The 57,671-nt window shown below is 54.4% G+C and carries 43 protein-coding genes and 2 riboswitches; of the genes, 21 read left to right on the top strand and 22 right to left on the bottom strand.

The features are described 5' to 3' along the window. The first annotated feature begins 239 nt into the window (after window positions 1-239). Window positions 240-2,387: a M3 family metallopeptidase gene (locus tag Abin_RS01575; protein WP_048844609.1), complete on the top strand. Its 2,148-nt coding sequence runs from the start codon at window positions 240-242 to the stop codon at window positions 2,385-2,387. A 318-nt stretch (window positions 2,388-2,705) separates the two neighbouring features. Here the strand turns inward: Abin_RS01575 and Abin_RS01570 are convergent, their stop codons facing one another. From Abin_RS01570 to Abin_RS01555, 4 genes are all read right to left on the bottom strand, one after another. Then, window positions 2,706-3,782 (bottom strand): purine-nucleoside phosphorylase, encoded by a 1,077-nt coding sequence (locus tag Abin_RS01570; protein WP_048844608.1) that lies wholly within the window; start codon window positions 3,780-3,782, stop codon window positions 2,706-2,708. Beyond that, complete coding sequence (locus Abin_RS01565) at window positions 3,779-4,846, bottom strand: purine-nucleoside phosphorylase (RefSeq protein WP_048844804.1); 1,068 nt, start codon at window positions 4,844-4,846, stop codon at window positions 3,779-3,781. Before Abin_RS01565 ends, Abin_RS01570 begins: the two co-directional genes overlap by 4 nt. 164 nt (window positions 4,847-5,010) lie before the next feature. Further along, on the bottom strand, window positions 5,011-7,419 hold the full coding sequence (locus tag Abin_RS01560) for a TonB-dependent receptor (RefSeq protein WP_084593385.1): 2,409 nt from the start codon (window positions 7,417-7,419) through the stop codon (window positions 5,011-5,013). Between the two features lie 445 nt (window positions 7,420-7,864). Continuing rightward, the gene (locus Abin_RS01555) at window positions 7,865-10,132 is read right to left on the bottom strand and encodes a TonB-dependent receptor (RefSeq protein ID WP_255319231.1); all 2,268 of its coding nucleotides are present in this window, start codon (window positions 10,130-10,132) and stop codon (window positions 7,865-7,867) included. Between the two features lie 90 nt (window positions 10,133-10,222). Continuing rightward, window positions 10,223-10,423, bottom strand: a riboswitch (cobalamin riboswitch). Window positions 10,424-10,526: 103 nt separating this feature from the next. Then, window positions 10,527-10,740, top strand: a riboswitch (cobalamin riboswitch). Window positions 10,741-10,777: 37 nt separating this feature from the next. Between Abin_RS01555 and Abin_RS01550 the strand changes: the two genes are divergently transcribed. Together Abin_RS01550 and Abin_RS01545 are read left to right on the top strand one after the other, a co-directional pair. Beyond that, complete coding sequence (locus tag Abin_RS01550; protein WP_146867603.1) at window positions 10,778-11,179, top strand: hypothetical protein; 402 nt, start codon at window positions 10,778-10,780, stop codon at window positions 11,177-11,179. Beyond that, window positions 11,176-12,606 (top strand): PepSY domain-containing protein, encoded by a 1,431-nt coding sequence (locus Abin_RS01545; protein ID WP_048844605.1) that lies wholly within the window; start codon window positions 11,176-11,178, stop codon window positions 12,604-12,606. The genes Abin_RS01550 and Abin_RS01545 overlap by 4 nt, the downstream gene beginning before the upstream one ends. Before the next feature lie 17 nt (window positions 12,607-12,623). Here the strand turns inward: Abin_RS01545 and Abin_RS01540 are convergent, their stop codons facing one another. The 4 genes from Abin_RS01540 to Abin_RS01525 all read right to left on the bottom strand — a co-directional run bounded on the left by Abin_RS01540 (window position 12,624) and on the right by Abin_RS01525 (window position 21,036). Further along, on the bottom strand, window positions 12,624-13,700 hold the full coding sequence (locus Abin_RS01540) for a Rieske 2Fe-2S domain-containing protein (protein ID WP_048844604.1): 1,077 nt from the start codon (window positions 13,698-13,700) through the stop codon (window positions 12,624-12,626). Between the two features lie 343 nt (window positions 13,701-14,043). Next, window positions 14,044-16,668 carry a TonB-dependent receptor plug domain-containing protein gene (locus Abin_RS01535; RefSeq protein WP_174766807.1) on the bottom strand — a complete coding sequence of 875 codons (2,625 nt, stop codon included), beginning with the start codon at window positions 16,666-16,668 and terminating at the stop codon, window positions 14,044-14,046. 375 nt (window positions 16,669-17,043) lie between these two features. Continuing rightward, a complete protein-coding gene (locus Abin_RS01530; RefSeq protein WP_370684442.1) occupies window positions 17,044-18,369 on the bottom strand; it encodes a lipase family protein in 1,326 nt (441 codons plus the stop codon). Window positions 18,370-18,495: 126 nt separating this feature from the next. Next, the gene (locus tag Abin_RS01525; protein WP_048844603.1) at window positions 18,496-21,036 is read right to left on the bottom strand and encodes a TonB-dependent receptor; all 2,541 of its coding nucleotides are present in this window, start codon (window positions 21,034-21,036) and stop codon (window positions 18,496-18,498) included. A gap of 523 nt (window positions 21,037-21,559) precedes the next feature. On the opposite strand from Abin_RS01525, the gene Abin_RS01520 reads away from it, so the two are divergent. Continuing rightward, complete coding sequence (locus Abin_RS01520; protein ID WP_048844602.1) at window positions 21,560-21,937, top strand: VOC family protein; 378 nt, start codon at window positions 21,560-21,562, stop codon at window positions 21,935-21,937. A gap of 64 nt (window positions 21,938-22,001) precedes the next feature. On the opposite strand, the gene purU is transcribed toward Abin_RS01520, so the two are convergent. The 3 genes from purU to hmpA all read right to left on the bottom strand — a co-directional run bounded on the left by purU (window position 22,002) and on the right by hmpA (window position 25,058). Then, window positions 22,002-22,847, bottom strand: coding sequence for a formyltetrahydrofolate deformylase (gene purU, locus Abin_RS01515; protein WP_048844601.1), 846 nt, complete (start codon window positions 22,845-22,847; stop codon window positions 22,002-22,004). Window positions 22,848-23,346: 499 nt separating this feature from the next. Further along, on the bottom strand, window positions 23,347-23,769 hold the full coding sequence (locus Abin_RS01510; RefSeq protein ID WP_084593383.1) for a DUF488 domain-containing protein: 423 nt from the start codon (window positions 23,767-23,769) through the stop codon (window positions 23,347-23,349). Window positions 23,770-23,837: 68 nt separating this feature from the next. After that, complete coding sequence (gene hmpA / locus Abin_RS01505; protein ID WP_048844600.1) at window positions 23,838-25,058, bottom strand: NO-inducible flavohemoprotein; 1,221 nt, start codon at window positions 25,056-25,058, stop codon at window positions 23,838-23,840. A gap of 86 nt (window positions 25,059-25,144) precedes the next feature. Here hmpA and Abin_RS01500 point away from each other — a divergent pair, with 86 nt between their 5' ends. From Abin_RS01500 to Abin_RS01480, 5 genes are all read left to right on the top strand, one after another. Further along, entirely contained in the window at window positions 25,145-25,630 is a 486-nt protein-coding gene (locus Abin_RS01500) for an RrF2 family transcriptional regulator (protein WP_048844599.1), read from the top strand. 136 nt (window positions 25,631-25,766) lie between these two features. Next, window positions 25,767-27,167 carry an inorganic phosphate transporter gene (locus Abin_RS01495; protein WP_048844598.1) on the top strand — a complete coding sequence of 467 codons (1,401 nt, stop codon included), beginning with the start codon at window positions 25,767-25,769 and terminating at the stop codon, window positions 27,165-27,167. Window positions 27,168-27,298: 131 nt separating this feature from the next. Next, window positions 27,299-28,036 carry a ferric reductase-like transmembrane domain-containing protein gene (locus Abin_RS01490; protein WP_048844597.1) on the top strand — a complete coding sequence of 246 codons (738 nt, stop codon included), beginning with the start codon at window positions 27,299-27,301 and terminating at the stop codon, window positions 28,034-28,036. Then, window positions 28,033-28,431 carry a cytochrome c3 family protein gene (locus Abin_RS01485; protein WP_146867601.1) on the top strand — a complete coding sequence of 133 codons (399 nt, stop codon included), beginning with the start codon at window positions 28,033-28,035 and terminating at the stop codon, window positions 28,429-28,431. Before Abin_RS01490 ends, Abin_RS01485 begins: the two co-directional genes overlap by 4 nt. A 179-nt stretch (window positions 28,432-28,610) precedes the next feature. Then, window positions 28,611-29,375 (top strand): SDR family NAD(P)-dependent oxidoreductase, encoded by a 765-nt coding sequence (locus tag Abin_RS01480; protein WP_048844595.1) that lies wholly within the window; start codon window positions 28,611-28,613, stop codon window positions 29,373-29,375. 173 nt (window positions 29,376-29,548) lie between these two features. On the opposite strand, the gene Abin_RS01475 is transcribed toward Abin_RS01480, so the two are convergent. From Abin_RS01475 to Abin_RS01465, 3 genes are all read right to left on the bottom strand, one after another. After that, a complete protein-coding gene (locus Abin_RS01475; RefSeq protein WP_084593382.1) occupies window positions 29,549-30,520 on the bottom strand; it encodes a helix-turn-helix domain-containing protein in 972 nt (323 codons plus the stop codon). A gap of 158 nt (window positions 30,521-30,678) precedes the next feature. After that, window positions 30,679-31,569, bottom strand: coding sequence for a transporter (locus Abin_RS01470; protein ID WP_048844797.1), 891 nt, complete (start codon window positions 31,567-31,569; stop codon window positions 30,679-30,681). Between the two features lie 67 nt (window positions 31,570-31,636). Further along, the gene (locus tag Abin_RS01465) at window positions 31,637-34,123 is read right to left on the bottom strand and encodes a membrane-bound PQQ-dependent dehydrogenase, glucose/quinate/shikimate family (RefSeq protein WP_048844594.1); all 2,487 of its coding nucleotides are present in this window, start codon (window positions 34,121-34,123) and stop codon (window positions 31,637-31,639) included. A gap of 577 nt (window positions 34,124-34,700) precedes the next feature. On the opposite strand from Abin_RS01465, the gene Abin_RS01460 reads away from it, so the two are divergent. Then, window positions 34,701-37,508 carry a glycosyltransferase gene (locus tag Abin_RS01460; protein WP_048844593.1) on the top strand — a complete coding sequence of 936 codons (2,808 nt, stop codon included), beginning with the start codon at window positions 34,701-34,703 and terminating at the stop codon, window positions 37,506-37,508. A 50-nt stretch (window positions 37,509-37,558) separates the two neighbouring features. Here Abin_RS01460 and Abin_RS01455 read toward each other — a convergent pair whose 3' ends face one another. Together Abin_RS01455 and Abin_RS01450 are read right to left on the bottom strand one after the other, a co-directional pair. Next, complete coding sequence (locus tag Abin_RS01455; RefSeq protein ID WP_048844592.1) at window positions 37,559-38,158, bottom strand: histidine phosphatase family protein; 600 nt, start codon at window positions 38,156-38,158, stop codon at window positions 37,559-37,561. 6 nt (window positions 38,159-38,164) lie between these two features. Beyond that, window positions 38,165-39,097, bottom strand: coding sequence for a ribose-phosphate pyrophosphokinase (locus tag Abin_RS01450; protein ID WP_048844591.1), 933 nt, complete (start codon window positions 39,095-39,097; stop codon window positions 38,165-38,167). A 196-nt stretch (window positions 39,098-39,293) separates the two neighbouring features. Between Abin_RS01450 and Abin_RS01445 the strand changes: the two genes are divergently transcribed. The 7 genes from Abin_RS01445 (at window position 39,294) to Abin_RS01415 (ending at window position 45,751) form a co-directional block, all read left to right on the top strand. Next, complete coding sequence (locus Abin_RS01445; RefSeq protein WP_306309155.1) at window positions 39,294-40,166, top strand: ABC transporter permease; 873 nt, start codon at window positions 39,294-39,296, stop codon at window positions 40,164-40,166. Between the two features lie 3 nt (window positions 40,167-40,169). Continuing rightward, window positions 40,170-41,012 (top strand): ABC transporter ATP-binding protein, encoded by an 843-nt coding sequence (locus tag Abin_RS01440; RefSeq protein WP_084593381.1) that lies wholly within the window; start codon window positions 40,170-40,172, stop codon window positions 41,010-41,012. Window positions 41,013-41,115: 103 nt separating this feature from the next. Beyond that, entirely contained in the window at window positions 41,116-42,630 is a 1,515-nt protein-coding gene (locus Abin_RS01435) for an MATE family efflux transporter (RefSeq protein WP_048844590.1), read from the top strand. Continuing rightward, the gene (locus tag Abin_RS01430) at window positions 42,587-42,796 is read left to right on the top strand and encodes a hypothetical protein (RefSeq protein WP_048844589.1); all 210 of its coding nucleotides are present in this window, start codon (window positions 42,587-42,589) and stop codon (window positions 42,794-42,796) included. The genes Abin_RS01435 and Abin_RS01430 overlap by 44 nt, the downstream gene beginning before the upstream one ends. A 70-nt stretch (window positions 42,797-42,866) precedes the next feature. Continuing rightward, the gene (locus tag Abin_RS01425; protein ID WP_048844588.1) at window positions 42,867-43,478 is read left to right on the top strand and encodes a YqaA family protein; all 612 of its coding nucleotides are present in this window, start codon (window positions 42,867-42,869) and stop codon (window positions 43,476-43,478) included. A gap of 138 nt (window positions 43,479-43,616) precedes the next feature. Then, window positions 43,617-44,621, top strand: a complete 1,005-nt coding sequence (locus Abin_RS01420) for an SDR family oxidoreductase (RefSeq protein WP_048844587.1) — start codon at window positions 43,617-43,619, stop codon at window positions 44,619-44,621. 344 nt (window positions 44,622-44,965) lie between these two features. Further along, the gene (locus tag Abin_RS01415) at window positions 44,966-45,751 is read left to right on the top strand and encodes an META domain-containing protein (protein WP_048844586.1); all 786 of its coding nucleotides are present in this window, start codon (window positions 44,966-44,968) and stop codon (window positions 45,749-45,751) included. Window positions 45,752-45,769: 18 nt separating this feature from the next. Here the strand turns inward: Abin_RS01415 and Abin_RS01410 are convergent, their stop codons facing one another. The 4 genes from Abin_RS01410 to Abin_RS01395 all read right to left on the bottom strand — a co-directional run bounded on the left by Abin_RS01410 (window position 45,770) and on the right by Abin_RS01395 (window position 49,540). Then, entirely contained in the window at window positions 45,770-45,979 is a 210-nt protein-coding gene (locus tag Abin_RS01410; protein ID WP_048844585.1) for a TOBE domain-containing protein, read from the bottom strand. 133 nt (window positions 45,980-46,112) lie between these two features. Beyond that, a complete protein-coding gene (locus tag Abin_RS01405; RefSeq protein ID WP_048844584.1) occupies window positions 46,113-46,508 on the bottom strand; it encodes a hypothetical protein in 396 nt (131 codons plus the stop codon). Between the two features lie 171 nt (window positions 46,509-46,679). Then, complete coding sequence (locus tag Abin_RS01400) at window positions 46,680-47,582, bottom strand: 4-(cytidine 5'-diphospho)-2-C-methyl-D-erythritol kinase (protein ID WP_048844583.1); 903 nt, start codon at window positions 47,580-47,582, stop codon at window positions 46,680-46,682. Further along, entirely contained in the window at window positions 47,582-49,540 is a 1,959-nt protein-coding gene (locus Abin_RS01395; protein WP_255319229.1) for a tetratricopeptide repeat protein, read from the bottom strand. Before Abin_RS01395 ends, Abin_RS01400 begins: the two co-directional genes overlap by 1 nt. A 59-nt stretch (window positions 49,541-49,599) precedes the next feature. Between Abin_RS01395 and Abin_RS01390 the strand changes: the two genes are divergently transcribed. Together Abin_RS01390 and Abin_RS01385 are read left to right on the top strand one after the other, a co-directional pair. Continuing rightward, window positions 49,600-50,481: a uracil-DNA glycosylase gene (locus Abin_RS01390; protein WP_255319228.1), complete on the top strand. Its 882-nt coding sequence runs from the start codon at window positions 49,600-49,602 to the stop codon at window positions 50,479-50,481. A 184-nt stretch (window positions 50,482-50,665) separates the two neighbouring features. After that, a complete protein-coding gene (locus tag Abin_RS01385; protein WP_048844581.1) occupies window positions 50,666-52,606 on the top strand; it encodes a lytic transglycosylase domain-containing protein in 1,941 nt (646 codons plus the stop codon). A 104-nt stretch (window positions 52,607-52,710) separates the two neighbouring features. Here the strand turns inward: Abin_RS01385 and Abin_RS01380 are convergent, their stop codons facing one another. Together Abin_RS01380 and Abin_RS01375 are read right to left on the bottom strand one after the other, a co-directional pair. Continuing rightward, window positions 52,711-53,793, bottom strand: coding sequence for a zinc-binding metallopeptidase family protein (locus Abin_RS01380; RefSeq protein ID WP_048844580.1), 1,083 nt, complete (start codon window positions 53,791-53,793; stop codon window positions 52,711-52,713). 52 nt (window positions 53,794-53,845) lie between these two features. Continuing rightward, window positions 53,846-54,838 (bottom strand): transglutaminase family protein, encoded by a 993-nt coding sequence (locus Abin_RS01375; protein WP_048844579.1) that lies wholly within the window; start codon window positions 54,836-54,838, stop codon window positions 53,846-53,848. A 291-nt stretch (window positions 54,839-55,129) separates the two neighbouring features. On the opposite strand from Abin_RS01375, the gene Abin_RS01370 reads away from it, so the two are divergent. Continuing rightward, window positions 55,130-56,602, top strand: a complete 1,473-nt coding sequence (locus Abin_RS01370; RefSeq protein WP_048844578.1) for a circularly permuted type 2 ATP-grasp protein — start codon at window positions 55,130-55,132, stop codon at window positions 56,600-56,602. Beyond that, complete coding sequence (locus Abin_RS01365) at window positions 56,584-57,633, top strand: alpha-E domain-containing protein (RefSeq protein ID WP_174766805.1); 1,050 nt, start codon at window positions 56,584-56,586, stop codon at window positions 57,631-57,633. The genes Abin_RS01370 and Abin_RS01365 overlap by 19 nt, the downstream gene beginning before the upstream one ends. The last annotated feature ends 38 nt before the right edge of the window (window positions 57,634-57,671 follow it).

Below are 57,671 nucleotides of genomic sequence, written 5' to 3'. Positions count from 1 at the left end.
TGCACATCTTTCGACAGCAGTCTGAGGAGCGACAAATTATTTATAAAAATTCCGCTAGAATCATCGTTTCGTTTCCAAAAAGAACTTTGTCGGTTTATCGCTATTTGCTGTGCTTCAAATGCCACACTCATTTCTTGACACCCCTACTCAGCACCTCATAACCGATAGAAATCACGCCTCCTCGACCATGTCGGGTTTGTGTCCATCATGGCCATACCGAGGCATTAGGGAGAAACAGTATGCGTTATCGTTCCTGGCTGTACGCCATTACAGCCGCCACCTGTTTGACCAGCGGTGCGACTGTTGCAACAGCGGCCAGCCTGCCAGCATCCAACCCCTTTGCTGCGGAAAGCACGCTGCCTTACCACGCACCGCCCTTCAATCTGATCAAGGATTCCGATTACCAACCTGCTTTCGAGCAAGGGATGGCCGATCAGAGCGCAGAAATTGATCGAATCGCGACCAACCCCGAAGCAGCGACCTTTGAAAACACGATCGCAGCCATGGAACGCTCGGGCCGCCTGCTTGACCGTGTCAACGAAACCTTCAGCGGTGTGTATTCTGCCAACACCAATCCTACACTTGATAAAGTGCAGGAAATCATTGGCCCGAAACTTTCGGCCCATCAGGACAGCATTTACCTGAACCCGAAGCTCTTCGCACGCGTACAGTATCTGCATGCTCGGCAGGATGCTTTGGGCTTGAATGCAGAACAAAAGCAGGTGCTTGATGTGTATTATCAAGCTTTTGTCCACGCAGGGGCACAGCTTTCAGATTCAGACAAAGCAAAGCTGCGCGATCTGAATACACGCATTTCCAAGCTTGAAACGCTCTTTCAGCAGAAACTGCTTGCTGCCACAAAAGCAGCTGCTCTGGTTGTTTCAGACAAAGCAAAGCTGGCAGGTCTGGATGACGCCGCCATTACCAATGCGTTCAACGCTGCAAAAGACCGTAAGCTGACAGACAAATGGCTTCTGCCACTTCAAAACACCACACAACAGCCCCTGCTATCGGCTCTGACTAACCGGGAAACACGGCAGGCGTTATTTGAGCAGTCCTGGAACCGCGCTGAAAAAGGCGGCGAGAACGACACACGCGACACGATTGCGACCCTCGCCCAACTGCGTGCCCAGAAAGCAGGTCTGTTTGGGTACAAAAATTACGCCAGCTACGTCCTGTATGATCAGATGGCTAAAACTCCCGAGGCAGTTCACGGCTTCATTGCCAAGATCGTCCCGGCTCTGGCAGCCGAGCAAAAGCGTGAAGTTGCAGAGCTTCAGAACCAGATCGACAAAGACAGCAAGAAAGGTGGAGCAGCCTTTCAGCTAAAACCGTGGGATTGGTCCTACTACGCAGATCAAGTGCGCAAGGAAAAATTCAACTTCGACGAAAATCAGGTCAAACCATACTTTGAACTCAATACCGTTTTGCAAGACGGTGTCTTCTTTGCCGCAAACCGGTTGTATGGCATCACGTTTAAACGCCGCACGGATATCCCGACCTACAACCCGGATGTGATGGTGTTTGAAGTCTTTGACAAAGACAAGTCACCACTTGGCCTGATCTATTTTGACTACTTCCAGCGCGACAACAAAAACGGTGGTGCCTGGATGTCAAACTTTGTTGGCCAGTCTTCACTGCTGGGCACCAAGCCTGTTGTCTATAACGTTGGTAACTTTGCCAAACCGGCAGAAGGGCAGCCTGCCCTTATCTCGTTTGATGATGTTACGACCATGTTCCATGAATTTGGACATGCGTTGCACGGTCTGTTTGCCAGCCAGACTTACCCCATTGTCTCTGGCACATCTGTCGCACGCGACTTTGTGGAATTCCCCTCACAGTTCAACGAGCACTGGGCGCTTGATGCCACGGTCCTGACCCATTACGCCCGCCACTATAAAACGGGTGCACCTATGCCCGGCAACCTGGTGTCGCAACTGAAAAAAGCGGCAACATTCAATCAGGGCTATAAATTTGGTGAAGTTGTCAGTGCAGCAGAGCTTGATATGGACTGGCACAGCCTGACTGCTGAAGACCCAAAACAGGATGTCGATACGTTTGAAAAAACGGCACTGAGCAAAATGGGGCTGGATACGGAAAACGTGCCCCCCCGTTACCGTTCAAGCTACTTCCTGCATATTTGGGCTAATGGCTATTCTGCTGGCTATTACGCCTATCTGTGGACCGAAATGCTGGACGACGACACGTTTGCCTGGTTCGAAAAGAATGGTGGCCTGACACGCCAGAATGGCCAGCGTTTCCGTGATATGATCCTTTCTCGCGGCCATACGCAGGACTATGGGCCAATGTTCCGCGCCTTCTATGGTAAGGATCCTGACATTGAACCGATGCTGGCATCCCGTGGTCTGACCGTAAAGAAAAACTAGTGTTTATAAAAACCACTTCTCAATACAGGGTCTAATCACCCTTTGCTTTGAGCAAAAAAAATAGGCGTTCACAGGGGTATCAATAATACGATACCCCCTGTGAACGCCATTTTTCTCTATGTAATTGTTGAATACATCGATCACGCTGTATTCAGCCCAATAAGATTTTCTAAAATATGCAGTTCTTTCCGCTTCCCGAAAGGATTGGTAAGCTTCCGGGAAATATTAAGTGTAGCAAACAATATTCTGTAGAACGAGCGAGGCTAACACAGCACTGAGTCAGCGCAGCTTTTCTCTATTCTATATAAATATTTCTTCTTATTGAACGCCATTCTCAAACTTTGACCAATTATCGACAATTTCATGAAGCGCCTTCGCAGCTACCTTATAGCCGTTCTCTAATGCCTCTGCCTCGCCCGAAAACGTATCATTCGCAGACTGGACAGCTGTTTGACCGGGGGCCTGCTCTGTATAATTAGATGCACTCCGTGAGATTAACACCCGGTTCATATCGGCTCGCCCTGACCGGGTCAGGCGTTTCATTGCTTCCATGATGCCTGCATCTTCCATATTGCTTTCAACAAAATTGCTCTGGTTCTGAGAAAGCATTTTCACCCAATCCCGTGCGAACTGCGTCATGATCTTACCATGCCAGAAGGCATCCGCAGCAAAATCACCCCCCACCACAACACTCGGCAATTGTTTTGCTGCTTTGGTCACGCGACGCTTCCGTTCCATCTGCAACGCAGGAGCATCAACGAGGGGTAGATCTTTTGTTAGGTCATAAGCCCACTTTACCAAAGCGGGATTAAGTTTGTACATCATAGCATGATCAATACTGCCATCCGGACCCTCTCCTCCGGATACGACATATTGGTTCGGCTTCTGCGCGGTAATCATATAATAACCATACGGCCAGTTTTTAGGGGCCTCTCTGGGGTCAATATACTTGCTGATGTCACTGACAACATAATCAGCCCACGATACAGAGCCGACGGACGCAACGTTCTGGTCAAAACCAGAAATTGCAGAAACAATCCAATACGCTTTGCTTAAATCAAACCGGGGATCAAACCCCAAAGCCATTACGGAAGATGCTGCTGGTGAAAGCGTGGTGCCTGTTACTACATAGAGAATATGGTGGGTAGATTCTGTATATATGTCATGTACACCGGCGGGAAATGGTAATTTCTCGCTTAGTTTTTCTCCCTCAACCCATGGCTGAAACTCTCCTGCCCGGTCTCCTGTGTCCTGCCCAATTTCGTATGTTGTCAGCACAACGGCCCGAATATCCCAAGGCTTTCCAGAACCCTGTTGAGATGATGAAGGCGTTGCACACCCGGCCAACAAGGCCGCCGCAAGCATGGGAGTAAAGGAACGCAGCAAATATTTCATGGTGCAATCTCCGAAACAGAGGGGATATGAGCGCGATAATAAGCCCAATGCGCAACAAGTTCCGCAATAACGGGAGCCCCCACGCGCTCATTATTATCAAAAGCAGCGACCTGCCCCGGTCCTTCATCCCCCATGGATTGGGTGATAGACATATGGGGCGCAGGCATGCTGAAATTACTGCCGGAACGCAAAACCATGATACGGTCAGGGTCAATGTAGCCCAAACGAGCCAATAACCGCATTTCGACCTGATTGGTCTGGCTTTCCTCATTCGTCATGACAAACTGGCCTTGGTTTCTGGTCCATAACCGAACCCAGTCCTCCGCCCATTGATTACGTTGCGCACCGTGCCAGTAGCGTAATGCCCCCAAGGTTTCACCCTCAAGGACAGCAGGAGGCTTCTGGGCATTGGGATAACCCGTCCATTGCGCCCGCCGTTCCGCCAGAACAGGATCATCACGCAAGGGCACGTTTCGGCTGATGGTATAAGCCCAATGCTCCAGTTTCTGATTAAGCGGATAAGCCTTTGTCAATTCAGCAACATCTGTCACTGACCCATAATGATTGGGATTATTGGGAAGCGTATTTGGTTTATCTGCTCCAATTGCATAAAGACCATATGGCCACCCATCAGGAATGGCTCGATCATCGATTTCCCGTAGTGCGTCTCCATCCACGACCCAGCGTGCCCATGCCACACTTCCTGCGGATGCCACATTCGGGTTAACACCTGAAATTCCTGTAAAAATCCAGTATGTGTGGCGAAGATCAAAGTGCGTATCCAGTGCCAAGGCAGCAAGGTCAGTCACACCATCTTTCAGCACAATGCCGTAAACCCCATCCTTATTACGCCGCATGATCTGTGTCGGGATACCAGCAACAGCCACACGTTTATCCAGATGTAAACGTTCGACCCAAAACTGATATTCACCCGGTGCGTCACCAACATCCGCTCCGTTCTCCCACCCGGCAACCACGATCACTTTTGGCTCCAGCTTGGGCGTTGCTGCGACGGCAGGATAGATTGTCAGGATACTTGCAATAGAAAAAACACTACACAACATAGGTTTTTTGGCAGAAAAATTTTTTCGATGCATAGACGTTTTTTCCAATATGCCAGTCAATTTCCATTATTGGTTAAGAAAAACATTTTCTCAAAAATATTAATCTTAACCGTTTCTTTACAGTACAGTGGCGTTTTTACTCCAAAAACACCACCTTGAAGCAATCAGAATGCGAGTGATACGGTACCTGTCATATTAAAGCGCGGGTAGAGATAATAGGTAGGAGAACCACTGGCAGAAATTGCACTGCCGTAAAGACCCGTTGCTGCATGAGCATTGTTGGTCAGACCATAGGCTCCCGTCCGAACAAAACTACCGGTAATATTATTGAAGTTGAGGCGGAATGTCGGTGCTTTGACAAAGCCAAAACTGGGGAAATGATATCCTACAGTAATAGAATCTGTAAAATATCCAGGAATTTTTTCATCATTCATAAAAGTGGTATATTGTGCAGACGTGTAATGCACTGCAAAATTACCAAAGAATTTACCGTCGTCATATGTCAACCCGATATTGGCCAGCACATGCGGTGCCATAACAGCCCTTTTCCCTTTGGTAGGAAGATAATCTGCAACTGTCGTGCCATTCAGCAAACCTGTTGTTGGCAGATTTGAATCCATCGTGGCGTTCAGATACTCAATAGACGCGTATGGGCTGAAATGATGAATGGGGTGAGCCGCAATCATGGCATCAAACCCACGGGCTGTCTGGTTACCGGCATTGATGGTGGTGCTGATAGCCTGATTGTTTACATACACACTGGTGGCAACCAAACGATTAGTAATAGAGTAGTTAAAAAGACTTAAATCAACCATCAGATATTTATTATCAAACCGCCAACCTAGCTCTTCCTTGATTAAATACTGAGGTTTTGCATTGTAAGGATTTCCAACATAACTGCCTGTCTGTGCGTCAAACACGGACGAAAGCGACCCTGGATCCGGCATGCGGTAATCACCTTCCGCATTGATATAGATCTGGTTATGGTTATCAATCTTGTAACCAATGCCCAGTTGCGGCAGTGGAACCACAGTGTTTTCAGCAGTTCGTGGCGCGGCACTTGCGTGATTCTGGCTCCAGCGATTGATCATGGATAGTTTAAAACCAGCGTTTACTTCCAACCTGTTGTCAAAATAACGAGCAACATCACGCACAAATAGGGAGTGGTTATACCATCCTGAATCGCCTTGGTACGGCATATAGCGAGAACCGTTTTGATAAAGCCCCGTCCCTTCTGCGTAAGGGAAATTCTTGGTGCCGCTTTCTGTTGCAATTGAATAAAGGTTGTTGACCTGATTATCCTGATAATCAAACCAGTATCCAAGAGAGACCGTATTGTGACGGTCAATCTTGTAGCTTAGCTCCGCCACTGCTCCGGCATGTGGGCGATAGACGCTGTAGTTGGATGTTGTCGGTACACTACCGCTAAGGGCTGCACCATCCGGTCCAAGCGTAACCGACGTTCGGTTCGCATTGAATAGAGACCCATTATAAGAGTAACCGCCATTGTAAACATAATAGGGTTTGAAATCGAACGTAAACTTCTTAGGCAACACAACATGCACCGGCGCAGTTATGAAAAACTGGTCCCACATATTGCCTACCAACCCAACATAACGGGACGGGTTCGCTGGGTCATATTCAGAACTGTAGGAAAAGGTCCCTCGGCCGTTTTTCTTATCAAAAAACTGCTGTGATGTGGGATATAGTGGCATAGACGTAAACTGATGATTCCAGCTAGCGAACAGATCTATAAAAGAGCCATTATCAAAATCTTTACGGGCTCCAAAATCCAGATGCCGCCTTTCATTTGTACCCGGCCCAATCCAGTTTCGGGCATGCTCGTGCGAGAAAGAGAGATAGCCGCGCACGCCACTGTTCCCAATATCGCCGCTGTTCACGCGCAAAAACTCACGGGACATATTATTTGTGCCATAAGAGAAATCCATCATTCCGCCAAACTTATGATCTGGCTTGATGGTTCCTGCATCCATAACACCGGCAGCGGCTGACGTTACGGGAAGATTGATTTCGGCAGACCCAGGGGTAATACTCACATGATCCAGATTTTCTGAATCAACATTCTGATTAAGATAATACGCTGTCGCGACAGGCACACCATTCAGAAGAATACCCATATCTGAATCGGTCAGACTGCGAATATTGATGGCTCCCCCTAGAATCCCAGAAGAATCATTGGTGGAAACGCTCACGCTGGGCAGGTTTTTTACCAGATCAAGTGCTGTGTTAGTTGGACTCTGCATGGCAATAAATCGTTTGGTCACAGTCTGAACAGCACGCGGCGCTGTTTCCCGACGCATCATGCCACCACCGCCTGCACGATTAACCGCCACGTCCACTTCTTCACCAACCCGACTGGCTACCGGCCCTGCTGCACGATGATGAGAAGGCTGCACAGATCGCCCCTGTCGCGCCTTATATGGAGACACAGAAGTATGCTTTTTTGCGACTGCATGAGGATGCGGCGCGGCGTAGCCATACTCATAGAACATAAAAGTACTACTAAGAATGGCAGCGACAAACCGACCATGACGTGTTTTAAGAGTAACCATTGTGCTGCCTTTGATCAGAAAATTCTGGTAAATTGAATCGTTTAGGAAACTATAGAGAAAAAAGCTTTTCTCAACCAGTCGCAGTGATAGCCGCGGCTCTCTTGCAAGGGCAAAAGCGGGTTTTGGTTCGATATCGCAATCATATTCATTATTGAATGTGCTCTATAGTCCTACACAAGAATAAATTTTGGAATTTATCATGCACAATTTTAGAGCGGCCTCAGAATTTACGATCTCTGCAAAAACAAGATCTCTGAGCAGACCATCTACCAATGTCATTTAAGAGTTCTGACTGTAATGTTTTACTTCCGTTATCAGAATTGAAAATGCTGAGGACAACAGTTCTTTTTCGATTAAAGCTGCCTCAGTTATCCGTCTAAAAAAGCGAAGACATGATCAGATACAAACCTGATGTCTCCGCTGCAAAAACTAATGATCTTGAGCTCTAGAAATCAGCCTGCGCACTGATGGAGAACGAGCGGGGTGCGCCCAGCAGAACCTGATTGGAATAGCTGGTGTCGGCCCACTGGATGAAGTGTTTGTTGCCGATATTATCAATGCGGCCATACACCGTTATGCCTTTGTAGGCATGCCATCCGGCAAAGACATTGACCAACGCGTAATCTTTCAGGGTCAGCGTGTTGGCGTAATCTCCCTTACGGGCCGACACGTAGCGTAAGCCTGCGCCCAGATCGAGCGGCAGACCGTACACCCGTGACCATACCCCCCATAGATTTGCGGTGACCTCAGGCACGTTTGGCGCCTGATTGCCCGACGCATCGACTGATGCGCTTGGATGAAAAGACCCATATCGTGAATACGTATACGCGACATTGCCGGACAGGGTAAAATTACGGGTAACAGCCAGATCCCCCTGCCATTCTAACCCGCGCGATTTCTGAACACCTGCGGTTGCAACCGTATCCGGGCCGGTTGTCACTAATATCCGTGTGCGGCGAATATCATACAACGCCAAAGACGTTGTAAAACGCCCATGCCACAGCGCGGCTTTCACGCCTATTTCACCCTGCCGGGTGTGACTTAGCCGTTCAAACTGGCCTTTGTTGGCAAGGAACAGGTTAGACCCCGGCGGGTCTTCACTGGTTGTGTAAACACCATACAGACTGACGTTTTTTGTCAGATCATAGACTGGGCCGATACGGAAGTTGTTGGGGTTATAGTGCCTCTTAAAGCTGGAGGACGCAGCAAACTGGCCATTCTGGTTATAGTTCTGCCGGTCAAGGGACAGCCAGTCGTACCGAAACCCGCCCACCAGACGCAGATCATCCCGGAACGTCACGACATCTTCCATAAAAACACCCGCCTGCACCATGGTGGTGGGGGATTTCTTGAACGGATATTCGCCGGGAAACGCGCCCAGTGCTGTTTTTTCAGGATCAGAAAGAGAAACACTGTCTGCATAATCCGCGCTGGGGAAACCGCGATTGCGGATAAAGCGGAGATAATAGGCATCCCCACCGACAATCAGGCGATTTTTGAAACCCAGCACCGAAAAATCAAACTGTGCATGCAGGGTGTCACCGACCTGATGCTGGTTCTGATAAACGTAAAACCGATCTCGCCCCACACGCCCGGCAGAAATGGGGGTGCCAGCAGCATCCGTTGCCCCTGCCGTGCTGATATAGCTTAACGACTCAGCGTTATTCCACCGTCGTTTGGAATACACAAAATAGCTGGCGTTATGCAGCAGCACATGGTCTGTCAGCCGCCAGTCAAGATGCAGTGTTGGCGTTGCATTGACTGACCCGGCCTTGGCATTGCGCACGTTATAATACTGCCACATGGAAGACCGTGTGACACCAAGGCCTTTTGAGGACGATAGCAGCCCGCCAACGCGGCCGCCTGTCTGCGACAGGTCAACCAGCGGCACACCGTAATCTGTTGATAGTTTGTCTGTCAGATAATCCATACTCAGGCGCGCGGTAAATTTCTCTGACGGTTTCCACAGCAGGGTAGTGGTAAAATCGTTTGAGTGTGGCGTAGCGCCTTTGACAAAACCGTCTGAAGATGTGCGGCTGAAATCTGCCCGCACCGCCAGCGTCTGCGTGATGGGAACAGACCCACCGACACCTGCATTCCATGTATTGAAACTTCCGTAAGATATCAGGGCATTCGCATGGGCGGCATCAAAACGCGGATCACGGGTGCGCATATCAACCGTGCCGCCCACCGCGCCCTGACCATACAGCACGGAAGACGGGCCTTTTATAATCTGCACGGATTCGAGATTAAACGTGTTTTGCGGGCGGTTTACCATTGTGGTCGGGCCGAAATAAATGCCGTCCCGCAAGGATAAAATCTGGTTTCCGGTAAAACCACGCATCATGAACTGCGCCGGGCTGCCGGGGCTGCCACCGGATGAGACGCCGGGCGCACTGTCAGCCGCGGCTTCTGTCTGGGCGTATCCGCGCTGCATCATCAGGTCATGCTGCACCACATGAATGGTGGCAGGGTTATGCTGGATGGAAAGTCCCAGTTTGCCACCCACCGCCGGAACCATCTTGAGGGGGGCCACAGTGCCATAGGCGGTAATATAATCAGGGTCAGATGCCCGCTTTGCGGGGGGATGTGACGCCCTGCGCTGCGCGGAAGCGGCGGGCTGCACTGGTTTGTCTTCTGCCCTGGCGACGTCGAAAGACAGACTGATAACGCCCAGGGCAAGAATAGTCTGGGTATAAAGAATGAACCGCACACGACTGCTCCATCAAACGTCACCGCAGTGGAGGGCCTGTGAGCTACGCAGTACCTCGCGACCATGTCACCCCGCATGGTTGCTTCTGTCCGTGACTTTCAGGCAATGGCAGGTCTCCTGGCTTGCTGGTCAACGATAGAAGGCCGCCTTCCCGGTGCCCGACGGGCCCCAGTGGCAGAATGGCCTGATATCTCTCAGCTTACAGTTGCGGGGGCAGCACCGGCTTGTACCGTTTTCCCTCTTAGCCCGCATGCCAGCCGACATGCAGGAACCATAGCGTAGGCGAGCGTAGACATGCTGGGTTTGACGCTGTCAATGCAGAAAGCGGCAGAAACACCTAAAAACAGCCGTTTTTGTGGCCTGTCAGTTGCCGTGCCCTAGTTTTTTCTGCATGGTGCCATGACTTGTCACCAGCCCCGTGCGAACGGGTTAAAAGGGAAGGCCGTGCCCCACACTGGTGTGGGAAGTCGGCCGCTGCGCCCGCAACTGTAGGCGGTAGGTGTGCGTCTGTCTGTTGTAATACAGGCCACTGACAGTGCATGTCGGGAAGGCAGGACGCACAGCGATAATCCGCAAGCCAGGAGACCTGCTGTTGTCGTCAGACCATGTCGCCGGGCGGGATGAACCGGAGGCAGGAGCGTGCGTGTGTTTGGACGACCTTTAAGCAGGCCCGTGGCCGAAGCTCTGCACCCGGCCATTGGGGCGCTTTCAGCATGCCTGCCAACGCGCAAACAGGTTTTGCAGGCGGCTTTTTTGATTGGCGAGCCCCCGCCGGAACCAGAAGACGTTATTTTCAGAAACGGGTATGATCTGTTCTGCCGCTTATGCCCCGCTCTGCCCGCAAACTATTGGGAACGGGGCGCTATGCTGGAAGAACTGTTCCGCCCCATTCTGGAAAATGCGCAGGATAAAAGCGGCGTCTTACCGGACGCTGCACACGGAATAACGGCCTCAACAGCGCCAGCAATGATACTGTCCTATCATGCCATCCATTGGGCGCTGGGGGCGCGGGCTGCGGCCATGGCGTTATATAGCGCACCGCCATGATCAGGAAAAAGCTGCTGCGTAGCCTGTATGTTAGTCATCGTTGGGTGGGCATCGCGTTGTGCCCGCTCATGCTGGGCTGGTGTGTGTCCGGTCTGGTCATGTTGTGGCACACGTGGCCCCAACCCGATGACTATGGGCAGGCAAACGCTCATGCGGTCCTTGCTCTGCCAGCGCAATTACCGCCATTACCTCCTCTTGCCGGGAAAACACGTTTTCAGGCTTTTCGGATAAGCATGGTGGGGCATACGCCGATGCTGGCCCTCTTCCCTGATTGGGAGAGTCCGTATGCCATCAACCTGACCACGGGCGCTGTCGGCCCAGCCTCTGTGGAGGATTTGGCAGACAATGCCCGCCGCTATGTGGTGGCAACCGGTGGTTCTGGGCTACCTGTTTTTACAGGCGTGACAACGGATGACCAATGGGTGTTGGACACCCATGGCCGCATGGAAGGGTTTGCACGCTTTGAGTTTGCAAACCGTGAGAAAACTGTTGTCTATGTCTCACAAACAACAGGGGACGTGGTACAGGCAACAACGGCGGCATCCCGATTATGGGCGTGGGTGGGGGCTATTCCGCACTGGCTTTACCCGGCAATCCTGCGTCGCCACCCGGCTGTGTGGAAAGAGGTGGTTATTCTTTTTTCTGGCGTGGGCGTGTTTTTAACGCTGACTGGTCTGTGGGTGGGTGTGCTTCGGCTTAAGCGGAAATGGCCTTATACCCCTTATACGCGCTGGCATTTTGTGCATCATCTGGGTGGAATGGTGTTTGGTCTGTTTGCGCTTTCCTGGATAACAACCGGATTACTGACCATGAATCCGGCAGGGTTGTTTGAAAGCCAGTCTGCAACCGCGCTTGCCCGACGTGTAACAGGCACGGTATCCGGGGCTGACATTCAGAATGTTCTCTATTCTTTGACGCAGCGAGGCACGCATGACGGAAAATCCGTTTACAGCGCGTTACTCAATGGCGAAATCTATAACGTTATTGAGGATACGCACGGACACATAACACGCCTGACAGAAGCCATGCAGTCAGCCCCGCTCACCCAGCCAGTTCTGGCGGCCACGTTAAAACAGGCAGGCATCATAACCGATACACGGGCTGTCGTTTTTCTGACAACGCCAGACCACTATTATTTTAGCAAGGAAACACGCAAACGGCAGTTTCCTGTGTGGCGCGTCAACGCATTGGACGGAACGTTTTTCTATCTGGAGGCCCGGAGTGGGCAGGTCATAGCCGCCATTGACCCGGTGGCCCAGAACGCCCGCTGGTTTGTCTATGGCCTGCACGATGGTGATTTCTGGCCGTGGCTGCGGGCACCATCAGGCCGATGGCTGGTTGTTGTGCCGTTGCTGGCCGGTGTTCTGGTCATTTTCCTGTCAGGCTGCATAGTCGGCTTCAGGCGGATGAAGCAGACTATGCGCTAGCACGGCGATTATTTAGCCTATGCAGGTTCGGAAATACCTTGAGACAGAAGCAGGTTTCGCAAGGCCAGAATAACAGGGAACACTTCAATATTGTGGTCTCCGCCCAGTTCTGTCCACGCTTTCTGTTCCAGTTCGACAATTTCCCGGTCTTCAAAAAACACGCGTTCAGTGAAGGCCACCAGCAGGGGCCATGCAATATCCAGCACCAGCGGTATTTTCAGACGACGAATTGAAAGCAGCCCAAACGTACGGTTGGTCAGTTCGTCCCGGTCTTGCGGGACATAGGAAATCCATAGATCCATAACCGGATCAGGCTTGCCCTGCGTTTCGATGGTCAGGCGCTGGTAGGGATAGTTTGTGCGGATTGTCATGACATCCCGATAGGCAAAATCGCGCCCATCACGCCGACGTTGCCCGTAAATCAGGGCTTCGCTCAAGGGTTGTTTGCCCCCGGTCCGGGCAAACGTATAGCGGGCTTCTACAAAATTTTCGCCACGTTCCATACCCAGAAAGCGCGGTTTCATTTTTCCGACCAGTTTGCTGTGCAGAACCTGATGGTTCATATCCATCAGGTTTTCATGCATGAAACTGTAGTGACAGTTGACCACACGCCCAAAACGGCGGGTGCGGTAATTGGGGTCTCTGACACGCGGGAAATCAGGCAGAGAGATTGTGTTTGCCAGAGCCTGCTGGCCCATGAAAACAAAAATCAGACCGTCTTTTTCCCGGCAGGCCCATGTTTTTGCGCGCAGGCTGGTTGTATCAGCCGCCAACCCGGATGACACACATTCACCATCGCGATTGAAGGTCAGACCATGACCGCGGCATTTCAGTGTGCCGCTACAAACAGCGCCCTTGGCCAGCAACACCTGCCGGTGGGGGCAGAGGCCATCAAGCGCATAAGGCAGGCCATCTAAAGGCCGAACAACAACAATATGCCGCCCGGAAAACCGGACATCCAGTGCTTTTCCCGGCCCCACTTCGTGCGACCATGCGACGGGGTACCAGAAATCCGGGTGTGTTTTAACGCGCCTTAAATCTTTTTTCTTTGTATCAGGTTCTTTTAACGTGAGTAGAGAGGATTTATTCTGCATCTATTACGCTTACTCTATTGTTTTCAGTCTGGACAATAGGCAAGAAAAACAAACAATTACAGGTTATTTTCTACGCCTGTCAGTCTTTATCCAATCCTGTTAAGCAGCAGATTGTGGCATTTCAAAGAGAAAGTCCACCGTCATGAAGGTGGAAGCTGTCACCGAAGGGAAACACAGCGTCCGAATATTGGGGCTGGAATGTTCGTGCCTGTTCAGGGGCAACCATGTTCGGCGGCCTGTGTCCTGCTGCCCCTAAAGCAACAAAATCCCTGTGCCGTTATCTGGCACAGGGATTTGCTGAAACGATACCCAAATCACATTGTAATCGGTTTCAAGACCGCTTTTAGAATGTTGCGTTGACGCGACCGTAGTAATATCCGCCTGTCATTGGCACCTGTGCAGAAGACTGATCATAGATATAGGCACCCAGATAGTTCACGCTTTGTGGCACACGGCGGGGGCGAATGTTGAACAGGTTGTTTCCGCCGACAGCAATATGCCAGTTTTTGTTGACGCGATACCCGATTTCCAGATCAGTCAGCCAGCGAGGTGAGTTCTTGAACTGGTAGAAATCTGTCACGCTATACTGCAGCGCCTTTGGCCCCCAATCCTGATACTGGAGCATGTTGGTGGTTTCGCCATAACGGGTCTGGCGAATATTCACGTCCCAGCTTCCGATTGTATAGAACGCATTCAGGATGATCTTGCTGCGCGGATAGGCTGTGGTGATGTACCCGATATTCTGTGCGTTCAGCAGTTCCTGACCATCCGTGCCCAGCCCGTTATGGTGCAGGCGGGTGCGGTTGAGATCAAGCGCCATGGTTGTGGTCAGGTTGCCGTATTTTCCCATGCGGAAGGTGTAGTCGGCATTGATATCAAGCCCCTGTGTGCGGGTGCTGGCACCGTTGGACAGATAATAGGCCTGAATGTTGTCAAGTGAGGAGTCATTGACCGGCGGCGTAAAGCCCATGGACTGAATGGCAGAAACCGCTGACAACCCGCTGACTGTTCCGCCCTGCACAATGCGGTCACGAATGTTGATCTGGTAAACATCAACCTCCACATGGAAACCCCGAACAGGTTCGACAACAATGCCGCCAGAAACGTTGGTGGAGCGTTCAGGCTTCAGACCCGGCGCGCCCAGACTACGCGCCGCAGCGGAATCTGCGGCCAGAAGACCGGATGCCCCGTTGGGGGACACGTTCATGGCGCTGTAATGTTCTTCAGCCAGTGTTGGCGCACGGAACCCGGTGCTGATTGTGCCACGCAGGGCAATGCGTTTTGTAATATCGTAGCGGGTTGAGACCTTGCCGTTTTCGGCATTGCCCACGTCAGTATAATGTTCAAAACGCCCGGCAAAATCGACTTCCCAGTTCTTGAGGAAATGGAAATCGCCATCAACATAGCCAGCCCAGATATTACGATACCACTTGCCTGCGTTCTGCGGGGCCAGACCAGCAAAACCCTGTGTGCCGCCAAGTGCGTAAGAAGCCGGGTTCCCTGCCCAGATCTGGTAGGATTCCATACGATGTTCCGCACCAAATGCCAGAACCATTGGCACGGTATCAGCAATTTTGAAATTACGGCGCAGGTCGAGGTTGTTGGTCCACTGCGCCATGTTGAAGCTTTCAGCCCGCACATCGGTCGGGCTGCTGCCACACCCGGCCGGCGAGTAGTTTGCCCCTGCTGATGGGTCAGTTGAACAGGTGGACTGGAGAATACCCGTGTTTACAGTGTTCTTGTTACCAACCTTGTTATAGTCCGCCCCGTATGTTGAGGAAACATCCCACTGGAAGCCAAGGAAATGGTCGCCTTTGGCCCCGACTGTTGCCGCGTAATCGTTTTCTTCAGCCGTTTCCGTCGGGGTGAAGCCCCATGGCCAGTAAGGCAGCGCCACGCCACCGCCTACGTTGGGCACGCGGTAGTTCTGGTATGTTTCTGCATGACGGTGTGCGTAGGTAATGCTGCCATAGAACATGACGTTCTCATTCAGCGGCTTACCCCAATCCAGACCAAAATTTTCGCGGGTTTCTTCTGCCGTGCTCAAAACCTTGTTGGATGTTGCGGGAATATGCGCACCCGTGCTGACGTAGGATGCAACATCATGGTCAGCAGGCTGTTCACCCACCAGACGGTGGTCGCGCACATTTTTGGGCACCATATGGTCGGTATGGTACATCTGGCCGGACAGATGCAGATAGCCGTCATTGCCAAGTTTCAGGCCACCATCCGCATTGAACTGATACTGCCAGCCATCACCGTTATACGCATTGGCCCCGGTCTGGGCCGACATATTCAGGCCGTGATCCTGTTTTTTGGTAATAATGTTGATAACACCGGCAATGGCGTCAGACCCATACATGGCTGCCGCGCCATCTTCCAGCACTTCAATATGGTCAATCATGTTGGCCGGAATCATGTTCAGGTCAACGCCGGTGGTGCCAAAGTTGGGGCCAGAGGTGGCTGTGAACGTTGTTGTTGTATGACGGCGTTTTCCGTCAACAAGCACCAGAACCTGATTGGAGCTAAGCCCCCGCATGTGGATGGAGGACACCAGTGCTGCCGCATCTGTCCCCATTGCTTCGACGTTAACGGAAGCATAGGTTCGGGTCAGGGCGTCGGCCAGATTCATCTGGCCTGAACGGCGCAGGGTGGCACCACTGACAACTTTAACGGGGCTCATGCTCTGCCGGGCATGCCGGTTTTCTGCGTGTGTGCCGGTGACAATCACGTTTTCCCCGCTGTCAGCCATGCGATGGGATGGCCGGGGCAGAGACCGTGCAGGCACGGCAGCACGGGTGGCCGTGGCGGCACCCGCCGTGTGTGGGAGAGTATTTGCAGGAGTGGTGCTATGGGGCCGCTTATGGGCAACAACGTGTTTTGCTGTTGCGGCAAAGGCGTCTGGCGCTATTCCAAGAATGGGAACAGCAAGAATAGTCGCAGAAAAAAGCGTCTTCCGGGATGTCATGTGCGGCTAATCCCTACTGTCTTTGGGTCTGAGTTACCCTCTGATGGGATAGCAGATGAGAATTTTTTGCAATTCTAAAGTTACGATTCCGAATTGGTTTGATGGGTTTGTTGTGTTTTTGCAACAATATGCTGCGTGGACTATAGGCGCGGCGCAAGGCGCGGGCGACCTGTTTTTACTCATCTATTTCAAGAAATTTCTTATTTTATAAAAGACTAGTGAAATTCCATTGTGCAGGAAACCATCCGGTCAGTCAGGCTGTGCCATCTGCCGGGAAAAATGTGCTGCTGGGGTGTGTTTTATAACCACACACCCCATTGCAGAAGAAACAGGCTGGCTGGAAGAACCAGCCAGCCTTTCCTTAACGGCTAAATTTTAGAGCGTGTTACAATTTTCTTCAAAGGGTTTGCCCGCAAACCGGTCTTTGATCCATGCGATCTGATCTTGGGTGGAATTGATCATGGTGGGGTCATGATCCAGCCCCGGATAGAGGTGGAAGAACAGCTTGATGCCATTCTTACAGGCCTTATGCGCTGTTTTTTTAACCCCACCCGGCGGCACGGACACATCCCCACCGCCTGTTAATACCATCAGCGGGCCTTTTACGGGCTTTTCACCCATAATGTCTTCCTTCAGCATGGCCTGAACCGCGGGCACCTTGGTCCAGTTTGGCTTCATGATCTGCGCGCTGGATTTGCCCAGATAGGCCGCATAGCCAGTAAACCAGCAGGCCTTGGTGGCAATCAGGGGGTAATGCTCATACCCCTGCTTGGTCAGGACGGTTTTTACATCAAAGTCCGGGTAACGGGCCTTCAGCCCATAGGCCACCATAGGGAAGTAGAATGGCGCACCCACTTCCTCAGGTTTGGGGGCAATGAAATCAAGCATATCGACAGTGCCGGAAACAGACACAGTGCCCAGGTAGTCCGGGTTGTTCATCTGCTGTTCCATTTCGCCCACGCTCCAGGACGCCATACCGCCCTGTGAATGGCCGTCTGCAACCCATTGCTTGCTCAGAACGCCCGGCAGGGCCGCATGGGCTGCGGCAACGGAATAGATAACGTCATAACCCTGCGCCAGTTTGTTCATATACTGGTGCGCGCCGGGGGTGCCTTCTCCGTGGTAATCGGTGGCGACAACAGCCAGACCGGCTTTGGGGAAGTCAAACAGTCCTTCATCCCCGTAGTACAGATCTTTCATCAAAGACGGGGCGCAGGGTTGTGCCACACCGCTGGTGCCGTGCGCCCATGCGACTGTGGGCCATCCGCCTGCTGGCACTGGCCCGGCAGGCAACAGAACAAAAGCCGATGTCACGACATCATGCCGTTCAGCATCCAGCGAGTGATAAAGAATACGCCATGCCGTCATACCCGCCGGGATTGCGTAATCAGTCACTTTTTCAGCACGGATCAGCCCACCGGGCCAGGACGGGGCATCGGCCGGGGCGGCATCTGTATAGAAAGGCGTAATGGGCAGGGCCTGTTCGGCCTCCAGTTTCAGACCTTCCTCAATGGTTTTGGGCAGTGCCGTCTGGGCCGAGGCCGGATGAATAGCGCCCAGCGCCAGAGCAGCCGCACCCCCTGCCAGAGCAGCACGCGCGGCGCTAACCCCTGACCTGACTTTGGCCGTGACGAACGGCCGCATCATACGGCCCATTGGCAGAACACTGCTTGTTTCTGAAACTGTCTTTGTGTGCTTCACGACCATATCACGCGCCATTTCTGTTTTGAGGACGATATAAAACCACACCTGCCGGGCAAAAGGCAGCCCTGAGCGGAAAATAGGACCACAAGCCGGGAAAAACGCCGGTTTGTGGTCCCTGCCCTGTTATCGGTTGTAGGTCAGCAATACACCTGCATAACGCGGCCGCATGGTGGAGTTCAGTTGCAACAGAGAGCCCTGCACTTCGTTTGAACTGGTTACCATAGGGTGCAGGTTGGGCAGGTTATTTACATAGAATGACAGGTTCATGTTGTTATTGAACTTCGCGCCCACACGCAGAGTCAGGTAATGCTGCGCCTGTGTCAGATAATACCCTGAATTATACATCAGTGTTTCAGAATCACGGATGGGCGTGGTACCGCTGGGGCGGCTGATATACTGGTAATCTGTCCGCACATAAAGCTGCCCGTGCCCCAGGGAGAGAATATGCTTGGGAATGTTGTACTGAACACCCAGACTGTAGGTCCACCCCGGTGTGCCCAAGGTGTCTCCCTTACGGGCCAGCAGGCCGTTCTGGTTAGTGCCCACATAGGCGTTCTTTGTATAATGCGCGTCCGTATAACCCAGCGTGGTATCAATCGACAGACCATCAAACGGGTAAATGGTTGCCTGAAGATCAAACCCTTTGCTAACGGCCTCACCCAGGTTGGTGGTGTATTGCACACCGCACCCCGGAAGATACGCGTTCTGCTGAATATTGGACCAGTTGATGTAATAAAGACTGCCTGAAATTTGCAGACGATTATGGAAAAACTGGTTTTTAGACCCGATTTCCCAGCTTTTGACGGTATCTGATTTATATTTGCTGGGCGCTGATGTCATACCAAAATTTGTCAAATCACTCTGGCACAGCAACTGTGGCACCGGAGCATTCGCGCCCCCTACACGCCAGCCTTTGCCCCACCCCGCATACACCATGGAGTGACGGTCAATCTGGTAGCTAAGGGTGAATTTTGGCGTGACCGGGTTTTCCGTAATATGGCCATTCGCGGTGGTGCGGGCACCATTATGGCTGCCATCGGCAAAGTTGTTGAAATGGTAATTGGCGTTTGCATACCGCACACCGGCGTCAAACTTCAGGCCTTTGACAATTTCAACCGTGGCGTTGGCAAAAACGGCAACCTGTTCATCTGTTGCGCGGGTCTGGTTGATGTAGGCACTCTGCCCCACATTGGGCCAGCCACCCCAGAAATCTGCGGCTGACATATCAAACAACGCCTGTGTCAGCGCATTGGCATAGGGTTCCTGCAACTGTTCGGAACTCATTTGCTTGTCGTTCTGATAATAGACGCCAGCAACCCACATCAGCCGGTTGGCAACCGGGTTGCGGGACTGAACACGAAATTCCTCGGTAAAGTTGCGCTGCTGGTTCAGCACCCGTGACTGCCCGTAATAATAAGGCGTGTTGGGGTTGATGCCCTGCTGTGTCAGCAAGGGATAATACGGGCTGCTGCCATCCAGAAATTCGTTATAATAGGAAAGCTGATACAGCGTACCATTATACCCGGTAACGTTATTGCGGTGCAGGTAGGCTGTATTTGAAATCAGCGAGACATTGCCAATATCATATTTGATATTCAGCGACGGCAAATAAAACCGGTCTGAACTGGACTGATATTCTGGCGAATTGGTGCGATACTGGCTTTTGCCGGGGTTGGACAGGCCCGCAAAATAATTGTCCGTATCCCCCACAAGGCGCTGCTGATACATGATGGACGGGGTGATGGTCAGGTTTTCAACCGGTTTGACCAGCACGGCCCCGCGAAACACGTTTACGTCGTCACTATTGGTGTTTTTATCCACCTTTTTGCCGGTGCGATAATCCAGATGGTCAAGGTATCCGCCCTGCCCCTGCCGTTCTGCACTGACACGGAATGCCAGTTTGTCTTTAATGATCGGCCCGCCCAGAGCCAACCCCAGATCATACGTCGGTGCGCCGTACTGGGATGCCGATACATCCGCACGGGCGTAGGACGTATATTTGTGCAGGTTGGGCGCCGGGGTGATGTAGCGTACAGCGCCCCCTTCGGCCCCCGCGCCAAACAGGGTGCCCTGTGGCCCACGCAGAACCTCTACCCGTTCCATATCAAACAGTTGGGGCACCGTGTTTTCTGCACTGAAGCCAAGATTACGGATCTGGATAGGGGTATCATCCAGATAAATGCCCGTGGTTGCTGACCCAGCGCTGGAGGCCAGACCACGGACAACAGGGGTTTTGGATGTTGGGTCAAACGTCAGACCGGGCGTGAACCGCAGCACGTCCTGAATGGTTTTGGCCCCTTTCATGTCCAGATAAGCCTGATTATAGGCCGCCACACTGACGGGCACCCGCATGATGGATGTAGCGCGGCGGGTGGATGTAACCGTTACGGCCTCCATCGCGCCAGCAGCAGACTCTGCCTTCGCTTTTGCTTTTCTGCCTGTCGCCCCCTTTGCAGACGGGCTTTTGGTGGCCACATGCGGCTTGCCCGGTGTGCGTTTTTCAACGCTGTCGGCCGCGGCGGCAGACGCAAGACCGTCCCACCCCGCCATAACGGTCAGAGCCGTAAAAGCGCCGATCAGCGCGGGTGAGCCAAAAAGCACGGCACGCGCAGAAAGCTTGCGACAGACAAGGGGCGAAGAAGGAGGGCGCGCTTTTTTGCTCACGATAGGCTCTTTTTCCGGGGGTGGACGACGGCAGAATGGCGATAACAACAACATGCCAGCCAAAGGGCCAGAGGCTTTAGGTTTATCTCCGCCCCCTGTCCATATAGACAACGTGACACAGGGCGGTTTTGCGCCAGCAAACGCCTTTCTCTGGCGGCTGAAAGAAAACTCTGGTTGTGAAAACTGTTTTTCTGATCTTCAAAAAACAGTCCTGAATTTTCTGTAAGCAAGTCCTGATACTTATTCGCAACAGGTCAGCCTTTTTTTCAGACACCGTAAACATGACTGATACAGCCCTGACTGTTGCAGAACGGCGAGGAGTGGAGTGCTGAAAAACGGCCGTTCTGTATCGCTAGAAAAAACACCGCCGCTTCGGCAACAGTTTTTCGCTTTTGTCTCGATACTTTAACAAAGCGCCCGTTGCCCCTCTGCCAGACACTCCCTGCGTGCCTGCATTTGACGCTTGGCCGCAGGCGAGTAATCTGCCCGTCAGACTTCATGACAGGAAGGAAAAGCCGTTTCCATGTTTAGTCATATTGCGTTGGGCAGTAACGATCTTGCCCGGTCTAAAAAGTTTTATGATGCCACCCTAGGAGCACTGGGCTGCCCGCCAGCCACACCGAATGACAAGGGCCGCCTGACTTACAGCCACGCTGGCGGCAAGCTGATTATTACCAAACCGCTGGACGGCAAACCGGCAACCTATGCCAACGGCGGCACCATTGGCTTTACAATGGACAGCAGCGCGCAGGTGGATGCCTGGCACAAGGCTGGCGTGGAAAATGGTGGGGAAGCCATAGAAAATCCACCCGGCATACGCCACACCGCAATGGGCGATTTGTATCTGGCCTATCTGCGGGACCCGGATGGCAACAAACTGTGCGCGCTTTATAAAGCGTAACAGCACAGGCCAGATTTAAGTGTTACCCTGCCCGCCTGATGGCAGGGTGACATCCAACAGGATTTTACGAAAAAACCACCGTGCGGCGGCCATTGAGCATAACCCGTTGTTCAACGTGCAGTTTGACAGCCCGCGCCAGCACTTGCGATTCAACACCCCGCCCGGTCGCAATATAATCTTCCGGGGACAGGTTATGCGTTACGCGTGCTGTTTCCTGTTCAATAATCGGGCCTTCATCCAGATCAGCCGTGACGTAGTGCGCGGTGGCACCAATCAGCTTCACACCCCGTGCATAGGCCTGATGATACGGGCGCGCCCCTTTGAACGATGGCAGGAAAGAGTGGTGAATATTGATGATACGGCCGCTCATTTCCGCAGAAAGACTGTCAGACAACACCTGCATGTAGCGGGCCAGTACGACAAGGGCGGCCCCGGTCTCTTTCACCAGCGCCCGTAGTTTGTCTTCCTGTTCGGTTTTGTTGTCCTTGTTTACGGGCCAGTAATAATACGGAATACCCGCCTGTGCCGCTGTCTGCGCGCTGTCCTGATGGTTGGAGACAATCGCGACAATCTCTGCCCGTAGCCAGTTGACGCGCACCTGATAAAGCAGGTTCAGCAACGCATGGTCAAAGCGTGACACCATGATGATGATACGCGGCAGCACATTGGCATCATGCAGCCGCAAGGTCATGTCGAACTCTGCCGCCACGGGGTTCAGGCAGTGCTCCATATGGGCAAGGCTGTTGGTGTTCGGGGCAACAAATGCCAGCCGCATGAACAGACGCCCGGTATCCGGGTCACTGAACTGGTGCGTTTCAGAAATATTGGCCCCTTTATCTGCCAGAACGGAGGAAATAGCCGCCACAATGCCGGGACGGTCCGGGCAGGAAAATGTCAGAATAAAATGCATTGGAGGCGTCTACTTGTCCTTACTGCGGGGGCCGCCACGATGTGGGCTGCTGGCTTACCATAAAGGAAGCGTCAGGCAGATCCAGACCGGGCGGTTTTCACGCCCCTTTGTGCCAACGCGTGCGCGGCTCTGCAACTGGTGTCACCGTGGGGCTGGCATGGGGGAAAAAACCACCAGACCAAAAATAGCATCGGGCGATGGTGTTTGCTCTTGACACACTTTCTGGCCGCCCATTGCACGGACAAGATGTGGATGAGTTGACGTCTGATCGACTCGTTAAAGTTTTATGTCGTCAAGGGAGAACATGACGGACTCCGGGTAAAAACTTACAAACCGCAGAAAACTGCCATTTTCCACCATCACAGACCTGTGAGTATGACGAATTTTATCCACAGAAACCGGGGATAGGGTGTGGGAAAACTCTGTGGATAAACTGCGCACAGCCAAGCCGGGCGGCACTTTTGCTCGGCTTTCGTGGTTTGTTCTGGTCCGTGCCGGATTACGCCGCCAGCAGGACGTTCAGACGCTGGAGCAGAACGACGGCCTCGTTGTGCTCGGTATCACGCGCACCATACAGCAGGGTCAGCTTTCCCCTACGGGCGAAGGCCAGAAGCTGCTGCACGGCATCCGGGTTGGCGTCCAGTTCAGCCCTGTAGCGTTTCTGGAACTCATCCCACCGGGCGGGGTCGTGCCCGAACCAGTGGCGTAACGCCGTACTGGGTGCAACGTCCTTAAGCCATAGGGTCAGGGCCGCGCGGTCCTTGCTGATGCCGCGTGGCCAAAGGCGGTCAACCAGAACGCGCGCGCCATCATCGGGCTGGGCATCGTCATAAATGCGGCGAATACAGATCGGCCCAACACCCGATGAAGCATGATGAGCTTGCGCCGATGAGGATGACGCGGACTGAGAACCGTGCGGCATAAGGACGTCTCCTGACACAAATGCGGGGCCACCCGATAGTTGGCGGCCCCTGTTTCCGTTCCCGGATTTCAGGCTGCGGACAGTGTATCTTCCATGGTGGTGGCAGAGCCAAACACTTCATGGTGCAGGCGGCTTTCCGGCACGCCAGCGGCTTTTAACCCCGTAATCATGTCCTGCATGAAGCCCTCCGGCCCGCAGATGTAATAGAGCGCATCTGCCGGCGTGTTGGCCCGCACCCATTCTGCCGTCACCCGGCCTTCATGCGCTGTGGTGCCTGCGTTCTGCGCCGTGTCCGGTTTGCCGTGGCTATAGAATACATCCGCCTTGACCTGCCCTTTTGCGGCCAGAGCACGAATATGCGGGCCAAAGGCTTCGGTCTGTGGGGAGTGGGTGCCGTGAACATAATGCAGGCTTGTGGCCACTGCGGGTTCAGCCGTCAGGGTATCCACCATGGACACAAACGGTGTCAGCCCCACGCCCGCACTTAGCAGCACAACCGGTGTTGCAATGGGGGATGGCAGCGTGAACGACCCTGCTGGCGCAGACACCAGAAGCTCCGTCCCTTCAACCGCGCTGCTGTGCAGCCAGTTTGACACTACGCCTTCGGGCTGGCGGCGCACGCTGATCCGGTAGCCTTTGTCACTCGGCGCGGACGAAATGCTGTAGTTGCGGCGCTGTGACCCCTGCCCCGGCACAGTAATGTTGAAGCTGAGATACTGACCCGGCTTGTGACGCAACACAGGTTTGCCGTCTGTTGGCTCCAGATCGAAGGACATCACGATGTCACTTTCCACCACGCGATTCCGGATGGTGAAAGGCCGCCAGCCTGTCCAGCCACCGGGGGTGTTGGCATTGGCAGTGTAAAGCTGGCTTTCACGGTTAATCAGCACATCTGCCAGAAACTGATAGCCCTTGGCCCACGCATCCATGATTTCAGGCGTGGCGGCATCCCCCAGCACATGCTTGATGGCCCCCAGCAGCGCGGTGCCCACATGAGGATAATGTTCTGGCAGAATGTTCAGGCCCACATGCTTTTCGGCAATGCGTTCAACCATGCCAGTCAGTTTGCCCAGATCATTGATGTTGCGGGCATATGTCAGCACCGCCAATGCCAGTGCTGTTGGCTGCTCCCCACTTTTCTGATGCGAGCGGTTGAACAGGGCGCTGATGGCTGGGTCTGCCAGCAGGCGGGAGTACATTTCACGCGTGATATCAAGCCCGTGGGCTTCAAGTGCGGGAACGCAGGCGGTGATGATGGCGCGGGTTTGATCGTCTAGCTGGGGAGCCATGGGAGTCGACCTCCTTAAAGGTGTATATTTCATGCACCTTATCGGACTCTGGAAAAAAGATGTCAAGCTGGTGTATCTTTAATCTTATGCGTCTGACCCTCTACACTGACTATGCCCTGCGCACGTTGCTCTATCTGGGCGTGCATGCTGACCGCCGCGTCTCCATCCGGGAGGTAGCGGAAGCGTACGGCATTTCTGAAAACCATCTGGTGAAGGTGATTCATCACCTTGGCCGTGGTGGGTTTGTTGACACATTGCGGGGCCGCGGGGGGGGGCTGATGCTGGCGCGCCCCGCAGACCAGATCAACGTGGGAGATGTGGTGCGCCACACCGAGGAGGATATGGCGCTTGTGGGCTGCATGGCCCCTGATGGTGCGGGGGTGGAGTGCCTGCTGGCCCGCGCCTGCCACCTGCGCGGTGTGCTGGGCGAAGCGTTGGGGGCCTTCATGGCCGTGCTGGATGGGCGCACTCTGGCAGATCTGCTCAAACCGTATGAGAGAAAAGTTTTACAGCAGGCGGCCCCCCACATGGCCGCACCGAACACGCTGAAAACTGCCGAAAATACGGGCTGACACTGACGCAATTTGGGGCACAGAATAGGACACACCGCCTAAGCTGTAGAGAAAAACCCAATTTAGTGGATTAAAATCAAGGCTTTCTTCCTCTATGCAACGGGCGGCTTAACACAGAAGGTCTGTCCGTTTCCTCATGCTGCATTTCACGCCTGATTCACCACTTTCCATCGTCATGCTGGTTTTATGTGGCATTCTGGTGTGCGTCTTTGAATTTGTGAACGGCTTTCACGACACTGCAAATGCGGTGGCAACGGTTATTTACACACGCTCCCTCCGGCCCGGTAAGGCGGTTATTCTTTCCGGTATCATGAATTTTCTGGGCGTTCTGGCGGGTGGGCTGAGTGTTGCCTATGCGCTGGTAGAATTACTGCCGCCCGATGTTCTGTCTCCCCCCGATGGGGCACCTGCTGTGCCCATGCTGCTGGCCCTGTTTGGCACGGCGCTGGCCTGGAACCTGTTTACCTGGCGGGCCGGGATTCCCAATTCAAGTTCGCATTGCGTCATTGGTGCCATTGTAGGGGTCGCCATAGGGGATGCCTTTGTGCACGGGCGGCATCTGGGGGATGGTGTAGACTGGCAGCAGGTTCTGAAAGTGCTGGAAGCACTGGCATTTTCCCCACTGCTTGGCCTGCTTGGGGCGGGGCTGCTTTATCAGGTGCTACGGGCGGTGGTAAAAAACGCAGCCCTGTTTCAGCCCCCGCCAGAAGGCGACGCGCCACCGCAAGGCTGGGTACGCTGGCTGTTGGTCGGCACCTGTAGTGCTGTCAGTTTTTCACACGGCAGTAATGATGGCCAGAAAAGCATCGGGCTGATCATGCTTACCGTGGTGGGGCTGTGGCCTACCCTGTATGCGTTAGACCCGCATCAGGCCCATCTGTTACCCATGCCCTCGGCACAGGCGGCCCATATGCAGCAGATCCTGACGGCGTATGATCATGACGGCCTGCGCACGGAGGCTCTGGCAGCAGCTGACCGGATGCAGACATGGAGCAACGCGGCGGCACTGCCACCCGGTTCTGGCGCGCTACAGAGCACAGACATCCCCTCACCCGTTGTGCAGCGCGGGGATGTGTTTCAGGTTGTGGCCGGGCTGAAGAAAGTTGAACGGAACGCGGACACACCGGCGCAAGTAAAAGCCGAAGCCAAGGCGTTACGAAACAGCCTGAAACCGGTGGTGGAATTTGCCCCGTGGTGGGTGCGTCTGCTGAGCGCCATGTGCCTAAGTCTGGGCACCATGATTGGATACCAGCGGATTGTGCGGACGTTGGGTGAGAAAATTGGCCGCACACACTTAACGCCAGCCCAGGGCGCGTCGGCTGAACTGGTCGGGGCCGGGCTTATTCTGACAGCGGGGTATACGGGGCTGCCCGTCAGCACCACCCATATTGTCACGGCGGGCATTGCGGGCAGCATGCTGGGGTCAGGCAGCGGCCTGCAACGCGGTATGGTGGGGCGCATTGTGCTGGCGTGGTTCGCCACGTTGCCCGTCACCATAGGTCTGGCTGCGGTGCTGTTTTACGGTCTGAGCCTGTAAGGAACCCTCTCCCTCAACTTGCCGCAGTGCCGCCCCCCTAGTCTCCTCGCCCGTTACAGGCCTGACCGCTTGTGCTGATGGTGGAATGACTGCATCCTGAACCACCCCAGCCACGGAAACAGGATAGAGGCGTGCTTTTTGGCATCATGATTCTGTTTTTTTGTGGGATTGCACTGCTGTGGCACCTTGACCCACAACCTGCCTCGGCCCCGGTTATAGAGGCCAGTTTTCTGCTGGGGTATGGGGCTTTTTTTCTTCTGTGCAGCCTGTTTTTTCTCTCCGCCCGCCCGGCACGCTATCCGTTCTGGGATGGGCGGTTTTTCATGTCCCTCCATTGGTGGCTGGCCCTGATATGTGTTGCGTTTACCGCTGCCCATATCGGGCTGTTTACGCTGGCGCAGCCCCTGGTGCTGGCGTATCTGCACTGGGGGGCCAGCCCGCCCATGCAGGCCGGGTTTCTGGGCGCGCTGGCAGTGCTGCTGTGTTGGCTGTTAAGCCTGACCCGTCCGTTGCGCGCAGTGTGCTACCAGAATGCACGCAGCTTTCGCGTGGTGCATGGTGTTCTAGCAGAAGCCGCCCTGTTGCTGGCCGCGTATCATGTGATAGCAACGCGGTTTCACGTGAATCATTTTCTGAAGGTTGCTCTTTTGCTGGCTGTAACCAGCATCTGCGCCATCACCCCGATTATCCGCCGTGTGGTGCTTGAGGCTCCGGTTGCCAGACGACCAGAACAGCCCCACGGTCAGAAACGCCGGAAAGTTTCTGTGCATCTTGCTTTGATCGTCTGCGCCGTGTTTCTGCTGATGTGCCTTGCCGCACTGGGCTTTGAAACGGAGGGCTGGTTTTCTCAAGGCCAGCCGCCCCCATGATGCGGGCACGGTTAAAATGGGTGCCCTACTGTTTTATAGGGCTACTTGGGCTATTGGCCGTAGGGATAGGCGTGCAGGCGCTGTTCCTGCCTGCGACACATCATGCCATACCAAGGACTTTTCCGCACACGCCGCATACGGGTGTAACCTGCGCGGTGTGTCATCATGACTTCGGGCAGGAGCGTTTTAGCCACTGGCCGCATAAACAGTGCGTGGCCTGCCATGTGCTGACACCTGAGATTTCAGCCGCCACAGAAACAACATTCCATCAGTTTTGTGAAAGCTGCCATATCACAACCCTGAAGGCCGGCCTGAAAAGCGGCCCGGTCAAAAACTGTGCCGGGTGCCACTACACCCACGTGCCGCGTAGCAAGGGAACCTTCATTTTGAAATGAGGATGCCTGACCACCCTAAGTAGACCAGCCAGCGGCCCCCAACCGCGCGATAAGCCTGCTGAAAACAGGGCAAAGGGTTGAACATCTGAAACAGCCGTGCAGTGATACGGCGCTTGGGCCTGCCGAGACACCGGGCCGCCACGCATTATGACGCAGGGAAAAACAGGGAGACCCCACACATGACACACCCTCTTAAAACCGTGCTGGTAACAGGGGCAACCGCCGGGTTTGGGCACGCCATTGCCTTACGGCTGGTCAAGGACGGCTTTCGCGTCATTGCCACAGGCCGCCGGTTGGAACGGCTTGACGCACTGGCAAAGGAAGCCGGTGAAAACCTACTGCCTTTCCAGCTTGATATGACCGACCTTGACGCCGTGAAGGCGCTGCCCGGCAGCCTGCCGCAGGGGTGGCAGCAGGTTGATGTGCTGATAAACAATGCCGGTTTGGCGCTGGGCCTTGAAAAAGCATGGGAAACAAAACCGGCTGACTGGGAGCAGATGATTGCGACCAACGTGACGGGTCTGGTGGAAATTACACGCGCGCTGTTGCCCGGCATGGTGGAACGCAATGCGGGGCATGTGATTTCACTGGGTAGCACGGCGGGCATTTACCCCTATCCCGGTGCGAATGTGTATGGGGCCACCAAAGCATTTGTTGACCAGTTCATGCGCAACCTGCGCAGTGATCTGCTGGGCAAGCAGGTGCGGGCCACCAACATTGCACCCGGCCTGTGCGGCGGGAGCGAGTTCAGCCAGGTCAGATTGGGGGATGATGCCAAGGCTGCTGCCTTTTATGACAAAACCAAGCCCCTTCTGCCCGAAGACATTGCAGAAACCGTCGCGTGGGTGCTGAAACTGCCCCCGCATGTGAACATCAACCAGATTGAAATGATGCCAACCTGTCAGGCCTCTGCCGGTCTGGCTGTTGACCGCAGCATGGCATAAACGCCCCCGCCGGTTGCGCCTGTTGTTGTGTATCAGGCGCAACCGGCACAGATTGATGGGCATGGCCCCGAGAGGCCTGCCTTATGGACCGTTGAGAGTTTGTTGGGCATGAGGCGACCTGAACAGACGGACTGTTGAAACGCTTCCGTCAGGAACAAGCCGATAGGTGCGGCTTATTGGCCGACGCCCAGCGCCTTCATTTTCCGGTATAATGTGGCGCGGCTAATGCCCAAACTCTGCGCCGTGGCCGTCACATTTCCCTGACAGCCCGCAAGGGCTGAACGCACCACACATTCTTCCGCCTTTTGCAGGCTGACTTCTGTGCCGGCTTCAAGCTCGGTCAGCAGATTGGGATGATCCTGAATCATGGTATCCGTCCACCCCATCAGGGTGCGGGCGGAATGGGTCGCCCCTGTGACCTCCCCGTCTGTGTTCAGTGCAACCAGCGGGGATGAACAGCCCTCCGCCGCACCCAATGTCAGAATTTTCTGCCCGGCATAGCGGCTACGGAAAAGCTGTTCCTCAATCCGTCGGCCAGATTGCAGCAGGGTTTCCATTACCAGTGCGGCATAGGGCCGTGTGGTATTGCCGCTGAGCGCCGCCAGATTCAGGGCCCCGGCCACGCGGCCCTGTGCATCAAACAGCGGTACGGCGTAACTTGCCAGCAGGGAAAAGCAGAAGCGCCAGTGTTCGCCCTGCCCCAGAAACACCGGGCACTGTTCTTTTATGCAGGTGCCGACACCGTTGGTCCCGGCTTCTGCCTCGCTCCAGATAGCGCCTTTGCGCAGGTGCAGTCTGCGGCACATGGACAGATGGGTTTCATCGACACAGCGCGCCAGGATGGTGGCGTCCGGGTCTGCCAGCAGCACCATAAGCCCCATGCCCTGCACCAGATCAAACAGACGCCGCATTTCATCCATAGCGGATTTCAGCAGGACGGCAGACCGACCGCTGACATGCCGGAACTCCGCGCCAGAAAGCACATCCGCCGTCCATCCTTGTGACGGATCAAGATGATAGGCAGACGCACAGCGTTCCCATGACTGTTCAACATACAAAGGACTGACTGGTTGAAGAGGCTGGCTGGAACGGCGCAGCAAAACATCATTTTCAACAGCCGGAACAGGACGTTCGTTACCGCTCATGCAGCGTTCACCAATTGACCTATTTTTATACCCATGAGTGCACGGGATGTTTGGTTCTTCAGGCTTCTTGGCGCGTGTGTACTATACCTTGCGGTATATTTTAAAGAGGATTCAGATTTCAGTTATGCAATATGTCAAAAATACCCCTGCATGCCCATTTACCACAGATAGACAAATTTCATGTAATAAGCGTTTGTTTCCGGTGTGTTACGCCCTTCAACCGAATGGGAATACCGTGCGGTAAAAGATACGTGTTTCGATATATTGAACATGACACCCGGACCCATGGCAATTTCCCGGCTGTTGGAATTATCAACATAGCGGTTGGCTGTATTGTCAAAGGTGCCCGTCACATTCTGCCAGTCAAACGCCAGAAATGGTTCTATTTTCTGCGTTGCTTTCCAGCTGAAGCGTAAATTGCTGTAAAACACGACACCGGGGAAATAGCTGTTCTGCCCCTTTACATGCTTTGTTGACCCGACAACTGTTCCGGCGTCACCATCAAAACTGAAATGCTTCCATTCATAGTCAAAAATGAAGCTGGAGATATTGGACCAGTAATTGGGTGACGTTGCGTCCCGCGTGCCAACAGGGGTCTGCATGAAGGTCTGGAAGCCGAACGTGCTATGGGCATTGGGCTTGAACCAGGCTGCCGGGCCAATAATGGTTGGCCCAAGGCCACCGTAATTGGTGCCGTTGGCCAGCACGTAGCTTTCACCCTGAATGACTTCAAACGCGAAGCCGACATGGGGGATGGCGTCAAAACTGCGGAAGTGAACGTATTTGGTCAAACCTGACCATGTATGGCTGCCGCCACGTGCCTCACGCTGACCAACACTGTTGTATGTGTTGCCCGCTGCATTCCCGTCCCCATACTGCACCAGCACGTTGAAGGGTTTGAAATCGACCGGCAGGTCATATTCGTGCGGGCCGATAATCCCCAGCGTAATGTCCGCAGCGCGTGAGGGCGCGGCATAGGCAAGCAAGGCACCGGGTATGACGATACGCAGCAGAGAGCGCAGCCGCTCCGGCTTTTCTGTCAGACGCATAAGGTTATTTCCGTAATTAAGAAACGGGGCCCCGAATTGTTTTTCGAGACCCCGCATTCAAGCCTGTTTAGTGGGCAGCGTCGCCTTGCGCACCAGTAGCCTGCGCACCGGCACCTTGGGCACCATCGAGCGTATAAGCAATGATGTAATCACCGCTTCTTGTCCCGAGGCCACCATGGCCACCCGCAGCAATAACAACGTACTGTTTGCCACCAGCTTCATAAGACATCGGCGTAGCCTGACCACCGGCGGGTAGACGATCACTCCAGATCACCTTGCCGCTGGAAAGATCAAAGGCGCGCAGATAGTCATCTGCTGTTGCCCCCATGAACACCACGCCACCTTTGGTCACAATGTTCCCGCCAATGTTATACATGCCTGTTGGCAGTGGCAGGTTGTTGTGCGTCCGGAAAGGCCCGGTGTCACGCGTTGTCCCGACCGGGTGCTGCCAGACAATTTTCTTTGTCACCAGATCAATAGCCGTCAGCGTGCCCCAGACTGGCCCTTTGCACGGAATCTGCAGCGGGTTCAGCCACGGGTTGGTGTAGGCAATGTACGGCGTGCCGTAGTCAGGCGAAACTGACAGAGCATCACCCTTGGCTGCCGGTTCTTCCCCTTTACCATCCCATTTTGGCAGAGTACCGGGGGCTTCAAGCGTTTCACGCTTTTCCAGACGGATGCGGAACGGCAGGTAGCTTGCATTGGCCAGCAGAAGTTTACGCTGCGGGTCAATGGTAATGCCCTGCCAGTCAACCACGCCATAGAATGCCGGATAGACAATGGTGGTCTGGCCAACATGCGGCGGTGTGAACTGACCTTCATACGCTGACTGACGATACTGGATACGGCAGATCATCTGATCAAGCAGGGTTGCGCCCCACATATCCGTTTCCTTCAGATCAGGCGGCGTCAGGGACGGCATACCAACCGGATAAGGCTGCGTGGGGGACACGCGGTCATCTGGTGCAATACCGGCGGTGGGAACAGGTTTTTCTTCTACAGGGTAACCGGGAACCGGCTGGCCGGTACGACGGTCAAGCACAAAGAATTCACCGCGTTTGGTGCTTTGCACCAGTGCGGGAACGCTTTCCCCATTCGGGCCGGGCAGATCAACCATGGACGGGCCGGATGGAATATCCATGTCCCACAGGTCGTGATGCACGGTCTGATACGTCCACCGACGTTCACCAGTTTCGATATCAAGTGCGATGGTGGCAGAAGAGGTTGCATCGTCAAACGGACGACGTGAGCCACCCCAGTTATCAGGCGGAGAGTTGCCTGTCGGGATGTAAACCAGACCCAGATTGAGGTCTGCCGTGTAAACGCCCCATGCGTTCGGGGTGTCACGCGTCAGCACGTCATCGGTGCCGGGTTTCCATGTTTCCGGTGTATGGCCGGCGTCCCACGCCCATTCAATTTCACCCGTGGTGGCATTGAAGGCACGGATTGCGCCAGACGGTTCAAAGTTGGCCTGGTTATCAAACACCCAGCCACCCGTAATCACGCGGTTTTTCGCCACCATCGGGGGGGATGTGACAAAGTGGAAACCGTGCGGCACGTGGCCCAGATACTGACGCAGGGAAATAAACCCGTGGTCACCGAAGTCATCACACGGTTTGCCGGTTTCCGCATTCACGGCCACCATGCGCACGTCTGCGACCGGAGAATAGATACGGTTGCGGCAGCTTGTCTGAATTTCATCCGGGATGTGGTAGTAAGACACACCGCGGCAGGCCAGATACACGTTCTTGGCCAGATCAGCCGTATCGGGCTTTGGGTCAAACTTCCATTTGACTTTACCTGTCGTGGCATCAACCGCCATGACCCAGCTATGGGGCGTGCACATATAAAGTGTGTCACCGACCTTGATAGGCGTCAGTTCAAGGTTGAACTCGTGCCCCTGGTCAGGCCCAGCCACCGTCCCTTCGCCATCCTGCTGCACGTCACCCGTACGGGTCATCCATGCGCGCTTCAGGTGGCTGATGTTGGCCGGTGTGATCTGCCCTACGGGAGAATAGCGGTCCCCCCCGACTGTGCGGCCATAGGCTGCCCAGTCTGAATCGGCCACGCCTTCGGCTGCATCATCTTTCTGGCCCTGCGCGGACATACGATCAGCCGGAACAGTGCCGTTGATGGAATAGGATGAGAAGCAGCTTGCCAGCACGACAAGGCAGGACACCACGACTGACCCCAGCACTTCGCGCTTGTCTGTCAGCCAGTTCTGGCCCGTGCGCCATACCCATGGCAGCAACAGCCAGACACCAAGGCCAATCAGCGTCATCAGGCGGACTTCAAGCCCCCAGATATTGAAGCCGACTTCAAAAAGGGACCAGACAGTGGCCACAAGCAGCAATGCTGCATACAGGCGGGCTGCCAGTTTGGGGTTTTTGAAGCCACTAATGGCTATGGCAAGCAGAACTGCGCCTGCCAGAATATAGAACCACGACCCGCCAAGGAAAAGCAGCTCCGCGCCGCCCAAAAACAGGAATAGTCCGATAAGAGCCAGTAAGGCTGAGGTTATGATTGTAAATAACCCCTTATTACTCTCTCGCATGCTGTGTTTCTCTCTGATGTGTTCAGTCGGCCGGAGCAATTTGTGAGGCTGTCAGGTCTCGTCTGTCAGCGGCCAGCCTGTCTGATCAACAGGAAGCGCCTAAAAATTGCCACTGTTCACACAAGGGGTTTCACACACGTTTGTAGTAAAGAGCCGGAACTGTTTCAGATTTGAGACACTCTGCCGATGAGGCAATCTACAGACCCTGGAGAGCAGCGATGCATGGCCTATATATTCCCAAGCCTTTCACGCGAAATCGAGGGGGGGACTGGTGCATTTCACTCCACAAAAGAGAGGCCTAACACCAATTGACACAAACGCCATCAAATCTATAAGTTAAAAATAAACACACGCGGTTTCTGCCGACATATGGACTTGATCGTATGCCTGTCTTTCGGGAATCGCTTTATCGCTTTGCGGTCCATATTCTCACTCTTCTTTTTGCCGATTTTCAGACAGAAAACGACTTCGTGAAATGGTGTGAGCTCAAGGCCCCGGTCTCCCACGAAACCCTTTATAAAACACTTCTTCACTATGAATATTTACAGCGCACTCATCCCAGTGACGGACGCATACAATGGCAATCGGGTGCTTGCGCCTTTTGCTTGATATCCCCACAGCTTCAGAACCCTTTGAATTTCTGAAAAATAGAGCTTCGTCACGCATATGCCACATGCTTCTGTTGTGCACGCGTATTCATTTCAAAAACTGGCATTTAGCAGAACAAGAGTTCACTGATTACTTAAAGCAATATTCCCCCTTCCCTCATTCTCTTTTTTCTATTCTTACTAAATTACTTATCGCGCAAACCCACCATGCAGGGTGGATCGGTTTTTCGCTAAGTGGAAAACTACAGATCAGAACCGTTAAGGAAATAGACAAGCAGAAAATAACAGTCCATTTGGATAAGGCTGTTTACTACTGGCCAGACCTTGTTACACGGCAGAACGAAGAACACACTGTCATCACGCTGCCTAAGGGGTGGCGAGAGACCCAAACAATTACCCTTCATCATCCAGAGCATAGTTTTTTTGGAAGCAGTTTAAACGTCAGGACAGTTCTACAAAATGACGGCTTTGTGGAACTTCGCGATGGTAAACTGCAAGGGTGGGCAAGATATCGGGCAGAACCGGAGAAGCCTGTCAAAATCTGCTTTTCTGGCATCGATCAGGCAGGCCACACTGTTCGGTATTATCAGACGACTGCCCCACAAGCACTTTTCAACATTAAAACTTTATCAGGTCAGGAGTGTGAACCTGAATTCTGCTTCTCTATCAAGAAACTTTCAAATTTAAAAGCATCTGTTTTTGTAAAAAGCGATGTCGGAACATCGTTATATGGTAGTCCTGTACCGCTAGATCTCTTTGCCGAACAAGCCACATTTTACGCACACCAAATAGCTGAACGCTTCCCCGCAACCTCATGTGAAAGAGAGCAAAATAAAAATAACAACTCGATAGAAAAACAGGCGGACTGCCTAACATCTTCTTATCCACCTGTTGCTGTAATTATCCCGGTTTATAATGGCTTTAAAGCAACGCAAGACTGTTTGCGCCTTGTACTTCTTCACAAAGATGAAAATACACGTCTCATTCTTGTCAACGACGCTTCACCGGATCCACAAATTCAAGCGTTACTGGCTGACATGGCCTTTCAGAATGATGTTTCTATCAGCCATAACAGGCATAATCTTGGCTTTCCAGCAACGGCAAACGCTGGTTTAAGGCAGCGAAAAACTGGCGAAGATGTCATTCTACTTAACAGTGACACACTTGTTTCTGCCAACTGGGTTTCACAGTTACAAAAGGCTGCTTATTCAAAAAATGATATTGGAACAGCAACAGCTTTATCAAACAATGCTACTATTTTCAGTTACCCTGATCCGCATGGGCGTTCCCCCATTCCCAATGAGACGCAATGCGCTGAATTAAGCCAGTTATGTGCTGATATATGGGGTGGTGAGGCACCTGAAGTCCCAACCGCTCATGGCTTCTGCATGTATATCAAGGCAACCTGCCTTGATCAGGTTGGCCTTCTGCGAGAGGATATTTTTGGACAAGGCTATGGAGAAGAAAATGATTTCTCCTGCCGCGCCACCGCATTAGGCTGGCGACACGTCGCGTGCCTTGGCACCTATGTTGGGCACGCAGAAAGCCAATCTTTCAAAGCCGTAAAAGTCGATCTCATACGACGCAACCTGTCCATTATAAACGACATCCATAAAGGCTATGACAGAAAAATTCGCTACTGGCAGGAACAAGATCCTTTAAGGTCTTTTCGTCAAAAACTTGATCTTGCCCGCTTTCACCAACGATACGGAAAGCAGCCATCCATCATTTTGATCATGCATGACCGGGACGGCGGGGTGCTGCGTCATGTGGGACGGCAGGCAGCTTATCACGTCGACCAAGGGTTAATTCCGTTTATCATGACGCCGGAAACACATCTTTCAGGCAAACGGATGTGGCGGTTGCAAACTATTCATCAAGCAGATTTTCCTAACCTGTCATTTCCCATCAGCGCATTTGCATTTCGCAAAATTGCCCGCGCACTGAATTGCATTAAATTAGAAATACATAGCTATATCGGCAGTGGACTAGAAAAAATAGTCCGTTTGTCTGATCTCCCTTTTCCTTACGATGTATATATTCATGATTACTCATGGTTTTGTCCGCAGATCACCCTAAGCCAGAAACAAGGACGCTATTGCGGTGAACCGTCTGTTGCTGGTTGCCAGCGTTGCCTGAACATTTATGGCAGCCGCACAGGTGAAAACATGCCCGTTGCCCGTTTAAGACTGTTAAGCCACGCACTGTTTCAAAAAGCAGATCAGATCATTGCACCGTCACGCGATGCTGCCAGACGTATTCAGCGACAGTTAGGCGTTGCTGTCACCCTCCGGCCATGGGAAAAAGTTGTTAAAAAAGGAGAACTTGCCTTTCCACACCTACCACCCACCCAAAAGCGAACCATCGGCGTTTTAGGCGCAATCGGGCTAGAGAAAGGCTACCATGCACTGCTCGCACTAGCAGAACTGGCGGAGCAAACTGATTACAACATCGAATTTGTTCTGATCGGCTTTAGTTGTGATGATAAACTGTTGACAGACACGGGGCGTGTAACAATTACTGGTCGCTACAAAGAGTTTGAAATCAGCCGATTTACAACACACCATGAAATTGACTGGTTTTTTCTTCCCTCGACATGGCCGGAAACATGGTCTTATGTTCTGACCCAAATCTGGATGACTGAAAAACCGGTCATTGCGTATGACATTGGGGCTCCGGCAGAGCGCATACGCGATATGGGAGGCGGAATGCTGGTTCCGCTGCATATCCCACCGGAAAAGCTGTTATCCATTCTGTTCCAGCCAGCCGCGTCCTAACTTCGGCGCGCGATGAAACCTACAAAACCAAGCTTTATTCGGTAGCCGCTTCAGGCATCAACGACTGTCAATGACCAAGCATCCTGCGTTGCGGCCCCCGGTTCTAGCCACAAGGGCGTTGCGTTTGGCAGGCGAACATTGGCAGGAAGATTCATGGCCGCCCGCAGCGCACGGAACAGAGCACCATGGGCAACAATCAGGGGCACCCCCCCGTGTTCCGTAGCCCGATTGATGGCTTCGACAGCTCTGGCACGCAAAACGGAAAAGGGCTCGGCCCCAGCTGGCGTATAATTACCCGCTATCCAGCTATCGTACCAGTCTCCCATAGGTTGGCCTTCCTGCTCACCAAAACAGACTTCTTCAAGCCCTTCATCGGTTTCCAGCGGAAAAGCCTCAAACCCTTTGGCAATCAGCCCTTCCCTTACAATGGCAGCCGTTTGAAAGGCACGATCAAGCGGGGAACTGACAATATGCGTGAAAGGCGTATGTTTGCTGACACACGTTTCAAACAGCTTGGCCGCCGCATCTGCCTGCGTAATGCCTGTTTCATTCAGGGGCACATCAGTGCGCCCCTGTGACAGACCATCACGATTCCAGTCTGTCTGACCGTGACGCAGATACCAGTAGGGACGGAGGCTAAGCTGTATCATTGAGTCTCAATCGAATAGGGAAGAAACGGAGCTTTCGTCAGACACGGCACGCATGGCGCGGGCCAGAAGGCCAGCAATGGTAATCTGACGAATGTTTTTGGCAGCGCTAACGGCTTCCGTTGCCTTGATGCTGTCTGTCAGGGTCAGCATTTCAATGCAGGAATTACCAATCCGCTCAACCGCACTACCGGTCAGAACACCGTGGGTCACATACGCCCCTACAGACGCTGCGCCGTTATTGGCAATCGCCTGCGCCGCATTGCAGAGTGAACCACCACTATCAACAATATCGTCCACCAGAAGGCAATGACGACCTTTGACATCGCCAATCACGTTCATGACTTCAGACACACCGGCTCGTTCACGCCGTTTATCAATAATAGCAAGGTCAGTATTCAGACGCTGTGCCAACTGACGGGCACGCACCACACCGCCAACATCAGGGGAAACAATCATCAGATCCCGGTCACCATACCGTTCCTTGATATCGCGCACGAACAGCGGTGCCGCGTACAGGTTATCCACCGGGATATCAAAGAAGCCCTGAATCTGCATGGCGTGCAGATCAAGCGTCAACACGCGATTGGCTCCGGCTTCTACCAACAGGTTGGCAACCAGTTTGGCGCTGATAGGCGTACGAGGACCAGATTTACGGTCCTGACGGGCATAACCGAAATACGGCATGACAGCCGTAATACGACGGGCCGACCCACGACGCAGCGCGTCGAGCATGACCAACAGTTCCATCAGATTGTCATTGGTAGGGGTGCAGGTGCTCTGCACCACAAAAACGTCTTCACCGCGGACGTTTTCATGAATTTCGACAAACACTTCCATGTCGGCAAACCGGCGCACGGTTACGTTGCACAGGGGCATGCCAAGTTCGGTGGCGACTGCATCGGCCAGCGGCAGGTTGCTGTTACAGGCGACGATCTTCATGGTAAGGACGGTTCCCGACATTGTCAGTGGTGGCAGAAGAGCGGTGAGTCGAGGGGGGTTTAGCAACCGTTGCCGCTGTTGTCATCCATCATAGCGCGCCCACAGGGCAGACGGTTTTATGGCGTGACAAAAAAGCCCGCGTCTGCTGTGGGCAACCCTTGCGTTGACTGGCACTGTTCTCTATCGCCCCTATGATATGGATACCATGCAGACTTCATCCTCAGCAGGCAGTATGCACTCCCCCTCTTCCGAACCGGTGCTGCATCTTGTTCCAGAAAAAGGCACGTCCTATTTTCGACATGCCCTGCGGGACCTTGCAGAGGGGCTGAAATTTGCAAAGCTGGGATGCACACTGGGGTGGCTGGATATCAAGCTCCGGTATCGCGGTTCCATTCTCGGCCCCTTCTGGCTGACAGCATCAACCACGGTCATGATTTCCGCCATGGGTGTGCTGTATGCATACCTGATGAACATGGATGTGCATAAATATCTGCCATTCCTGACTTTTTCTCTCATTCTATGGGGGTTTATTGGTGGCACATTGCAAGAAGGCTGCACCACTTTCACATCCGCTGCTGGCCTGATCCATTCCGCACGAATGCCCTACAGCATGCATGTACTGCGATCGACCGTGCGTAACTGGCTGACGGTAGCCCACAACATTCCTGTGATTGTGGGGGTGTTCCTGTGGTTTCATGTGGAGCCGTTATGGTCATGGACGCTGCTGCCAGCCCTGTTGCTGTGGGTGTTTGATAGTTTTGTCGCTACATTTCTGCTGGCGATTCTGGGGGCGCGCTTTCGCGATGTTCCACCTATTGTGGCCAGCGGCATACAGATTTTTTTCTTCATAACGCCAATCTTATGGACACCTGACCTCATGAAAGAGGGACAGGACTGGCTGTTGCTCAATCCATTTTTCCCTCTGATGGAAATTCTACGCACCCCATTATTGGGGGATACTGTTCAGGTCGCAGTCTGGCCCGCAGCACTAGGATGGTCTGCTTTTCTGGCCAGCGTAACCTTTGTTCTGTTTGCCCGGATGCGGGCCCGTCTGGCCTATTGGGTATAAGAAATGGTTAGTATCCGTGTTGAAAATCTAGCCGTTTCTTTCCCCCTGTATCACGGCACGACCCGCAGTCTGCGCAAGACAGTCAAAAGCAGTCTAGGCGGCCGCTTTACACAGGATAAACGGGAGCGCGTCGTTGTTCAGGCGCTTCAGAATATTAATTTTACCCTGCAGCCCGGTGACCGTCTGGGTTTGGTCGGCGGGAACGGTGCGGGCAAAACAACCCTGCTGCGTACACTGGCCGGTATTTATGAACCTGTTGAAGGCAGCGTAACGGTGCAGGGCCAGATTGGCACCCTGCTAGACCCATCGCTTGGGATGAATCTTGACCTGACAGGCCGCGAAAATATTCACCTGCGCGGCATGTATGCCGGGCTGTCAAAAGCGGCCATCCGCCAAGTGGAAGACGATGTGGAAGCCTTTGCCGACCTAGGATCATTTATGGACCTGCCGGTGCAGACTTACAGTTCGGGCATGATGGTCCGGCTTTCCTTCGGGCTGGCAACCGCCATCATGCCGAATGTCCTGCTGATGGATGAATGGTTCATGGCGGGTGATGCGTCCTTCCGGCAGCGCGCACGCTCACGTCTGGAAACACTGGTGTCAAAAGCCGATATTCTGGTGCTGTCCAGCCATATGGCCGATGTCATGGCTGACTGGTGCAACCGGCTGATCTGGATGGATAACGGCCATATTCGCATGGATGGGCCGACGGAAGACGTGCTGGAAGCCTATCTGGGCAAGCCGCTTGATACGGTTTTGTCAAAACGCAAAAACGATGAGTCTGACCCGCTTCTGTCCCTTACCCCCGAACCGATTGAAGCTGTCCCAAACCCTCACACTCTGTAACAGGTAAGGGCATCTGCCCGATTGCCCCATTCGCACATCCTTCCAAGCGTGACATAATAAAGATTCGCGACGGCTACCCCGTAGCCACTGGAACGGATGACGTATGACCCGGAAAGCCCCACAACCCAGACAAAAAGCCTGCTTTATTACAGGCAGCATCATGCGGCATGTTCTGGTTATGGCGGGCACGGGGGCTATTGGGCTAATGGCCGTTTTTGCCGTTGATATGCTCAACATGGTCTATATCGCCCATCTGGGCCAGACCGCCCTGACCGCCGCTATTGGCTTTGCAGGGGCCGTTATCGGGCTTCAGATTGCCGTGGCCATCGGGTTAACCATCGGTATCAGCGCCGCGACGGGGCGGGAAATCGGTGCCGGACGGCACGAGGACGCCCGGCAGATTGCCTCCTCCGCTTTAGCCGTCATGCTGGGCCTGACGACTGTGCTTGGCTTGGGCACCATGGTGGCTGCCCACCCCATTCTCCAGCTTTTTGGTGCACGCGGAGACGCACTGGCCCACGCCACAACTTATCTGCAAACGGTCAGTCCATTCCTGCCTCTTATCTGCATGGGCATGGGATGTTCGGCGCTAATGCGGGTTGTGGGCGACGCCAAAGGCTCCATGAACATCACACTGCTGGGCGCTGTGGTTGCCGCCATTCTCGACCCGATCATGATTTTCGGCCTGCATGAAGGCCTGACCGGGGCGGCCATCAGCACTGTGATTTCACGCCTTGTGGTTGCGAGTGCCGGTGTACGCGGTGCGCTGCGCCATGACATGATTATCTGGCCCACGCTTTCTCGCATTTCAGGTGATACGCGGCATGTTGCGTCAATCGCCATGCCAGCCATTCTGACCAACCTCGCTACACCGGTTGGCGGCGTTTATGTAACCCAGTCGATGGCCCATTTCGGGCTGGATGCCGTGGGTGGGCAGGCTTCTATTGAGCGCACTGTGCCCGTGCTGTTTTCACTGGTATTTGCCCTGACTGGCTCGGTTGGTCCTATCATGGCCCAGAATATGGGGGCCGGATTGTGCCATCGTGTGCGCGAAACACTGACGGCAGCCTTGAAACTGGTCATGATCAGTATTGGCCTGACATGGATTATTCTAGCTGCATTGCAGAACTATGTGGTGGCGGCCTTCAATGCACAGGGTGATGCGGCCATGCTCATTCACCTGTTCTGCTCACTGACCATTGGCAGTTATCTGTTTGTCGGCATGCTGTTTGTGGCCAATGCAGCCTTCAACAACCTCGGTTTTCCGCTTTACTCCACGGCCTTCAACTGGGGGCGCGCTACACTTGGCACCATACCGTTTGTAGGATTTGGCACACGCTTTGGGCCAGCAGGGGTGCAGATTGGGCAGGCGGCCGGCGTTATTGTGTTTGGGTCACTGGCTGTCTTGACCGCATTTCGCGTTACGCAGAAACTGACGGCACCGGTTGCTGCCAGCAAACCCGGCACGGCCCCTGCGTCAGACGTGCCGACCACAAGTGCTGAAGCCGCCATGGCAGAACTGGACGAACTGAACAACACACCAGAATTGTGTGAACCAGACGGGAGCCCGGACCATGTCCAAACTGACTACGGAAGAACGCAACGCCCTGCCGGATGATGCCTTTGCCCTACCCGGCCGCCGCTACCCGATTCCCGATGCGTCCCACGCGCGGGACGCCTTGGCCCGCGCCAGCGAAATGCTGCACAAGGGCACCCTGACGCAGGATGAATACGACACCATTCACCGCAAGGCTGAAGACGTGCTGCGCCGGGAACGCATGTAACCTTAGCAGCCTGACAAACCATGGCCCGCGGCCTCTGGCCTAATGGCTGTACTCATGGCATCTGTTGCCCATGCCTGATGTGACAGCCCCTGCCCGCCCTTCTTTACTCAACCGCCTGTATGCAGGTGTGCTGAAACATGCCGCCAGTCCGTACGCACCACTGTGGTTGGCATTGCTGGCATTTTCAGAAGCCAGTTTTTTCCCCCTTCCCCCTGAAACGCTGCTTGTGCCCATGGTGCTGGCGCAACGGCATAACGCCTGGCGTTACGCCGTAATCTGCACCGTGGCCAGCGTGGCGGGTGGCGTGCTTGGCTGGGTTATCGGGTCGATGCTGCTGGATTATCTGGCTATGCCCATTGTCCGTTTTTATCATGCTGAACATACCCTGATCAGCCTTCAGGAAAAATTTCGGCAATGGGGTGTCTGGATTATCCTGTTCAAAGGGTTAACCCCCATCCCCTACAAATTTGTGACCATTGCCAGTGGTATGGCTCATTTTGCGTTGGGTCCGTTCATGATTGCCAGCGCCGTGACCCGCGGGGTTCGGTTTTTTCTGGTTGCCGCCCTGCTACGCAAATTCGGCCCGCCGATTGAATCCTTTATTGAAACACGTCTGCCATTGATCATGGGTATATTTGCCGTGTTGCTGATTGGCGGCGTCTTGGCCCTCCGTTACCTGTAACGGGCGGCTTGCTACGGTGTTTAGCCTGCACGGCTGACACGCCGTGCCTGTGCTTGCAGATCAGCCAGCGGCAAGGCAAAACATCCGACACCATCTGACACCATCTGACCCACTCCACCAAGGCAGGGAGACCCCAGAATGCCATCGCAGATTGCCGTTGTTACCGGTGCCGGAGCCGGCATTGGCCGTGCTGCCGCCCGGGCGTTGGGCCGGGCCGGTTTTGATGTTGCCCTTCTCGGCCGCAACGAAGACCGCTTGCAGGAAACAGCCCGTGACCTTGCCAGCCACTCCGTCCGCACAGTGGTTATCCCTGTTGATGTGGCCGATTCAGATGCTGTTACAAAAGCGGCAGAACGTGTGGAAGCTGAATTGGGTCCCATTACCGTTTGGGCCAACTGTGCAGGGGCAACCGTTGTCGGGCAAGTGGCCACATTGGCCCCGCAGGATATCCGCCGCGCAACTGAAGTAACCTATCTGGGCAGTGTAAATGGCACGCTTGCTGCGCTGACACATATGCGCCGCCGTGGACATGGAGCCATCATCAATCTTGATCTGGCACCGTCGTTGCGCGGGTTGCCGCTGCAAGCTGTTGAAAACGGGGCGCGTGCTGCCCTGCGTGGCTTTTGTGAAAGCCTGCGCCCAGAACTGCTGCATGATGCCGATAATATTCGCGTGGTCATGGTTGACCTGCCATCCATCAACACACCGCGCTATGGCTGGACGCGGAATACTACAGGCAAGCGCCTGAAACCGATCGGCCCAGTTTATGAACCGGAAGTCGCAGCAGAAGCGATTTGCCGTGCCGCCTTTACCACCAGCCGTTCCATTTCCATCGGCCCTGCCACAACGCTGTCTGCAGCGTGGAATGTGATCGGGTCAGGGTTCCGGGAAAAACGTCTGGCTGAACACGGTTATAAGGCACAGCTTGAAAAAACCTGCGCCGATACCGATGCCAAGGATGATCTGTTTGAGACAGCACCGGGTGCTGTCTCTGCGCATGGCGCTTTTGACACGCAATCACGCAGGCTAGACAGCCCGCTGTCTTTCTTTGTGACATCAGGCGCACGCGCTGGCGTTATCGGGGCGATGGTCGCCGCAGGATTAACCGGCCTGATTTCGCATATACGCGCGGGTAAAAAGTAAACCCGTAGCCTCCGTCGATCCGATCCCCTTAACGAGAGGAAGGCACCCTTGCATCACGGGTGCCTCCTCAATCGATGAAGGTACTGGCGGTGTTGGAATCAAAGCTTACTCGTGGCTGCAAGTCGCTTTCCGCAGTATATTTCCCTCTTCTGCGTCTTATGCTGCTTACTAGTCAGGCCAGCATTGCTACTTGCCCTGTTTCTGTTCTGTGAAACTGGCAACCTGTTGGCCCGGCACGCGTTTTTCTCTTAACAATCACTCCCTTGCGCGCTTGATTTCGAGCAGAGAGGGAAAAGAAAAGCAGCAGAATTATCACTCTGTTTCTGCTGCAAGGAGTTTGACTGATGTTGCCATCCCCCCTCCGTCGCACTGTCATGATGGGTCTTCTGTGTGGATTGGGGGCAAGCGTGGCAGGTCAGGCTTCTGCACAAACGCCAAAAACAACTCTGCACGGCAGCGTTGTTTACCGGGAACGTATGGCAATACCGCCAGCCACCGTAGAACTCCGGATTGTGGATCTGACAGGCCACCCCACACAGCCGAAAACGATTGCGCGTTCCAGCTTTGCAACCACGCGGCAGGTTCCCATCCCGTTCCAGATCACTCTTGACAGAAACCTTCTGAAATCTGGCCGCACATACGGATTGACGGGCACCATACAGGTTAATGGGCAGCCATGGTTCAAAACCCCTATGCCTGCCCCTATTAACCTGACATCGGACGCCGATATCGTGCTGACGGTGCGCCGACACGGGGGCAAGCAATTGGCCCCGAGCCTGACAGGGTCATGGCATCTGGAAAAACTGGGCGACACCGCCCTAAAGGATGGGACACCAAGCCCCACGCTGGAACTGCATGACGATGGCAGCGTGGCAGGCACAACAATCTGTAATCAGATTAACAGCACAATGACTGTAGCCGGGCAGACCATTCAGTTTGCGCCCGTTGCGACAACCCGGCGCGCCTGTCTGGATACGACAACAGCCCAACGCGAACGTGCTTTTCTTGTGGGGCTGGAAAATACCCGAAACTGGCAAATAGCGCCGACTGGCGATGTGCTGGTTCTTTCAGATGGTCAGAACCAGCCTTTGATGGTGTTTCACCGCCAATCGCATCTCCCCGTCAAATAGGGAGCGGGGTGGGGTAAATCAGTCCACCCCGACCATGACATCTGATGCCTTGATGACAGCCGTGGCAGGTTGCCCGACTTCCAGACCAAGATCAGCCACGGCTTCATTTGTAATAGACGCCATAACAACAGCGCCACCCGTCAGTTCGATGCTTACGTGGGACGTTGTTGCCCCTTTCTGAATAGCAAGAACCTTACCTTTAAGCTGATTACGCGCGCTCAATTTCATCAAAATTCTCCGTATCTAAAAACAGACGATACATATTGCACATCAACCGGTCACAGCGAATACCTATGGCTGCCACTGTGCCTCATCAGATTGAACGCAGCTTCCCGATAAAGAGGCTTACGTTTTCGGCTTTTCAGTTCGGTTTGCCACGGCTGGCTTGCTGATGCGTACGCATTTCCTGATGCAGATGCAGCCCGTGCATCAGCTTCTCCGCATCCTGTGGGGTCAACACCAGCCCGACCGGGCCGAAGGCTGGATGCTGAAAAGCCAGCACGGATCCTTCGGTCAGGGCTTCAGGCTGCAATGCCCAGCGGGTACGGGTAACGGGGTTAAAGCGGGCCCCTTCAATGGGGGGAACATCCTGATCGCCCACCATGGTTTCCCGCACACGGCCCAGCACCGCTATCAACTGCGTCACCTGTTCAAGGGTCAGAGGGATTTCAGCCTTGGCCTCTGTCTCATCCGCGGACAGAGTCATTTGGGCCAGTTTATGATCTTCAGACAGCGTAAGGTCTATTTTTGAAGACATTGATCCCACCTTCTTCCTTATGGCCAAAACTATACTCACTCTTGAAAGCAAGAGTGTATTTTCAGTTATCAGGCCATAATGGTAAATTGTGTCACATTGCGTGAGAGACAACCCGTTATTACAGAAACGGGCAGCCCCAATTATAGTGATTACTGCCGGCTTTACCAGTCTTCAGACCAGGCCGCCGCCCCACACCCACCAGCTAGGCTGGGCAGCTGCCAAGGCACCCGCTGCGTTCTGGGCCGCTAAGGAAGACGGGAACAAGGCAAAACACGTTGCGCCGGACCCGCTCATACGGGCAAGCAAACACTCCGGTTGGTCTGCAAGAGAAGTCAGCACTGTTCTGACAGGTGGGCACACCATACAGGCTGGGACTTCCAGACTGTTATCCAGCTTAACCAGATCGGCCACCATGCTTTGGGCATCTGACCAGCCAGCAGGAAGAACGGCACGTTCACGAAACGCCCCGTCCCGCTTGCGAAAAACATCCGGGGTTGAAACAGCCTGCCCGCAATTGACCAGAACCATTCCACACGCTGGCAACATTGGTGCCGCTGACAGGTGCTCGCCGATGCCTTCCATCCGTGCGGCCTGACTGGCCATGCAGACTGGAACATCCGCACCCAGTTTTTCAGCAATCTGAAGCAGTGTTTCTTCTGGCACATTGGCCTGCCATGCGCGTGACAGTAAGCGCAAGGCAGCAGCGGCATCGGCTGAACCACCGCCAATTCCTGATGCCACGGGCAGTTCTTTTTCAAGCACCAGCCGGCCACCCTGAATGTGGGCCGTTGGGGCACTGGCAGCACGCAGCGCAGCAGCGGCCTTCATCACCAGATTATCTGGCCCGGCGGCATCTGCCCCCAAAGTCGCACCAAAACGGCCTGCAAGCTCAAGATGCAGCGGTTCAGGGCCCGGTTCGTAGCGCAGGCGGTCCCCTGCTCCGGCAAACACGACCAGACTATCCAGCAGATGGTATCCGTCGGCCCGTTTGCCGGTAACGTGCAAATAAAGGTTGATCTTGGCGTGCGCCGCTTCAGTCAGAAGCCGGGTTGACGGGTCCAATGTGGCTGACATCACGGCGTATGCTTTCCTTCTGCCTTTTCACTCCCCTCCGCAGCCGGGGCATGAGGAGCCTGTTCTATCTGTTCTGCTTTTTTGTCACCCGCAGCCGCCGCCCGTGCAAGGGCAGCCCTGATCAGGGCTTCATCTGCCGGTTCCGGCTTCAGGCCCAAGGCCACATTCCATTGGTCAACAGCTTCCGTTTTACGGCCAGACCGCCAGTAAGCCTCACCCAGATGGTAATTCACTTCGGGGTCTTCTGGGGTTTGTTCTGCCGCGCCTTCAAGCAGGATCAGACCTTCACGCAGGTCTCCCTGCTCAACACGGACCCATCCCAGACTATCGCGTATTGCTGCATCCTGCGGGTCAAGGGCTACAGCACGACGGAGAAGTTTTTCGGCTTCTGGCAAATCTTCTTTCCGCTCTGCCATTGAATACCCAAGGAAATTAAGCAGCACGGGTTCATCTGGTGCCAGTGCTAATGCGGCTTTCAAATCTTCCTTGGCATGGGGCCAGTCGCCTGCCTCATGATAGGCAGCAGCCCGCAGAAACAGCAGGGACCAGTCGAGTTTTTTCTGCGCTTTGGCCAAAGTGATTGCTTTGGAATAGGCCGCAACCGCGCCTTTCCAATCCTTCTGGGCCGAAAGGGTATTACCCAGAGCCCGTGCGGGCAGTTCCAGATTAGGGGAATCCTGCACAAGTTGACTGAGTTTGCTGCGGGCTTCATCCAGATGCCCCGTGGCGCCATCGGCCAAGGCAAGACGGAACGCCGCGACAGGGGCAAGCGGATCTGTTTCCGGGATGCGCAGCAGGGTTTCACGCGCTGCGGTCTGATGGCCTTCATCATCCTGTATTTCGGCCAGCATCAGGCGGGCCTCTGCCAGATGCGGGTCCAACCCCAGCGCGAACCCCAACATCAGGCGGGACGCTTCATCAAACTGATGGTCATCAGGCACATGCCGATTATGCGGAGCCGCGTTGTTCTGTCGGGCCTGCTGGCGTGATTGTTGTCGCAACAGAAACGCCGTTAACACATAGGCGCGCGCAAGCCCCTGTTGCGGTGTGGCAACCGGAAAGTGACTGATGGAGGCCTGTAACTGTGTCCCGGCCAATGCCAGAACGGGGTCCGAATCAATCATGCCGCGCAGCAACGCACGGGCTTTGCTCTGCTGGCCTTGAGACCAGTACCATGCGGCGTATGACCGTGTAAGCAGCAGATCAAATCCCGGCATCAACCGGGCAGATTGCGCGAACAGATCACCCGCCAAAGCTGGTTTCTGGCCGACCTGCGCCACCATGGCAGCGTGCAGAGTATAAAACGGCACCAGTACAGACCCTTGAATCTGGGTCAGGGACAATATGGCGTCATCCACCTGCCCCTGTGCCTGATGGCACCAGGCCTGCAACATGGGCATGATCAAATGCGCCATGGGGTCAGCTTCGGCCTGTTTGTAAAAGCGCGATGCTGCTGCCCAGTCACCATGCATGGCGGCGTCATTGCCTAACACCAGTGAGGAAATAATGGTCTGGCCACCCGGCAACCTGGTATTGATACGGGCCAGAGGCACCGCTTCAGGATCACCGGCCAGAACGCTGCGCACAAAAGCCTGCTTCAGCAATTCCTGACTGGCTGGGTCTGCCGCCGCAGCCGCACGAAAGGCACGGGCGGCTTCCAGATCATCCCCGTTATGGGTAGCGACCACCGCTGTCAGAAATGCGCCCGAATCGACATGCCCCTCAGAATGGTTCTGTGGCCCAGTCTGCCTGGGGGCTGTCTGTGCTGTTTTTGGTCCATCCGCCGCCTGTGCCGAAAGGGCGGGTGTCAGGACAGATACAGAAAGCAGCAGGAAAACCGTAGGCAGAAGGCGACAAAACAGCATAATGACCCTATCAGGAGCGGCTGAGGCCCGAAGGCCCGCTGGGCGCACCCCGTTCCGGCAACGACTGGGGAGAACGACATGAACGATGGACACCTCTCTACCCTGCCACCAGCCAAGCGCCAAATTATCCCGCAAGCAGTATGGTTTATCTGATGGACGGCGCGCTGTCTCTTCTTCACCTTTATACTGAATGGGGCATTGATTGCGCAGTGGGCGACACCGCGCTTGACCACCGGCTCGCCCAGCTTGCCCCGATGTCATCCCCCACACCGCCGCCGTCCTTCCGACAGACAGCCGCCACGCCTGCCCGGAAATCAGTCGAACCACCGTCTGTGCAGACCGGCCCAGACATCCGGCGGCCAACACCAGCCCTCTCGCTTCCTACAGCCCCTCCGTCTCTGGCAGAAAGCATTGCGCTGGCTCAGTCTGTTTCCAACGCGGCCACGACCTCCGACTCCCTGCGGACGGCGATTGACCAGTTTGATGCATGCTCGCTGCGCACGACAGCCATGCACACTCTTTTTCCACAGGGACCGCACCGCGCCCCGCTCATGATTATTGGCGAAGCCCCGGACGCCGATGAAGATAGAAGCGGCGCTGTTTTCTCCGGTCTCTGTGGGGATTTACTAAACCAGATGCTGGCCCCGATCGGGCTTGCCCGTGCAGACCTGCTGCTGGCAACCGCCCTGCCGTGGCGTCCCCCAGGCGGACGCCCCCCCACGGACGCTGAATTGCGGATATGCCAACCCTTCCTGACCCGCGCTATCGCCCTGTTCGAACCGCAATATCTGTTGCTATGCGGACGCCTGCCCGCACGCCTTTTAATGAAACAGCACAAGGTGTTACCGCGCCGGAAGTGGGTGCCCATCCCCATAGCCGGACACCCTGCTGACGTGCCGGCCCTGATCATGCGGCACCCCCTGCAACTACGCACCAGCCCGACCGCCCGGAAGGACATCTGGCAGGACCTGCTACTTGTTGCACAAACGCTACAGGAAAATGCTGGAAACCAGATTGTGACAGCAGGAACATGATCCTGCCACAAACAATAATTGTGACGGAATACAGTAAGAATTTCCTTATGAAATACAGTAAGTTCTCGCACTATTTTGCAGCTATTCACGGCAGACTATCTACCGTTTCCTAAAGCGGACCATGCTGTGCTTTACAAATAGTAAACTTGCTTTTTGAAGCAGAACGCAATAGACCCCGCCAGCCATGCGAGCGATAGGTCAAATATCTCACAATATCGCAGCGAGGGCCTTTATGGCCGGAGCAGCCCTGTTGGCTAGTGCAACCGTCGTAACGACGCGCGCCCATGCCAAGCCGCCTGAACCAGGGCTGGACCCGCACAGCGAAGAGCTGGCGATGGTTCTACCCAGGCAGGCCTTCCCGGAAGGGGATGATATTGCGCTACCCAAGCCACTATCCTCCGAACTGGATACCCAGATTCGTGCTATTTTCCGGCTTCAACGTCAGGGAGCCTTTGCCGAGGCCATCAACAGCACAACCCGGCTGACAGACTCTACCCTGTTGGGAGACATCGAAGCTGACCGCTATCTGAACCCCGCCTATCATCCAGGTGCCACAGAACTGCGTGAATGGCTCAAGACGTTCCCATCCTATGCGGATGCCGCAGCAATCTGGGCACGACTGTCTGCCCTGCCCCAACGCGGAGGCCCGCTGCCTCCTGTTCCGGCAGGGGAGCGTCTGGCACCCGATCACGCGACTATCCCGGCCGACCCGTTGACGCATGACTTCACGCGTAACCCCTTGCTTGACCGCACCCTGCGGGAACGCACAGGCTGGGGACTGAAAGGCGTCCATAGTGCGCTGAAGCTGATTACAGCCACCCCCGGCATGACCCCTGCCTACGCTGCCCAGCTTCAGGCAGAGACGGCTCAAGCCATGTTGAACGCGGGGGAGACAGATTTCGCGCTTGATATTGCCCGCACCGGGGTTGAAAGCTCCAAAGGCAATAATGCGCTGGCAGGCTTTGTTGCCGGGCTGGCCCTGTGGCAGCAGGAACAATATGCACAGGCCGCACCGTTCTTTGAGCGGGGCTCCCACGCCCGCAACGCAACACCGGAAATGCGCGCAGCCTGCGCATTCTGGGCTGCCCGTGCCCATGAAAAGCAGGGCAGCGACCGAGCCCGCCATCTGTGGCTGCAACACGCTGAAGCCTTCCCCAGCACCTTCTACGGGCTGCTGGCGGAACGTATTCTGCACCCGGCCTCTGGCACCACCCATACCAAAGATCACACGCACAAGATCAATTTCGCACCGCTTGAAGCCTCTTCCCAGCCTTCAGTTCCGGTGCTGACAGAAATTGACATTGAAGCTGTTGGCGCAACTGACGTCGGCCGCCGGGTGTTTGCCCTGCTACAGGTGGGCGAACAGGAACGTGCAGAAAACACCATTCGCCGCGCATGGCCTGACCTGCGCGATGTGACGCTTGCCCGCTCTTTCCAGTTGGTAGCGGAAACCGCAGGTCTGCACGATCTGGCGGCCGAGATGTCAGACGCACTGGCAGCCCATGAAGCTCATGGCAAGGAACATGATGACCTGCCGCTGCCCCTGCTGAAACCTCGCCACGGTTTCACGATGGATCCGGCGCTGGTTTATGCCCTGACCCGTCTGGAATCCAATTTTGATCCGCAGGCTGTCTCTGGCGCAGGCGCACACGGGCTGATGCAGATCCGCCCGCTGACGGCTGATTTTGTGACCAGTGCATCGGCTACCAACCTGAATCATCGCTTTGAAAACGCCGCTACGGCCTTGCATGACCCCAGCCTGAATCTGGAAATCGGGCAGCGCTATGTGCAATATCTGGCTGATCTGACACGCCACACCACGCATCTTTCCGTGCGCGGTGGTGACATGATCCGCCTGCTGGCCAGCTATAATGCAGGCCCCTCTGCCCTTGCACGGTGGGAAAAGGCAGCCGCATCGTCCGATGATCCTCTACTGTTTATGGAACTGATCCCCAATATGGAAACGCGGGACTACGTTCATCGCGCCCTGTCTTATCTGTGGATCTACGCCTCTAAGCTGAAACTGCCTACGCCGTCACTCACCACGCTGGCTCATAATGAATGGCCGGATTTTGCGGATGAACAGGCACTGGCCCACACCATCACTACGCGCGTCCTGCATTAAGCAGGAGCATCAGACAGACGACGTTCAAACGCGGTTCAGGCCGCGTTTTTGCGTTTTATACGTCCAGACTTTAACGCAAAATGTAAACCCGTCGCGGCCCCGTATCAGGACCGCAGGGCCTGCACTTCGCGGATAAGGGTGTGGATGTAAGACAGTTTTTTCACCACACCGTCGGTCAGCACAAACGGGTAGAAATCAGGCAAGCCCATAGACCGATTCAGGCTGTTGACCGCGTAGGTCAGCGGTAACCAGGACTGGATAATATCTTCAAACGATGTGTCCGTGTACGGATTACCGCGCTTGTCGGGCCATGAGCTATGGCTGCCCGCAACACCGGGGCTAATGGTCACACCATAGGCCCATGCGGTTTCAAGCGTGGAAACAATGTGCAGATAGTGGGCCCATGTCTCGGCAAAATCTTCCCATGGGTGAGATGTAGCATAAAGGCTGACATGCTGCTCGCGCCAGCCCTCCGGTGCGGGTTTGCTGTAGTGTTTTTTCAGGGCTTCCTGATAATCCTGCCTGTCATCACCAAACACGGCGCGGCACGACTCCAAGCGTCCTGCGTCACGCACCAGCAGATTCCAGTAGTAATGCCCAATCTCGTGCCGGAAGTGCCCCAGAAGCGTGCGGTAATACTCTCCCATCTCAACCCGCATACGTTCACGCCGGTCGTCATCCGCCTCTTTCACGGCAATGGTGATGATACCGTTATTATGGCCCGTCAGCACATTTTCGGACCCATTTGGTGGGTCATCCAGAAAATCAAAAGCCAGACCGTTTTCGGGGTCTTCCTGCCGGGTTTTCATGGGCAGTTTCAGCCGTTGCAAGGTGTAGAACAACCTGTGCTTGGCCACTTCCAGCTTACGCCAGCGCTCCAGATTATCCGGGTTATCCAGATTGGGAATCGTGCGGTTGAACTGACACGCCACACAGAAAGCAGGTTTGTCTGTATGGGTGGCCGCGGTCAGCCAGTTACAGACACCGTGAGCATGATTGGCGCAGAACGCCAGTTCGGCCCGGCGCACCTGTTGCGCCAGTGGCCGCCATAAGCCGTTTGGCAACGGGTCTAGCGCTGTCAGGGCAAACATGCCGGGCAGATAGCCCAAAGTATGGTGACAGCGTTCACAGACAGTATTTTCAAAAAACACGATCTGTTGGCAGGACTGACAGGTAAAAATCCTCATACGTCAGCACTGTCTGCGCCAAGACTAAAAAGAGCAACAGAAAAACGGTGCGTCAGCAGTCCGCATTTATAAATAAACGCTGTGCTTGCATACTAACGTCAAACACGGCCTGACACTGGTCAAGCAGGCCTGACACCGGGGCAGCGTGCTCGGGCTGGGGTGTTGCCGCTAACGGCACGTGCCCCTGCGCTGTCAGGAGGCCCGATGTTGTGTCAAACCCAACCCATCCAGCACTGGGCAGAAATGTTTCAGCCCATGCATGCAGATCACACGTCAGCACTTCCTCACCCACAGCATTACGGGTGGCTTGCACAAGGTAACCTGAGACAAAACGGGCGGCAAAACCCAGATGCCGCAAAATGGCAATCAACAGCCACGCACTATCCCGGCACGAGCCTGTGCCCCGAGACAAGGTTTCTTCCGGGCTCCAGATACCGGGCTCTAACCGGACCTGATAGCCAATCTGCGCGGCAATGGCCCGGTTCAGCGCCACCAGCATTTCAAGCGTATCTGCCGGGGCCTTCTGCGCCCACTCTTGCACAAAGGCTCGTACGGTCGGGCCGAGTGCTGCGCTCTGCCAGTAGTCTGACAACTCTGCGGCATCAGGCATGGCCTGATAGAACGGCTGCCTAAATGGCACGTTAGCGGCATGGGCCATCTTCATGCTTTGTGTCACCCCACCCAGACTCTGCTGCATGCCCGCACAACCACTCGCGCTATTTCGGTCAGCAGGAGAAACCCACTGGGCAACATCAGGTGTCAGAACAAAATCAAACGGGTTGCGGGGCGCGAGGTCGGCCTCAAGCTGCACCGTGATATCAAAATGCGTCACGCGTTCAGCGAACACGACCTGTGCCACATCATTCCCGTACACATCGCGCTGCCACGTCTGCTGCGAATAGGGTGGGGCAATACGCAGCGCATAGGCACGCACTGGCGTTTTGGACGTAGCCACCGGGCGCAGTCTGATGGTTTGCGGGCCGAGAAACACCGGGCGGTCATACTGATACCGGGTGTGATGACTCAGCATGACGTGTGAACTCATGATTGTAGGCCTGAATACCCCTTATATGCCTTGCGGTGCGTTTTCTGTGCCTTGTTGTTCGGAACGACGCAACAATCAGAAAAAGATGAAGGACGTTACGGTAACAGGATTATCTGGTACAGCAACACCCCTTCCTATTCTGATTCGAAAAAATAACGAATAGTGGTTTTGACGCTTGGCAAAGCTGCGAATTCTTGCTCCGTTAGTAATCAATCGTAACGAACTGGCGTGCTGCCTGTGTGGGTCTTGTCCATACACGCCGTCTGCCAGAAACAGGATCGGGAGGCAGGGATGACTGGCTCGCTTACACATGCACCCGCTCAGGCAGACGGCATTTTTTCTGACTACATAGTTCCAGATTTCTTTTGCGAACTGTTAAACCGCAAAGACACGGCCCCGCCCAGCCTGAACCAGATTTACAATCGGCTGAAAGGCTATGATCTGGCGGAACTGCGCCATAGAGCCGCAGCGGTCGAAGCCCAGCTTTACCGTTTGGGCATCACCTTCACCGTTTATTCGGACAAGGAAGCGATTGACCGTATTCTGCCGTTTGATGTCATTCCCCGCGTGTTGACCGCACAGGAATGGGACCATGTGGAACGCGGTGTGCAGCAGCGCGTCAAGGCAATCAACCTTTTCCTGCACGATATCTATCATGACCGCGCCATTCTGCGTGACGGCATTATCCCTGCTGATCTGGTGTTGAATAATCCCAATTACTGTTCAGCCATGGTGGGGTTGGATGTGCCGGGTGGCGTGTATGTGCATATCAATGGCACAGACCTGATCCGTGACCAGAATGGCCGCTTTCTGGTGCTTGAAGACAATGCCCGCACACCCTCTGGTGTCTCTTACGTCATTGAAAACAGGCATATGATGCTGCGTCTGATGCCTGATCTGGCATCAGGCATGGCGCTGAGGTCAGTCGATGAATACGGCCTGCGCCTGCACCAGAGCCTGTGTGATGTTGCGCCAGAAGGCGTAACAGACCCGCAAGTGGTTCTGCTTTCACCGGGCATTTATAATTCAGCGTATTTTGAACACGTCTTTCTGGCGCGTGAGATGGGTGTGCCTCTGGTAGAGGGCAAAGATCTGGTTGTTGAAAACCACCGGGTTTACATGCGCACCGTTGCGGGGTTGCGGCCTGTCCACGCCATATACCGTCGCCTGAATGATGATTTTCTCGATCCACTGGTGTTCAACCCCGAAAGCATGCTGGGTGTGCCCGGACTGGTAGAATCCTATCGGCGTGGCAACGTCACCATTGCCAACGCGCTGGGCACGGGTGTTGCGGATGATAAAGCCGTCTATGCCTATATGCCGCGCATCATTCGCTACTATCTGGGTGAAGACCCTATTCTGGACAGCGTTGAAACCCATATCTGCGCAGAGCCTGAAGGGCTGGCCTATACCTTAGCAAACATGGACAAACTGGTTATCAAACCCGTTGGGGAATCCGGTGGCTACGGCCTGCTGATTGGCCCCCATGCCAGCAAGGCTGAACTGGAAGATTTCAGAAACCGCCTGCAAGAAAACCCGACAAACTATATCAGCCAGCCAGTCATCAACCTTTCTGTATCTCCCACGCTGTGTGAAAACGGGGTGGAAGCACGTCACGTTGATTTACGCCCCTTTGCCCTGACCGGAAAATCAACCTGGGTGCTGCCTGGCGGCCTGTCGCGCGTCGCCTTGCGCAAGGGCTCTCTGGTGGTCAATTCCTCTCAGGGTGGTGGGTCTAAAGATACATGGGTGCTGACATCATGACGCAGGAAACCTTTACTCTTTCTTCCATGCTGCCGGGGCTGAACAACCTTCTGTCCCGTTATGCGGAAAGCATGATGTGGCTGGCTCGCTATATGGAGCGGATTGAAAATCTGGCCCGCCTGATGGAGGTGACCGAGGCCTTTGTACGCGGGCCTGACGGTCAGACTGGGTGGGATTCCATCATCCAGTTGAATTCGGATGAAGCCACATTTTTCAGCCTGCATGACAGCGCCACGGAAGAAGACGTTATTGCCTTCTATGTGACGGAACGCGCCAACCCGAACTCCATCAAGGCCATGGCACATGCGGTGCGGGAAAATGCCCGCAACGTCCGGCCGCTGATTTCCACTGAAATGTGGATGCATCTGAACGTCTTCACGCGTTGGGTGCTTGACCTGGAATTGGCTGACATTCGGTTGAACAGCCTTTCGAGCATCTGCAACCGCCTGAAGCAGGATTGCCAGACCCATTTTGGCATTACGGAGGGCACGCTCTATCGCGATCAGGCGTGGCTGTTTTATCTGCTGGGCAAGCATCTGGAACGAAGCGACCAGATTACGCGGCTGATTGATATTCGCTACCACACTCTTCTACCCCAGGGCGAAAAGGTCGGGTCTGATATTGATATCAGCCAATGGGCGTCGGTTCTGCGGTCTGCGGCAGCCTATCATGCCTTCCGCCGCCTTCAACCCGTAACCACCACCCCCGCAAATGTGGTGGGTTTCCTGTTGAAGAATGAGGGCTTTCCCCGCTCTCTGGCCATCAACTTGAGCCAGCTTGATGCCACAGTAGCGGCTCTTTCCGGCCATAGAAGCATGCGACGTCAATGCGGCCCTATTCAGGAGCGCATTGCAGAACTTCGCGTCACGTTACTGGAACAGACCGCCGATGAAATGATTATCCGTGGCCTGCACGAATATATGACGTGGATTCAGACTCAATTATCGCTCATTCACTCTGAAATTGCGGAAGCCTTCTGGCCTGCGGCTCCGGCAGCGGTTCAACAGTCACAACTTCAGACACAGAGTTAACCAGCCACTTTGTGTGGTAATGAAAAACGGCAAACAGC

Source organism: Acetobacter indonesiensis (assembly GCF_000963945.1).
Taxonomy (GTDB): Bacteria; Pseudomonadota; Alphaproteobacteria; order Acetobacterales; family Acetobacteraceae; genus Acetobacter; species Acetobacter indonesiensis.
The sequence above is the reverse complement of the archived record's forward strand: the minus strand, read 5'-3'. Positions and strand labels throughout refer to the sequence as shown.

Excerpts from the sequence above, each read along its gene's own strand:
- Abin_RS01365 (WP_174766805.1), top strand. The coding sequence starts at position 56,584 with ATGGGTGCTGACATCATGACGCAGGAAACCTTTACTCTTTCTTCCATG.
- Abin_RS01560 (WP_084593385.1), bottom strand. The coding sequence starts at position 7,419 with ATGGTTACTCTTAAAACACGTCATGGTCGGTTTGTCGCTGCCATTCTT.
- Abin_RS01535 (WP_174766807.1), bottom strand. The coding sequence starts at position 16,668 with ATGACATCCCGGAAGACGCTTTTTTCTGCGACTATTCTTGCTGTTCCC.
- Abin_RS01475 (WP_084593382.1), bottom strand. The coding sequence starts at position 30,520 with ATGAGCGGTAACGAACGTCCTGTTCCGGCTGTTGAAAATGATGTTTTG.
- Abin_RS01410 (WP_048844585.1), bottom strand. The coding sequence starts at position 45,979 with ATGAAATTGAGCGCGCGTAATCAGCTTAAAGGTAAGGTTCTTGCTATT.
- Abin_RS01435 (WP_048844590.1), top strand. The coding sequence starts at position 41,116 with ATGACCCGGAAAGCCCCACAACCCAGACAAAAAGCCTGCTTTATTACA.
- Abin_RS01575 (WP_048844609.1), top strand. The coding sequence starts at position 240 with ATGCGTTATCGTTCCTGGCTGTACGCCATTACAGCCGCCACCTGTTTG.
- Abin_RS01440 (WP_084593381.1), top strand. The coding sequence starts at position 40,170 with ATGGTTAGTATCCGTGTTGAAAATCTAGCCGTTTCTTTCCCCCTGTAT.
- Abin_RS01500 (WP_048844599.1), top strand. The coding sequence starts at position 25,145 with ATGCGTCTGACCCTCTACACTGACTATGCCCTGCGCACGTTGCTCTAT.
- Abin_RS01570 (WP_048844608.1), bottom strand. The coding sequence starts at position 3,782 with ATGAAATATTTGCTGCGTTCCTTTACTCCCATGCTTGCGGCGGCCTTG.
- Abin_RS01480 (WP_048844595.1), top strand. The coding sequence starts at position 28,611 with ATGACACACCCTCTTAAAACCGTGCTGGTAACAGGGGCAACCGCCGGG.
- Abin_RS01495 (WP_048844598.1), top strand. The coding sequence starts at position 25,767 with ATGCTGCATTTCACGCCTGATTCACCACTTTCCATCGTCATGCTGGTT.
- Abin_RS01565 (WP_048844804.1), bottom strand. The coding sequence starts at position 4,846 with ATGTTGTGTAGTGTTTTTTCTATTGCAAGTATCCTGACAATCTATCCT.
- Abin_RS01415 (WP_048844586.1), top strand. The coding sequence starts at position 44,966 with ATGTTGCCATCCCCCCTCCGTCGCACTGTCATGATGGGTCTTCTGTGT.
- Abin_RS01375 (WP_048844579.1), bottom strand. The coding sequence starts at position 54,838 with ATGAGTTCACACGTCATGCTGAGTCATCACACCCGGTATCAGTATGAC.
- Abin_RS01370 (WP_048844578.1), top strand. The coding sequence starts at position 55,130 with ATGACTGGCTCGCTTACACATGCACCCGCTCAGGCAGACGGCATTTTT.
- Abin_RS01400 (WP_048844583.1), bottom strand. The coding sequence starts at position 47,582 with ATGTCAGCCACATTGGACCCGTCAACCCGGCTTCTGACTGAAGCGGCG.
- Abin_RS01520 (WP_048844602.1), top strand. The coding sequence starts at position 21,560 with ATGTTTAGTCATATTGCGTTGGGCAGTAACGATCTTGCCCGGTCTAAA.
- Abin_RS01390 (WP_255319228.1), top strand. The coding sequence starts at position 49,600 with ATGGACGGCGCGCTGTCTCTTCTTCACCTTTATACTGAATGGGGCATT.
- Abin_RS01540 (WP_048844604.1), bottom strand. The coding sequence starts at position 13,700 with ATGCAGAATAAATCCTCTCTACTCACGTTAAAAGAACCTGATACAAAG.
- Abin_RS01380 (WP_048844580.1), bottom strand. The coding sequence starts at position 53,793 with ATGAGGATTTTTACCTGTCAGTCCTGCCAACAGATCGTGTTTTTTGAA.
- Abin_RS01510 (WP_084593383.1), bottom strand. The coding sequence starts at position 23,769 with ATGCCGCACGGTTCTCAGTCCGCGTCATCCTCATCGGCGCAAGCTCAT.
- Abin_RS01545 (WP_048844605.1), top strand. The coding sequence starts at position 11,176 with ATGATCAGGAAAAAGCTGCTGCGTAGCCTGTATGTTAGTCATCGTTGG.
- Abin_RS01405 (WP_048844584.1), bottom strand. The coding sequence starts at position 46,508 with ATGTCTTCAAAAATAGACCTTACGCTGTCTGAAGATCATAAACTGGCC.
- Abin_RS01445 (WP_306309155.1), top strand. The coding sequence starts at position 39,294 with ATGGATACCATGCAGACTTCATCCTCAGCAGGCAGTATGCACTCCCCC.
- purU (WP_048844601.1), bottom strand. The coding sequence starts at position 22,847 with ATGCATTTTATTCTGACATTTTCCTGCCCGGACCGTCCCGGCATTGTG.
- Abin_RS01420 (WP_048844587.1), top strand. The coding sequence starts at position 43,617 with ATGCCATCGCAGATTGCCGTTGTTACCGGTGCCGGAGCCGGCATTGGC.
- Abin_RS01465 (WP_048844594.1), bottom strand. The coding sequence starts at position 34,123 with ATGCGAGAGAGTAATAAGGGGTTATTTACAATCATAACCTCAGCCTTA.
- Abin_RS01455 (WP_048844592.1), bottom strand. The coding sequence starts at position 38,158 with ATGATACAGCTTAGCCTCCGTCCCTACTGGTATCTGCGTCACGGTCAG.
- Abin_RS01470 (WP_048844797.1), bottom strand. The coding sequence starts at position 31,569 with ATGCGTCTGACAGAAAAGCCGGAGCGGCTGCGCTCTCTGCTGCGTATC.
- Abin_RS01460 (WP_048844593.1), top strand. The coding sequence starts at position 34,701 with ATGGCAATCGGGTGCTTGCGCCTTTTGCTTGATATCCCCACAGCTTCA.
- Abin_RS01485 (WP_146867601.1), top strand. The coding sequence starts at position 28,033 with ATGATGCGGGCACGGTTAAAATGGGTGCCCTACTGTTTTATAGGGCTA.
- Abin_RS01450 (WP_048844591.1), bottom strand. The coding sequence starts at position 39,097 with ATGAAGATCGTCGCCTGTAACAGCAACCTGCCGCTGGCCGATGCAGTC.
- Abin_RS01385 (WP_048844581.1), top strand. The coding sequence starts at position 50,666 with ATGCGAGCGATAGGTCAAATATCTCACAATATCGCAGCGAGGGCCTTT.
- Abin_RS01430 (WP_048844589.1), top strand. The coding sequence starts at position 42,587 with ATGTCCAAACTGACTACGGAAGAACGCAACGCCCTGCCGGATGATGCC.
- Abin_RS01425 (WP_048844588.1), top strand. The coding sequence starts at position 42,867 with ATGCCTGATGTGACAGCCCCTGCCCGCCCTTCTTTACTCAACCGCCTG.
- hmpA (WP_048844600.1), bottom strand. The coding sequence starts at position 25,058 with ATGGCTCCCCAGCTAGACGATCAAACCCGCGCCATCATCACCGCCTGC.